This is a genomic window from Roseovarius aestuariivivens (assembly GCF_004761875.1).
Classification (GTDB): Bacteria; Pseudomonadota; Alphaproteobacteria; order Rhodobacterales; family Rhodobacteraceae; genus Roseovarius; species Roseovarius aestuariivivens.
Genome location: NZ_SJEY01000011.1, coordinates 57,672 through 112,102 on the forward strand (window position 1 = coordinate 57,672; position 54,431 = coordinate 112,102).

General features: G+C 64.0%; 60 protein-coding genes (2 of these 60 cut by a window edge). 34 read left to right on the forward strand and 26 right to left on the reverse strand.

From position 1 onward, the window contains the following. The 3 genes in view from EZV60_RS16320 to EZV60_RS16330 are tightly spaced (at most 13 nt apart) and all read right to left on the reverse strand, a layout consistent with a single transcriptional unit that may run on beyond the window. Positions 1-1,481 carry the 5' portion of a sarcosine oxidase subunit alpha family protein gene (locus tag EZV60_RS16320; protein WP_135506681.1) on the reverse strand. It extends 1,468 nt beyond the left edge of the window, so the window shows 1,481 of its 2,949 coding nt (coding positions 1-1,481); the start codon lies at positions 1,479-1,481; its stop codon lies off the left edge, out of view. After that, the gene (locus EZV60_RS16325) at positions 1,478-1,777 is read right to left on the reverse strand and encodes a sarcosine oxidase subunit delta (protein WP_135506682.1); all 300 of its coding nucleotides are present in this window, start codon (positions 1,775-1,777) and stop codon (positions 1,478-1,480) included. Before EZV60_RS16325 ends, EZV60_RS16320 begins: the two co-directional genes overlap by 4 nt. A gap of 13 nt (positions 1,778-1,790) precedes the next feature. Further along, positions 1,791-3,041 carry a sarcosine oxidase subunit beta family protein gene (locus EZV60_RS16330; RefSeq protein ID WP_135506683.1) on the reverse strand — a complete coding sequence of 417 codons (1,251 nt, stop codon included), beginning with the start codon at positions 3,039-3,041 and terminating at the stop codon, positions 1,791-1,793. Between the two features lie 132 nt (positions 3,042-3,173). Between EZV60_RS16330 and EZV60_RS16335 the strand changes: the two genes are divergently transcribed. Together EZV60_RS16335 and EZV60_RS16340 are read left to right on the forward strand one after the other, a co-directional pair. Then, complete coding sequence (locus EZV60_RS16335) at positions 3,174-4,085, forward strand: GlxA family transcriptional regulator (protein WP_245306332.1); 912 nt, start codon at positions 3,174-3,176, stop codon at positions 4,083-4,085. Positions 4,086-4,175: 90 nt separating this feature from the next. Further along, positions 4,176-4,895, forward strand: a complete 720-nt coding sequence (locus EZV60_RS16340) for a type 1 glutamine amidotransferase (protein ID WP_135506684.1) — start codon at positions 4,176-4,178, stop codon at positions 4,893-4,895. Here EZV60_RS16340 and EZV60_RS16345 read toward each other — a convergent pair whose 3' ends face one another. Both EZV60_RS16345 and zapE read right to left on the reverse strand, forming a co-directional pair. Next, a complete protein-coding gene (locus EZV60_RS16345) occupies positions 4,896-6,533 on the reverse strand; it encodes a choline dehydrogenase (protein WP_135506685.1) in 1,638 nt (545 codons plus the stop codon). It lies immediately after the preceding gene. After that, positions 6,530-7,591 (reverse strand): cell division protein ZapE, encoded by a 1,062-nt coding sequence (zapE, locus tag EZV60_RS16350; RefSeq protein ID WP_135506686.1) that lies wholly within the window; start codon positions 7,589-7,591, stop codon positions 6,530-6,532. The genes EZV60_RS16345 and zapE overlap by 4 nt, the downstream gene beginning before the upstream one ends. Positions 7,592-7,733: 142 nt before the next feature. Between zapE and EZV60_RS16355 the strand changes: the two genes are divergently transcribed. Then, positions 7,734-8,978 carry an MFS transporter gene (locus EZV60_RS16355; RefSeq protein WP_135506687.1) on the forward strand — a complete coding sequence of 415 codons (1,245 nt, stop codon included), beginning with the start codon at positions 7,734-7,736 and terminating at the stop codon, positions 8,976-8,978. Here EZV60_RS16355 and EZV60_RS16360 read toward each other — a convergent pair. The 6 genes from EZV60_RS16360 to fghA form a co-directional block, all read right to left on the reverse strand. Next, the gene (locus EZV60_RS16360) at positions 8,975-9,898 is read right to left on the reverse strand and encodes an alpha/beta fold hydrolase (RefSeq protein WP_135506688.1); all 924 of its coding nucleotides are present in this window, start codon (positions 9,896-9,898) and stop codon (positions 8,975-8,977) included. The genes EZV60_RS16355 and EZV60_RS16360 overlap by 4 nt on opposite strands. Continuing rightward, positions 9,895-10,809, reverse strand: a complete 915-nt coding sequence (locus EZV60_RS16365; RefSeq protein WP_135506689.1) for an ornithine cyclodeaminase family protein — start codon at positions 10,807-10,809, stop codon at positions 9,895-9,897. Before EZV60_RS16365 ends, EZV60_RS16360 begins: the two co-directional genes overlap by 4 nt. A gap of 65 nt (positions 10,810-10,874) precedes the next feature. Next, the gene (locus tag EZV60_RS16370; protein ID WP_135506690.1) at positions 10,875-11,828 is read right to left on the reverse strand and encodes a DMT family transporter; all 954 of its coding nucleotides are present in this window, start codon (positions 11,826-11,828) and stop codon (positions 10,875-10,877) included. Then, on the reverse strand, positions 11,825-12,274 hold the full coding sequence (locus tag EZV60_RS16375; RefSeq protein ID WP_135506691.1) for a YaiI/YqxD family protein: 450 nt from the start codon (positions 12,272-12,274) through the stop codon (positions 11,825-11,827). Before EZV60_RS16375 ends, EZV60_RS16370 begins: the two co-directional genes overlap by 4 nt. Positions 12,275-12,277: 3 nt before the next feature. Then, positions 12,278-13,723, reverse strand: a complete 1,446-nt coding sequence (gene sthA / locus EZV60_RS16380) for a Si-specific NAD(P)(+) transhydrogenase (protein ID WP_135506692.1) — start codon at positions 13,721-13,723, stop codon at positions 12,278-12,280. A 196-nt stretch (positions 13,724-13,919) separates the two neighbouring features. Next, complete coding sequence (gene fghA, locus EZV60_RS16385) at positions 13,920-14,750, reverse strand: S-formylglutathione hydrolase (RefSeq protein ID WP_135506693.1); 831 nt, start codon at positions 14,748-14,750, stop codon at positions 13,920-13,922. Positions 14,751-14,939: 189 nt separating this feature from the next. Here fghA and EZV60_RS16390 point away from each other — a divergent pair, with 189 nt between their 5' ends. Together EZV60_RS16390 and EZV60_RS16395 are read left to right on the forward strand one after the other, a co-directional pair. Continuing rightward, the gene (locus tag EZV60_RS16390) at positions 14,940-15,254 is read left to right on the forward strand and encodes a hypothetical protein (RefSeq protein WP_135506694.1); all 315 of its coding nucleotides are present in this window, start codon (positions 14,940-14,942) and stop codon (positions 15,252-15,254) included. A gap of 156 nt (positions 15,255-15,410) precedes the next feature. Then, positions 15,411-16,541: a hypothetical protein gene (locus tag EZV60_RS16395; protein WP_135506695.1), complete on the forward strand. Its 1,131-nt coding sequence runs from the start codon at positions 15,411-15,413 to the stop codon at positions 16,539-16,541. A gap of 6 nt (positions 16,542-16,547) precedes the next feature. On the opposite strand, the gene EZV60_RS16400 is transcribed toward EZV60_RS16395, so the two are convergent. Continuing rightward, positions 16,548-17,480, reverse strand: a complete 933-nt coding sequence (locus EZV60_RS16400; protein ID WP_135506696.1) for an AEC family transporter — start codon at positions 17,478-17,480, stop codon at positions 16,548-16,550. A gap of 199 nt (positions 17,481-17,679) precedes the next feature. Then, the gene (gene mbfA, locus EZV60_RS16405; protein WP_135506697.1) at positions 17,680-18,657 is read right to left on the reverse strand and encodes an iron exporter MbfA; all 978 of its coding nucleotides are present in this window, start codon (positions 18,655-18,657) and stop codon (positions 17,680-17,682) included. Positions 18,658-18,847: 190 nt separating this feature from the next. On the opposite strand from mbfA, the gene EZV60_RS19155 reads away from it, so the two are divergent. Both EZV60_RS19155 and EZV60_RS16410 read left to right on the forward strand, forming a co-directional pair. After that, positions 18,848-19,006, forward strand: a complete 159-nt coding sequence (locus EZV60_RS19155) for a hypothetical protein (RefSeq protein WP_167853553.1) — start codon at positions 18,848-18,850, stop codon at positions 19,004-19,006. A 107-nt stretch (positions 19,007-19,113) separates the two neighbouring features. Beyond that, entirely contained in the window at positions 19,114-19,731 is a 618-nt protein-coding gene (locus tag EZV60_RS16410; RefSeq protein ID WP_135506698.1) for a TetR/AcrR family transcriptional regulator, read from the forward strand. A gap of 9 nt (positions 19,732-19,740) precedes the next feature. Here the strand turns inward: EZV60_RS16410 and EZV60_RS16415 are convergent, their stop codons facing one another. Beyond that, positions 19,741-20,541, reverse strand: coding sequence for a DUF4198 domain-containing protein (locus EZV60_RS16415; RefSeq protein WP_135506699.1), 801 nt, complete (start codon positions 20,539-20,541; stop codon positions 19,741-19,743). Positions 20,542-20,581: 40 nt separating this feature from the next. On the opposite strand from EZV60_RS16415, the gene EZV60_RS16420 reads away from it, so the two are divergent. Then, a complete protein-coding gene (locus tag EZV60_RS16420; RefSeq protein WP_167853554.1) occupies positions 20,582-21,736 on the forward strand; it encodes a HupE/UreJ family protein in 1,155 nt (384 codons plus the stop codon). 29 nt (positions 21,737-21,765) lie between these two features. Here EZV60_RS16420 and EZV60_RS16425 read toward each other — a convergent pair whose 3' ends face one another. From EZV60_RS16425 to EZV60_RS16445, 5 genes are all read right to left on the reverse strand, one after another. After that, positions 21,766-22,950: an amino acid aminotransferase gene (locus EZV60_RS16425; RefSeq protein ID WP_135506701.1), complete on the reverse strand. Its 1,185-nt coding sequence runs from the start codon at positions 22,948-22,950 to the stop codon at positions 21,766-21,768. Further along, a complete protein-coding gene (gene sseA, locus EZV60_RS16430; RefSeq protein WP_135506702.1) occupies positions 22,950-23,807 on the reverse strand; it encodes a 3-mercaptopyruvate sulfurtransferase in 858 nt (285 codons plus the stop codon). The genes EZV60_RS16425 and sseA overlap by 1 nt, the downstream gene beginning before the upstream one ends. Before the next feature lie 76 nt (positions 23,808-23,883). After that, on the reverse strand, positions 23,884-24,174 hold the full coding sequence (locus EZV60_RS16435) for a hypothetical protein (protein WP_135506703.1): 291 nt from the start codon (positions 24,172-24,174) through the stop codon (positions 23,884-23,886). Positions 24,175-24,252: 78 nt separating this feature from the next. Beyond that, positions 24,253-24,729 carry an SsrA-binding protein SmpB gene (gene smpB, locus EZV60_RS16440; protein WP_135506704.1) on the reverse strand — a complete coding sequence of 159 codons (477 nt, stop codon included), beginning with the start codon at positions 24,727-24,729 and terminating at the stop codon, positions 24,253-24,255. A 61-nt stretch (positions 24,730-24,790) separates the two neighbouring features. Further along, complete coding sequence (locus tag EZV60_RS16445; RefSeq protein WP_135506705.1) at positions 24,791-25,885, reverse strand: CaiB/BaiF CoA transferase family protein; 1,095 nt, start codon at positions 25,883-25,885, stop codon at positions 24,791-24,793. Positions 25,886-26,008: 123 nt separating this feature from the next. Between EZV60_RS16445 and EZV60_RS16450 the strand changes: the two genes are divergently transcribed. Beyond that, entirely contained in the window at positions 26,009-26,833 is an 825-nt protein-coding gene (locus tag EZV60_RS16450; protein WP_135506706.1) for a hypothetical protein, read from the forward strand. A 97-nt stretch (positions 26,834-26,930) separates the two neighbouring features. Next, on the forward strand, positions 26,931-27,437 hold the full coding sequence (locus EZV60_RS16455) for an SRPBCC family protein (protein WP_135506707.1): 507 nt from the start codon (positions 26,931-26,933) through the stop codon (positions 27,435-27,437). A gap of 8 nt (positions 27,438-27,445) precedes the next feature. On the opposite strand, the gene EZV60_RS16460 is transcribed toward EZV60_RS16455, so the two are convergent. Next, positions 27,446-28,129: an SGNH/GDSL hydrolase family protein gene (locus EZV60_RS16460; protein ID WP_342588808.1), complete on the reverse strand. Its 684-nt coding sequence runs from the start codon at positions 28,127-28,129 to the stop codon at positions 27,446-27,448. A 222-nt stretch (positions 28,130-28,351) separates the two neighbouring features. On the opposite strand from EZV60_RS16460, the gene EZV60_RS16465 reads away from it, so the two are divergent. From EZV60_RS16465 to uvrC, 8 genes are all read left to right on the forward strand, one after another. After that, positions 28,352-29,281, forward strand: coding sequence for an ABC transporter ATP-binding protein (locus EZV60_RS16465; protein ID WP_135506709.1), 930 nt, complete (start codon positions 28,352-28,354; stop codon positions 29,279-29,281). Then, positions 29,278-30,039, forward strand: a complete 762-nt coding sequence (locus EZV60_RS16470) for an ABC transporter permease (RefSeq protein ID WP_135506710.1) — start codon at positions 29,278-29,280, stop codon at positions 30,037-30,039. The genes EZV60_RS16465 and EZV60_RS16470 overlap by 4 nt, the downstream gene beginning before the upstream one ends. 10 nt (positions 30,040-30,049) lie before the next feature. Beyond that, positions 30,050-30,847, forward strand: coding sequence for a DsbA family protein (locus EZV60_RS16475; protein WP_135506711.1), 798 nt, complete (start codon positions 30,050-30,052; stop codon positions 30,845-30,847). A gap of 151 nt (positions 30,848-30,998) precedes the next feature. Further along, positions 30,999-31,796, forward strand: a complete 798-nt coding sequence (locus tag EZV60_RS16480; protein ID WP_135506712.1) for a S49 family peptidase — start codon at positions 30,999-31,001, stop codon at positions 31,794-31,796. 1 nt (position 31,797) lies between these two features. Then, on the forward strand, positions 31,798-31,968 hold the full coding sequence (locus EZV60_RS19160; protein ID WP_167853552.1) for a hypothetical protein: 171 nt from the start codon (positions 31,798-31,800) through the stop codon (positions 31,966-31,968). After that, positions 31,965-32,942 (forward strand): calcium/sodium antiporter, encoded by a 978-nt coding sequence (locus EZV60_RS16485; RefSeq protein WP_210115117.1) that lies wholly within the window; start codon positions 31,965-31,967, stop codon positions 32,940-32,942. Before EZV60_RS19160 ends, EZV60_RS16485 begins: the two co-directional genes overlap by 4 nt. A gap of 15 nt (positions 32,943-32,957) precedes the next feature. Then, entirely contained in the window at positions 32,958-33,755 is a 798-nt protein-coding gene (locus tag EZV60_RS16490; protein WP_135506713.1) for an SDR family oxidoreductase, read from the forward strand. 287 nt (positions 33,756-34,042) lie between these two features. Next, positions 34,043-35,911, forward strand: a complete 1,869-nt coding sequence (uvrC, locus tag EZV60_RS16495) for an excinuclease ABC subunit UvrC (RefSeq protein ID WP_135506714.1) — start codon at positions 34,043-34,045, stop codon at positions 35,909-35,911. Positions 35,912-35,932: 21 nt separating this feature from the next. Here the strand turns inward: uvrC and EZV60_RS16500 are convergent, their stop codons facing one another. After that, positions 35,933-37,090 (reverse strand): hypothetical protein, encoded by a 1,158-nt coding sequence (locus EZV60_RS16500; protein ID WP_135506715.1) that lies wholly within the window; start codon positions 37,088-37,090, stop codon positions 35,933-35,935. A 140-nt stretch (positions 37,091-37,230) separates the two neighbouring features. On the opposite strand from EZV60_RS16500, the gene EZV60_RS16505 reads away from it, so the two are divergent. The 5 genes from EZV60_RS16505 (at position 37,231) to EZV60_RS16525 (ending at position 39,523) form a co-directional block, all read left to right on the forward strand. After that, positions 37,231-37,764, forward strand: a complete 534-nt coding sequence (locus tag EZV60_RS16505) for a carboxymuconolactone decarboxylase family protein (protein WP_135506716.1) — start codon at positions 37,231-37,233, stop codon at positions 37,762-37,764. Positions 37,765-37,806: 42 nt separating this feature from the next. Then, positions 37,807-38,466, forward strand: coding sequence for a CDP-diacylglycerol--glycerol-3-phosphate 3-phosphatidyltransferase (gene pgsA, locus EZV60_RS16510; RefSeq protein WP_135506718.1), 660 nt, complete (start codon positions 37,807-37,809; stop codon positions 38,464-38,466). A 5-nt stretch (positions 38,467-38,471) separates the two neighbouring features. Beyond that, entirely contained in the window at positions 38,472-38,717 is a 246-nt protein-coding gene (moaD, locus tag EZV60_RS16515; RefSeq protein ID WP_135506720.1) for a molybdopterin converting factor subunit 1, read from the forward strand. A 5-nt stretch (positions 38,718-38,722) separates the two neighbouring features. After that, entirely contained in the window at positions 38,723-39,163 is a 441-nt protein-coding gene (locus tag EZV60_RS16520; protein WP_135506722.1) for a molybdenum cofactor biosynthesis protein MoaE, read from the forward strand. 69 nt (positions 39,164-39,232) lie between these two features. Then, entirely contained in the window at positions 39,233-39,523 is a 291-nt protein-coding gene (locus EZV60_RS16525; RefSeq protein ID WP_135506724.1) for an SCP2 sterol-binding domain-containing protein, read from the forward strand. Positions 39,524-39,586: 63 nt separating this feature from the next. On the opposite strand, the gene EZV60_RS16530 is transcribed toward EZV60_RS16525, so the two are convergent. Next, positions 39,587-39,874, reverse strand: coding sequence for a sll1863 family stress response protein (locus EZV60_RS16530; protein WP_135506726.1), 288 nt, complete (start codon positions 39,872-39,874; stop codon positions 39,587-39,589). 209 nt (positions 39,875-40,083) lie between these two features. Between EZV60_RS16530 and EZV60_RS16535 the strand changes: the two genes are divergently transcribed. The 4 genes from EZV60_RS16535 (at position 40,084) to EZV60_RS16550 (ending at position 43,878) form a co-directional block, all read left to right on the forward strand. Further along, positions 40,084-41,460: a cytochrome ubiquinol oxidase subunit I gene (locus tag EZV60_RS16535; protein WP_135506728.1), complete on the forward strand. Its 1,377-nt coding sequence runs from the start codon at positions 40,084-40,086 to the stop codon at positions 41,458-41,460. A gap of 7 nt (positions 41,461-41,467) precedes the next feature. Further along, the gene (locus EZV60_RS16540; RefSeq protein WP_135506805.1) at positions 41,468-42,478 is read left to right on the forward strand and encodes a cytochrome d ubiquinol oxidase subunit II; all 1,011 of its coding nucleotides are present in this window, start codon (positions 41,468-41,470) and stop codon (positions 42,476-42,478) included. Between the two features lie 171 nt (positions 42,479-42,649). Further along, complete coding sequence (gene dapB / locus EZV60_RS16545; protein ID WP_135506730.1) at positions 42,650-43,468, forward strand: 4-hydroxy-tetrahydrodipicolinate reductase; 819 nt, start codon at positions 42,650-42,652, stop codon at positions 43,466-43,468. 53 nt (positions 43,469-43,521) lie between these two features. Beyond that, positions 43,522-43,878: a dihydrodipicolinate reductase gene (locus EZV60_RS16550; RefSeq protein WP_135506731.1), complete on the forward strand. Its 357-nt coding sequence runs from the start codon at positions 43,522-43,524 to the stop codon at positions 43,876-43,878. Positions 43,879-43,920: 42 nt separating this feature from the next. Here the strand turns inward: EZV60_RS16550 and EZV60_RS16555 are convergent, their stop codons facing one another. Further along, positions 43,921-44,100 carry a DUF1674 domain-containing protein gene (locus EZV60_RS16555; RefSeq protein ID WP_135506733.1) on the reverse strand — a complete coding sequence of 60 codons (180 nt, stop codon included), beginning with the start codon at positions 44,098-44,100 and terminating at the stop codon, positions 43,921-43,923. Between the two features lie 79 nt (positions 44,101-44,179). Here EZV60_RS16555 and EZV60_RS16560 point away from each other — a divergent pair, with 79 nt between their 5' ends. The 7 genes from EZV60_RS16560 (at position 44,180) to EZV60_RS16590 (ending at position 52,750) form a co-directional block, all read left to right on the forward strand. Further along, positions 44,180-45,448, forward strand: coding sequence for an RsmB/NOP family class I SAM-dependent RNA methyltransferase (locus EZV60_RS16560; protein WP_135506735.1), 1,269 nt, complete (start codon positions 44,180-44,182; stop codon positions 45,446-45,448). 87 nt (positions 45,449-45,535) lie between these two features. Next, positions 45,536-47,278, forward strand: coding sequence for a heparinase II/III family protein (locus tag EZV60_RS16565; RefSeq protein WP_167853555.1), 1,743 nt, complete (start codon positions 45,536-45,538; stop codon positions 47,276-47,278). A 35-nt stretch (positions 47,279-47,313) separates the two neighbouring features. Then, positions 47,314-48,903, forward strand: a complete 1,590-nt coding sequence (purH, locus tag EZV60_RS16570) for a bifunctional phosphoribosylaminoimidazolecarboxamide formyltransferase/IMP cyclohydrolase (protein ID WP_135506737.1) — start codon at positions 47,314-47,316, stop codon at positions 48,901-48,903. Positions 48,904-48,946: 43 nt separating this feature from the next. Further along, positions 48,947-49,417 (forward strand): signal peptidase II, encoded by a 471-nt coding sequence (lspA, locus tag EZV60_RS16575; RefSeq protein WP_135506739.1) that lies wholly within the window; start codon positions 48,947-48,949, stop codon positions 49,415-49,417. Between the two features lie 59 nt (positions 49,418-49,476). After that, positions 49,477-50,019 carry a DUF3035 domain-containing protein gene (locus tag EZV60_RS16580; RefSeq protein ID WP_135506741.1) on the forward strand — a complete coding sequence of 181 codons (543 nt, stop codon included), beginning with the start codon at positions 49,477-49,479 and terminating at the stop codon, positions 50,017-50,019. A gap of 89 nt (positions 50,020-50,108) precedes the next feature. Then, entirely contained in the window at positions 50,109-51,440 is a 1,332-nt protein-coding gene (locus EZV60_RS16585; RefSeq protein WP_135506743.1) for a M16 family metallopeptidase, read from the forward strand. Beyond that, positions 51,437-52,750: a M16 family metallopeptidase gene (locus EZV60_RS16590; protein ID WP_135506745.1), complete on the forward strand. Its 1,314-nt coding sequence runs from the start codon at positions 51,437-51,439 to the stop codon at positions 52,748-52,750. The genes EZV60_RS16585 and EZV60_RS16590 overlap by 4 nt, the downstream gene beginning before the upstream one ends. A gap of 225 nt (positions 52,751-52,975) precedes the next feature. On the opposite strand, the gene pqqE is transcribed toward EZV60_RS16590, so the two are convergent. The 3 genes in view from pqqE to pqqC are tightly spaced (each overlapping or abutting the next) and all read right to left on the reverse strand, a layout consistent with a single transcriptional unit that may run on beyond the window. After that, the gene (pqqE, locus tag EZV60_RS16595) at positions 52,976-54,088 is read right to left on the reverse strand and encodes a pyrroloquinoline quinone biosynthesis protein PqqE (protein ID WP_135506747.1); all 1,113 of its coding nucleotides are present in this window, start codon (positions 54,086-54,088) and stop codon (positions 52,976-52,978) included. After that, on the reverse strand, positions 54,085-54,363 hold the full coding sequence (gene pqqD / locus EZV60_RS16600) for a pyrroloquinoline quinone biosynthesis peptide chaperone PqqD (RefSeq protein WP_135506749.1): 279 nt from the start codon (positions 54,361-54,363) through the stop codon (positions 54,085-54,087). The genes pqqE and pqqD overlap by 4 nt, the downstream gene beginning before the upstream one ends. Beyond that, positions 54,363-54,431: the 3' end of a pyrroloquinoline-quinone synthase PqqC gene (pqqC, locus tag EZV60_RS16605; protein WP_135506751.1), read on the reverse strand. 681 nt of this gene lie beyond the right edge of the window; only the last 69 of its 750 coding nucleotides appear in the window; the start codon falls outside the window, past its right edge; it ends in the stop codon at positions 54,363-54,365. Before pqqC ends, pqqD begins: the two co-directional genes overlap by 1 nt.

Genomic DNA, 54,431 nt, shown 5'->3' on the forward strand with positions numbered 1-54,431 from the left:
TGTTTCACATGCCAGAACGCGGCGCAGTCGCGCGGCTCATCCTCGGCCTGCGGCATCTCTCCGCCCTTGGGTTTGATCCCGAGATCTTCAAGCTGCGCACTGGCCTTCACGGCCCCTTCGGACAGGGCGGCGGCCAGAGTCATCGCGCCGTTCGCTGCCCCCGCCACGACCATTCCGGGGGGCAAATCGCTGCCGGGAACAAAAGCGCAGAGGTCTTCACGCCATTCGGGCCGACCGCGCTGGTGGCACGTCAGGTGCACATTGGGGTTCCAGCCGCCCGACACCGCCAGACCGTCGCAGGGAATGACTTGCCCATTGGTCAATTGGATCGACTTCATGCCAGCGCGTCCAACTGTATCCATCACTGCCTGACCGCCGAAATGGCGCGCGCCGGGGATGTTTAGCAGGGCGGGCTTGTCGCGGCTGTCCACGACTGTAGTGATCTCGACCCCCTTGGCATAGAGATCGGCGGCCGTACGCCAGCCGTCGTCGTTATTGGTAAAGACCGCAATCTGCTTGCCCGGGGCCACCGCGTAGCGATTGGCGTAGGCACGCATCGCACCGGCCAGAAGGATGCCGGGTCGGTCATTATTTCCAAAGGCGATGGGACGCTCGGTGGCGCCGGCAGCGAGCACGGCGCGCTTGGAATAGATGCGCCACAGGATCTGGCGCGGCTTGCCGTTCGAGTCCCGCAAGTGATCCGTGCAGCGTTCGAGCACGCCGTAGATGCCGTGGTCATAAGCACCATACACTGTCGTACGGCTCATCAGCCGGACATTGTCCATCTCGGCCAGTTCCTTGACCGCCTCCTCGGCCCAGGCGTGACCCGCCATGCCGCCAAGCTCCAGCGTCTCGGCATTCAGCCGCCCGCCCGGACGGAAATCCTCATCCGCGAGGATCACCCGCGCGCCGGATCGCCCAGCGGTGAGCGCAGCGGCAAGTCCCGCCGGGCCCGCGCCGATTACCAGCAGATCGCAATGCAGAAACCCCTTGTCATAGCTGTCGGGATCTTCCTTCATCGACAGCCGGCCCAGACCGGCAGCAGAACGGATGATCGGCTCGTAAAGTTTCTCCCAAAACGCTTTGGGCCACATGAAGGTCTTGTAATAGAAACCCGCCGACAGGAACGGGGCAAAGAAATCGTTGATCGCCAGCAGATCGAATTCCAGCGAACCGCGGTGGTTCTGACTGGTCGCGTAAAGCCCCTCGAACAGCTCGATCATCGTCGCACGCGTGTTGGGTTCCTGCTCGGCGCGACGACGCAGTTGCACCAGCGCATTGGGTTCTTCCGACCCAGCAGTAAAGACGCCACGCGGGCGGTGATACTTAAAAGACCGGCCTACCAGAAGCTGACCGTTGGCCATCAGCGCCGAGGCCAGCGTATCGCCGGGATAGCCGCGCATCCACTTGTCGTTGAACTGGAACTTCACTTCCTCGGAGCGGTCGACCAGACCACCGGGCAGACGATTGACCTGAGTCATTTGCCACGCCCCCGAGCCTTAGTTTTCCCACGAGCCACATCGCGGGCCAGTTCAACCTTGGTGATGGTATGGGTGACAGTATCGCGCGTCACCACCAGCCACGATCGGTCGCCCTGCTCGTGATACCAAAGTTCCTGATGTTCTCCCGCCGGGTTGTCGCGCAGGTAGCCGTAGGCGTGGAATTTCTCCATCGCGTCTGGTGCCTGCCAGTCTGGGCGGTCGATAAGGCTCGCATCCCCGAGATAGACAAACTCGGCTGCGTCACGCGGACCTAAAAGAGGGTGGTCGATAATCATTCTGGCTCTGTCCTCAATGCAGGTTGGGCTGGTTGCCCGAGCCTTTTTCGTCAATCATGTTGCCGGTCATGAACCGGTCGAGGCGCATTTGCGTGGCCGTCGGATGCGGTTCGTCCTTGGCCAGCAGATGCGCATAGCAGAAGCCGGACGCCGGCGTCGCCTTGAAGCCGCCATAGCACCAGCCGCCGTTGAAATAGAGCCCGTCGATATGGGTCTTGTCGATGAAGGGCGAGCCGTCCATCGACATGTCCATGACGCCACCCCAGCTGCGCAGAAGGCGCGCGCGGCCGATCATCGGCATGATCGCCATGCCGCCCTCGCAGACGTCCTCGACCACCGGCAGGTTGCCGCGTTGGGCGTAGGAGTTGTAGCCGTCGATATCGCCGCCGAAGACAAGCCCGCCTTTGTCGGACTGGCTGACATAGAAATGCCCCGCGCCGAAGGTGATGACGCCGGGCAGGACGGGCTTCAGCCCTTCAGAGACGAAGGCCTGTAAAACATGGCTCTCGATCGGCAGGCGCATGCCCGCCATCGCCGCGACCCGGCCCGACGAGCCGGCGACGCACATCGCCACCTTCTTGGCGCGGATCGCGCCGCGCGAGGTCTCAACCCCGGTGCAGGTGCCGTTCTCGATCTGGAAGCCTGTGACTTCGCAGTTCTGGATGATATCCACGCCCCGGCTGTCGGCGCCGCGCGCATAGCCCCATGCGACCGCGTCATGCCGCGCCGTGCCGCCGCGACGCTGGTAAAGCCCGCCCTTGATCGGAAAGCGCGCGTTGTCATAGTCGAGAAACGGCAGTTCCTGCCGCAGCTGCTTGGCGTCGGCCAGTTCGGCATCGGCACCGGCCAGAAGCATAGCGTTGGCACGGCGCACATAGGCGTCACGCTGCCCGTCGGTATGATAGAGGTTCAGGATCGAGCGCTGCGAGACCATCGAGTTATAGTTCGTCTCTTGCTCCAGGTTCTCCCAAAGCTTCATGGAAAACTCGTAGAAGGGCTCGTTGCCCGGAAGCATATAGTTCGAGCGGATGATGGTCGTGTTCCGTCCAATATTGCCTGAACCAAGCCAACCCTTCTCAAGCACGGCCACATTGGTGATGCCGAATTCCTTGGCAAGGTAGAACGCCGTCGAAAGACCATGACCACCGCCGCCGATGATAACGATGTCATAGTCGGGTCTGGGTTCTGGCTCGCGCCAGGCCTTGGTCCAGCCTTTGTTGCCGGTCAGGCCTTCTTTCAGAACGCGGAAACCGCTGTAGCGCATGTGGCACCTATTCGATGAGACGACCCCAGTGTGTCTGTTCCGAAGCCGCTCGACTTTTCTGATTTGGACGGTATCTTGCCGAAAATGGACGTGATTGGTGCAAAATCTGTGCGTACCCGAAGAATCGGCATTTTGCCGCTGCCCGGCTTCGCGCTGATGTCCTACGCCGCGCTCACCGAGCCGATGCGCGCGGCAAATTTATTGGCGCGTCGGGATCTGTACCAGATGATCAATCTAAGCGCGACCACGGGCCCTGTGCAAAGCTCCGGGGCGGGGCAGGTCGCCACGCAGGGACGGGTGGGCGGGGTGAGCAATCTCGACTACCTGTTCGTGATCGCGGGCGGCGACCCCACGGGATACGCCGACCGGGCAGTCATTAATTGGCTGGCCACGATGGCGCGCAAGGGAGTGATCCTGGGCGGTGTTTCTGGCGGGCCGATTGTGCTGGCGCGAGCGGGGCTGATGGCCGGGCGGCGCATGACCGTGCACTGGGAACATGCGGCGGCCCTGTCCGAAATCTCGCCGCACCTGATGCTCGAAAGATCCCTGTATGTGATCGACCGTGACCGCGTGACCTGCGCAGGCGGCACCGCGCCCATGGACCTGATGCACGCGCTCATCACCCAGCATCATGGCGCGGTCTTCGCCCGCCTCGTCAGCGACTGGTTCATGCATACCGAGATCCGTCCCTCGGCCGGGCCGCAGCGTGCGGGGCTTGTGGAGCGGGTCGGCACCACCGTTCCGGCAATTCTGGATGTGGTCGAAGCGATGGAAGCGAACGTGGCCGAACCCCTCGATCTTTCCCGCCTCGCCTCGGTTGCCGGGCTTTCCGCGCGACAACTCAACCGGCTGTTCCGGGACAAGCTGGGCCGATCCACCATGACCTATTACCGCGAATTGCGTCTTGAAAAGGCACAAAGTCTCTTGCGCAACTCGCCCCTGTCATTGACCGAAATCGCGCTGGCCACCGGCTTCGCCAGCTCTTCGCATTTCTCGCGCGCCTATGCCGCGCAGTTCGGACAGCCCCCGTCAGCCTATCGCTGATTTGCGTCAGGCGCGCGTCCTTTTGCGCAGCCGGCTTGCCATTGTCCGTCCCTTGGGTAGGCTCCGCCGGAACCGTTATGGAGATTGCCCATGCATATTCTCGTGCTCCAACATGAACGCGTCGAACATCCCGGCATCTTTCGCCAGTTTCTTAAAGAGGACGGACATACATGGGACGCCGTCGAACTGGACGAAGGCGAGGCGCTGCCCGGGATCGACGGCTATGACGCGCTTTGGGTGATGGGCGGGCCGATGGACGTCTGGCAAGAAGACGAGCATCCCTGGCTGAAAGACGAAAAGGCGTTCATCAAGGACGCGGTCGAGGGGCGCGGCGTGCCGTATCTGGGCCTTTGTCTGGGCCATCAATTGCTGGCCGACGCCTTGGGGGGCAAAGTTGAAAAAGCCAAGACGCCCGAAATCGGCGTGCTCGATGTGCACCTGACCGAGGCCGGTGCGTCCGGCGTGCTGTTTGACGGGCTGCCGGAAACCTTCAAATGTCTGCAGTGGCACGGGGCCGAAGTCACGGAGTTGCCGCTTGGCGCGCAGGTGCTGGCCACCTCACCCGCCTGCCCGGTGCAGGCGATGAAATGGGGGACGCGCGCCTATTCGATGCAGTTTCACATGGAGATCGAGGCCGACACCGTGCAGGTCTGGAACACCATCCCGGAATATGGCGGTGCGCTGGAGCGGGTGATCGGCAAGGGCGCGGTGGAAGATCTCGACCGCGCCTGCGCCACGCATATGGCCACGTTCAACGAGATGGCAGAACGGGTCTATATGAACTGGTTGCAGGCGACCGCACGGGCCTGATCACATCGCATTAAAAGCAAAACCCGCGAATTCAGGGGCAAGCTGCGGCGTGCCCGCGATATAGTCCGCGGCGCGTGCGGCGATCATTTGCGTGGGCGCGTTCAGGTTGCCGCTCGGCACCCGCGGCATGACCGAGGCATCGACGACGCGCAAACCTTCGATCCCATGAACCCGGAACCGGTCATCGACCACGGCATCGGGCCCCTGCCCCATCCGGCAGGTGCCACAGGGGTGGAAATCCGTCTCCATACGCTGACGTATCCAGCTCCCGATTTTGGCGTCGGTCTTTACCGTCGGACCCGGGTCAATCTCGGCTCCGCGAAGACCGTCAAAGGCCGGTTGCGAGAATAGATCACGCAGGCGGTGCACGCCTTCGATCAACTGCTGCAAATCGCCCGGCTGTGACAGATAGTTGAAGGTCAGGATCGGCTTGGAGCTCGGGTCGGCAGAGGCCAGCCGCAAACGCCCCCTGCTTTCGGGCCGCAGCAGATCGATATGACAGGCCATGGCCTGAAGTAGGCTGATCTTGTTACCGCTGTAATCGAACCCCACCGGCCCGAAGTGATATTGCAGATTTGGATAGGTAACCTCTGCATTCCCCCGGATGAGGCCGCCCGCCTCCCAAATATTCGACGCGGCCACACCATCACGGGCAAACACCCAGTAGGCCCCGGCGCGCAGCTTGTTCCAGGGACGGTCGATGCGGTGGATCGGATAAGACTTGAGGCTTTCATATTGCAGAATGATGCTGGGATGATCCTGAAGGTTGCCGCCCACACCGGGCAGGTCCGCAATCACGTCAATACCATGTTCGCCCAGCTCGTTCGCCGGACCGAGTCCCGACAGCATCAAAAGCTGCGGCGAATTGATAGCTCCGCCCGATAGGATAACTTCCTCGGCCATCGCTTTATGCTCTTTGCCGCGATGGCCAAAAACCACGCCTGCCGCCCGATTGCCTTCTACGATTACCCGTCGCACCAGCGCGCCTGTCAGCAGCGTGACATTACCCCGCGACAGCGCGGGGCGAAGATGCGCCACTGCGGCAGAGCATCGCCGCCCGTGCCGCTTGGTCGCGTCGAACCGCGCCACGCCCTCCGGGTTGTAACCGTTCAGATCCTCTGACTGTCCCTGCCCCACCTGTCCGCCGGCCTGCAGAAAGGCATCGTATAACGGATTGTCATAGGTCCCGCGTGTCGTCCCCAAAGGCCCACGATCACCGCGCCAGTCATCGCCGCCGCGAGAATGCGTTTCGCCGGCACGGAAATAAGGCAGGCAATCGGCATAGCGCCAATCTGACAGGCCGCAGTCGTTGGCCCAGGCGTCATAGTCCAAGGGATGGCCGCGCATATAGACCATCGCGTTGATCGAGGACGAGCCGCCAACGACCTTGCCGCGCGGCATGAAGACCTCTCTGTCGTCGCATCCCGGTTCCGGCGCGGTGTCGTAGTTCCAGTTCAGCTTCGGGTCGCACCAAGCTTTGTAGACGCCCGCTGGCATATGGATCATCAGGTTGCGGTCCATGGGCCCGGCTTCCAGCACGAGGATGGATTTCGACGTGTCCGCGCCCAGCTTGTTCGCCAAGGTACAGCCAGCAGACCCCGCGCCTACGATGACGTAATCATAGGCGCGCGCGGTCATCCCGCCTCGCCCCAGCCGCTCGATTGCATCTCTCGCAACCGGCTGGCGGTGCGCTCGAATTCGAAACTGCCCTCGCCTTCGACATAAAGGTATTCCGGCGCCGCCGCGGCAGAACAGATAAGGCGCACTTTCGCCTCGTATAGCGCATCGATCAGCGTGACGAACCGCTTGGCCTCGTTGAAGTTCGACCGGCCAAGCTGGGGAACGTTTTCCAGCACCAGCACGCGCGCGGCTTGCGCCAGCGCGAGATAATCCGCCGGGCCAAGGGGCCGCCCGCAAAGGTCATAGAACCGGGCCCGCGCGACCCCGTTGTGAAAGGCCGGGATCTCAACCTCGCGCTTGCCGACCTTGAGCGTCAACGGCTCGGCCTTGCCCTCGGTCAGGTCCTGCCAGATTTCCTCGATCGCCGCGCGGGCCTCGGCATTGGCGGGCGTGAAATAGCTTGGGCTGCCCTCCAGCCGCCCCTGCCTGTAATCGGTGGCGCTGGCCATCTCACGCACGACCATCCGCTCTTTCAAAAGGTCGATAAAGGGCAGGAAAAGCTGCCGGTTGAGTCCGTCCTTGTATAGATCATCGGGCACCCGGTTCGACGTGGTGACCACCGCGACGCCCGCCTCGAACATGGCCTGAAACAGCCGGCCCACGATCATCGCGTCGGTGATATCGGTGATCTGCATCTCGTCGAGTGCGAGACAGCGCAACCCATCGGCGATGTCCTTGGCCACAGGCACGATCGCATCGTCGGCCCCGCTGGCGCGCGCCTTGTGCAGCGCGGCATGCACCTCCTGCATGAAGGCATGGAAATGCACGCGGCGGTTCGGGGCATCCAGCGTATCGACGAAAAGATCCATCAGCATGGACTTCCCGCGCCCGACCCCGCCCCAGAGGTACAGGCCCTTCACCGGTTCGGGCGCCTTGCGGAACCACCCCTTCTTGACCGGCTTTTCAAGATCGGCGCGCACGCGTTCGAACTCGGGCAGGACCTCTTCCTGCGCCGCGTCGCGCGTCAGCTTGTCCTCCGAGACCAGCCGCTCGTATCGCTCGATCAGCGTTTCCATTCCTTTCTGGATACCGAAGCCGCAGCGCAGAGGAAAGCGGCAAGGCCCGGATCACCTGCCGCGATTGTGCGGCGCACAATTCCTGAATTGACCCGCGCGGCACCGACTGTACCTTGTCGCGACCGTAACCAGGATACACTGAATGAAGCCCGCCACGCCGCTTTTCACGCCCGTTCTTATCGCCGGCGCGCTTATCTTGATGGTTTCCTTCGCGATCCGGTCGTCCTTTGGTGTTTTTCAGATCCCGATCGCCTCGGAATTCGGCTGGCTGCGCGCGGAATTCAGCCTCGCCATCGCCATTCAAAACCTTGCCTGGGGCATCGGGCAGCCGATCTTCGGCGCCATTGCCGAGCGCATTGGCGACCGCAAAGCGATCGTGCTCGGCGCGCTGATCTATGCGGCGGGCCTTGTGCTGTCCTCGTTTGCCGTCACGCCGGAAGCGCACCAGATCTACGAGATTCTGGTCGGCTTTGGCATCGCGGGTACGGGCTTTGGTGTCATCCTGGCCGTCGTGGGCCGCGCGAGCAGCGACGAGAACCGCTCGATGAGCCTTGCCATCGCCACCGCCGCCGGATCCTCGGGACAGATCTTCGGCCCGCCCGCCGCGGAACTGCTGCTCGGCGTGATGAGCTGGCAGATGGTGTTTTTGTGCTTCGCGGGCGTGATCCTGTCGGTGTTGCTTTTGCTTCCGCTCCTGCGCTCGCCGGCACCGGCCTCCACCGCGCAGTTGGAACAAAGCCTCGGCGAGGCGCTCGGCGCGGCGTTTCGCGACCCGAGTTACACGCTCATTTTCGTCGGCTTCTTTTCCTGCGGCTATCAGCTTGGTTTCATCACCGCGCATTTCCCGGCTTTCGTGACCGAGATGTGCGGGCCCATCGCACCGGGCGGGGTTCTTCACGGGATAGGCATCACCACGACATCCGCCTTGGGGGCGGCGGCCATTGCGCTGATCGGTCTGGCCAACATCGTGGGCACTTTGACGGCAGGCTGGCTGGGCAAGCGGTTCACCAAGAAATACCTTCTCGCAGGCATCTATACCGGCCGCACGATCATTGCCGCGGTTTTCATCCTGCTGCCGATCACGCCAGCCTCGGTCCTGCTGTTTTCGGCGGGGATGGGCGCTTTGTGGCTGGCGACCGTTCCCCTGACCTCGGGCCTCATCGCGCATATCTACGGTTTGCGCTACATGGGCACGCTCTACGGAATTGTTTTCTTCTCGCACCAGTTGGGCAGTTTCCTTGGTGTCTGGCTGGGCGGGCGGCTTTACGATCTGCACGGCGATTACACGTTGGTCTGGTGGGTCGGCGTGGGCGTTGGCGCCTTCTCGGCATTGGTGCATCTGCCCGTGCGCGAGCGGGCTTTGCCGCCGCGCGCGCGCGCCGCCTAGTTGCGGCGCAGACCGGCCAGGACTTCAGCGATCTCGTTCACGTGGGTATAGGCCAGCGCATGTCCCGCGTCCTCGAATTCCTCTTGGCGCGCATCGCGGTTCCATTCGGCCAGCTTACCAAGACCGGCGATCGGAATCACATCGTCCTCTTTGCCCCAGATCGCGAGAACGGGCACACCCGTCTTCGCAATCGCGGCATGTGCCGGCGCAAGGTCCTCCGACATGATCCCGCGCAACGAAGACAGCACCGCCGGGGCAAAGCCGCGCCAGCGAGTCTCAAGTATCTGACGGTCCACCATGTCCGGAATGGCCGAGGGCAAGGCGCGATCGGCCTCTGTCGCGCGGCGCAGTACCCGCGGATAAAAGCCCAATGCCAGCCATTTGCCGATCCAGTCTTGGTTGACCGCAAGATCGGCCACCGGGCCAAGATCGTGACCCAGTCCCGCGGGCGCAATCAGGACCAGTTCGCGAATCTTGGCGGGATGCCGGGCCGCATAGGCCGTGGCGATGGCCCCGCCCATCGAATATCCGAACAAGGTAAAGGGTTCATCGATCCGCAACTCGTCCAGAAGCGCGTCAAGCTGGTCGCAGAAGAAATCCGCGTCCTGCAGGCCCTTGGGACGGTCGGAATATCCGCGCCCGTAAAGATCGTAGACCAGCACGCGGAATCCCATCTCGCCCAGATGCTGCGCGATCGGCTCCCACACAAAGGACGGCGTGGTGAGACCATGCACACAGACGACAAGCGGCCCGTCCTCCGCCCCAAGCCATCGGTAGTGCGTCACACCCTTTGGGAGAACGGCAAACGCGCCGGGGGCAAGCGCCCGGTCCTTATCCCGCATACGCGGGCGTATGGATTCGATCAGGAAGGGCCAGACCAAGATGGCCAACGCGGCGGCAGCAAAACCCCAGACGATCATCGCGCCGCCCAGGCCTCGAGGATATAGCGGCTGGTCATCAGGTCCAAATGCGCACCACCGCCATTCTTGAACAGCGTGATCTCGTCGTTGTCCCGGCGCCGGAACGCCTCCGGCTCATAGTAGTCTGCGACAATGTCGCCACGCTGGATCACGTCGGCTTCAAGCGGAATCTTGATCTCGCCGATATGACCGATGGTGGTGTCGTAGCTGTCCACGAAAATGCGCGCTCGGCTCAGCGCAACATCGTCTGCCTCGCGCATGTCGGGCCGGTAGGCGCCGATCAGGTCGATATGCTGGCCAGGCTGCAACCAGTCTCCTTTCAGCACGGGCTCGGTCGACATCGTGGCGGATGTCACGATGTCGGCCCCGCGCACCGCCTCCTCCAGATCGTCGGCGATCTGAAGCCCCGGACATTCCTTTGCCATCGCCTCGGCATTGGCGCGGGTGCGGTTCCAGACGGTGAATTCCGCCTCGGGGAAGGCCGCGCCATAGGCTTCGAACAAGGACCGGCCCACGGTCCCGGCGCCCACAATCAGAATCCTGCGGCTGTCGGGCCGGGCCAGGCGCGTTGCGGCATAAAGACTGTCGCCCGCGGTTTTCCACTTGGTCACAAGGTGGAAATCCACAACCGCTTCAAGCATGCCGTTCCGGTCGGAAAAGACGCAGACCGCGCCATTGACCATCGGATCACCCGCATCGGGATTTCCGGGAAAAATCGTCGCCGACTTCACCGCAAGGCCCATTCCGTCGATCCAGGCCGACCGTGACAACAACGTGTCGGGATCGCGATAAAGGAAAGTGTCGCCAATCTCTGCCTTGGGCAAAGCGTGCCCCGCTTCGAACGCGGCGCAAAGCGCCATCCAGTCCAACTGCGCCTCGCCCTCCTCGAAGGGAATGATCGATATACTCACCTGCACTCTCCTTGTCCGGTGCCCAAGATATGCGGTGTGCGGACCCTATCGTCAAACGCAAGGCGCTAGAGATGGCTCGGTTCATCGCTCGCCAATGTCTGATCCTTCCGCGATTCCCGCCAGATGAGGTAGAGACCCGAGCCGAGGATCAGCGCGATTCCGATCCACGCGGTCCGGTCGGGCCATGTGCCGAAAACCGTGACGCCCCACATGATCGCCATGGGCATCGCCACATATTCGAACGGCGCGGCAAACGCCGCCTCCGAAATCCGATAGGCCTGGCTGATAAAGAAGCCGCCCAGAACACCACTGACCCCCAGCAGCACAAGCAGCCACCAATCGCCCGGGTCGACCGGCCCCCAGGCGCGGAACAAGAAGGTCAAAGACGGATGATCCTGCGCGGCGAATCTGCCGTCACCGATTGAAAGACCGATCAGGCTACAGGCCAGAAGAAACGTGATCTGGATGTAGACCGCCATCGTCGCCGCCGATTCCGTGCCGCCGACCTTGCGCGCGACCATGTGGATCACGGCATAAAGCACCGCCGCCGCCATGGGCAAAAGTGCCGCCACCTGAAAGGCCGAGGTGCCCGGTTTGACGATCACCAGAACACCGGCAAAGCCCACGGCGATGGCCCCCCAGCGTCGCGCGCCTACAGTCTCGCCCAGGAAAATCACCGAGAAGACGGTGATCACCAGTGGCGAAATGAAGAAGACAGCGACCGCATCGGCGATAGGCATCGCCGCAAGCCCGAGAAAGAGGCACGTATTGGCCCCCACCACACAGACCCCGCGCAAGAGATGCGCGCCGGGCCGCCACGTGCGCAGCACGCGCAGGCCGTAGATTGGCAGAAAGATCGCAGAGAAGGTCAGCAGGCCGATCGCCGAGCGGATGAAGACGATCTGATGAAGCGCATAGCCGCCCGACAGAAACTTGATGCCCACGTCATTGAGCGAAAAGCACATGACCGCCAGAAGCGCGCAGCCCGCCCCGGCGAGATTGGCGCTCGAGACGCTCATCCCCTTGCGGCTTGCCGCAGCGCGCGCTCCAGCGCGTCGAGAAAGCGCGAGCGGTCGGCCTTGGTGAAGCCCTTGCCGCCGCCCTGCCGAAACGGATCGGCGGCGCGCAGATCGGTCATCAGGTCGCGCGTGGCCAGCGCATTGCCCACGTTGGCCGCCGTCAGCGCCTCGCCATTATGCTTGAGCACCTGCGCCCCCGCCTCAACGCATTTCGCGGCCAGCGGAATGTCCCCGGTGATCACCACGTCGCCCGGCCCTGCGCGATCCGCGATCCACATATCGGCCACGTCCGGGCCATCGGGCACTATCACCGTCTCGACCATCGGGTTGGCAGACGGGCGCAGCCCGCCGTTCGAGACGATGAACATCTGCACCCGGTGCCGCGTGCCCACCTTCTCGACCTCGGCCTTGACCGGGCAGGCGTCGGCATCGACATAAATCGCCATTTCCTATTCCGCCGCCTTGGGCGCGCGATTGACCTTATATTCCTCGGGGATGGGCATGCGGTTGAAGGCGTCCAGGCCCGCGATCTTGTAGGCCTCGGCCAGCGTCGGATAATTGAACGTGTTCTGCACGAAGTAATCCACCGTCCCTTTCAGGTTCAGCACGGCCTGAGCGATGTGAATGAGCTCGGTCGCCCCTTCGCCCACGATCTGCACGCCCAGAACGCGCCGCGTCTTGAGCGACACGAGCATTTTCAGCATTCCGTGTTCCAGCCCCATGATATTCCCACGAGAGGTCTCGCGGAAGCGCGCGATGCCGACCTCGTAAGGAATGCCGCGCTCCTGCATTTCCTCTTCGGACATGCCGCAGGTGGAAATCTCGGGCACGGAATAGATCCCATAAGGGAACCACGGGCTTTCCGGCAGGGTCGGCGTGTCGAGCGCATGGCAGGCGGCGATCCGGCCCTGTTGTAGCGAAGTCGAGGCGAGCGAGGGATGCCCGATCACGTCCCCAGCGGCATAGATATGCGGCACGGCTGTCTGATAGCTCTTCCGATCCACGCTCAGCCGCCCGCGATGATCCGTCTCCAGCCCAGCCTTGTCAAGATTGAGCCGGTCCGTTGCACCCATCCGCCCGGCTGCGAAAAGCAGCATTTCAGAGCGGACATGCCGCCCGTTGGCCAGCGTTGTCTCGATATGCACGCCCGCGTCCTCGATGGTCTCGATGGCCGAGCCGAGGCGCAGATCGACGCCGTTCTCGCGGATCTGGTGGGTGAAATCCTGAATGAGTGTGCGGTCGATGAAATCGAGGAAACTGTCACGCGGCTCGATCAGGGTGACGCGCACATCCAGCGCGGAGAACATCGTGGCGTATTCCACGCCGATGACACCCGCGCCCACCACGACAAGGCTGCGCGGGATCTGGCCCAGTTCGAGAAACTCGTCGCTGTCCACCACGGTCTTGCCGTTGAAGGGAACGTAATCGGGGCGATAGGTTTTCGTACCGGTCGAGATCAGGAACCTGTCCGCCGTCAGTCTGGTCTTCTCCCCCGCTTCGGTCGCGACCTCAAGGCTGTTCGGGCCGGTGAAACTGGCAAAGCCGTTCAATGTCTCGACATGGTTGCGGTTGAACTGATGCTCCAGAACGTCGACCTCGTAATCCAAGGTCTTATGCAATCGCATCTTCAGGTCCTGCGCGCCGATATCGTCCTTCACCCGGTAGGACCGGCCGTAAAAGCTTCGCTCGCGGTAGCCCGACAGGTTCAGCACCGTCTCTCGCAGGGTCTTCGATGGGATCGTACCGGTGTGAACCGAGACACCGCCCAGCCGGTCCTTGCGGTCCACGACCAGCACACGGCGCTTGAGCTTGCCAGCCTGAATCGCGGCAGAACGCCCGGCCGGCCCGGAGCCGATGATGATGAGATCGTAGTGCTGCTTGGCCGTGTCCGCCATGGCGCATCTCCTCGGGCTGGTCGTGGAATATCTTCCTGTGACGGCAGGCTTTCCTGTGCTCGCGACCCTAGAAGCCGGGCCTACCCTCTGCAAGCGCGCCGGGAGGGCGGCGCGCCTGGATCTGCGGCATTCCAAGAACAAAGCCGAAAAACCTGGCGAAGTATGACGCGCCCGCCGCGTTTTGGGGGCATCCAGATCAGGCGTAAAGCGCCTCGGCGTGGAACGCCACGTGGTCCTCCATGAAGGTGCTCACGAAGAAATAGCTGTGGTCATAGCCCGGCTGCATCCGCAGCGTCGCCTCCTGCCGGCGGGCAGCGCAGGCGGCGGCGAAACTTTCGGGCATCAGCAGATCGATGAACTGATCCTTGGTGCCGGTATCGGTCAGGATCGGCCCGTCAAAACCGGTTTCCTTCATCAGCACCGTCGCGTCATGCTTGGCCCAGGTGCTTTCATCCTCGCCCAGATAGGCGGTGAACTGCTTGCGGCCCCAGTCGCTTTGCGTCGGGTTCACGATCGGCGAGAAGGCCGAGACCGAGCGGAAACGGCCCGGCAGGCCCATGGCCAGCGTCAACGCGCCATGCCCGCCCATGGAATGACCGGTGATCGCCTGCCGTTCTTCGTCCAGCGGGAACTCTTTCATCAAAAGCTGCGGCAATTCCTCGGCCACGTAACGCCACATCTGGAAATGCGGCTTCCACGGATCCTGCGTGGCGTTCACGTAAAACCCGGCCCCTTGACCCAGATCGTAGGCGTCGTCGTCGGCGACGCCCTCGCCGCGCGGGCTGGTGTCGGGAAAGCAAAGGGCGATGCCCTGTTCGGCCGCCCAAAGCTGGGCGCCCGCCTTCACCATCGCGTTTTCATGGGTGCAGGTCAGGCCCGAGAGATACCACAGCACCGGCACCGGGCCGCTTTTCGCCTCTTCCGGCAGGAAAAGACCAAAGGTCATGTCACAATCGCAGGCGTCCGACGCGTGGGTATAGACCCCTTGCGTGCCGCCGAAACAGGCGTTTTCCGATACGGTTTCCATTGTGATCTCCCCTTTTCGTTCATTCGCTTTGCCCTGTCTGTAACAGGCCAGCGATTGGCGGCAAACGCAAAATGAGGGTCGCCGGCCTCGTCGCCCGAGCCAGGCTTTCAAGAAATGACCGCGCGCGTGTCACACCGGCGCCGTAAAAGACCACAACCCATAGGCGTGCTCAATGCCGGAGATCGCCTTATGTTTCGCCTTTTGACCGCCCTGTCCGTTGCTGTTGCGTGCCTGGTCGACCCCGCCCGGGCCGAGATCACCCACGACTCCATTCTGGAAGCGATCCGCGCAGGCGATATAGAGAAAGTCGAGCGTGATCTGGCTTCTGCCCATGGCGACTTTCTTTCGGGTGACGCTCCGGCAGATGACATGAGGAGGATTTACGGCGTCTTCGGTACGACCGATCCCAAGGTCCTGAACTTTTCCCGGGACTGGCTCGATCGTTATCCGCGCTCGCCCTATGCGCATGCCGCTCAGGCCTGGAACGATTATCAGGCAGCCTGACTTATCCGGGGCGGCGGCACCGTCCGACAGACCTATCCCGAGGCGCTCGAACTCTTCGACCAACTCCTTGACAGCGCCTGAAACCATGCGAGCCGCGCATTCAATGCCCAAACTCGCCTGATCCCTGCCTCGGACGCCCTTGTCCGGTTGGGCATGATGAATCGCTACACGATGGCCTCCTACGAGGTTCTGGACACGGTCATGCAGGAGGATCCGAACTGGGGCACGCTGGAGCGTGCGGTCGATGCGACCAATCCCGGCTGGGGCGGCACATGGGAAACCGCCGAAAGCATGTGCAATTATTACGGACCGTCCGTGGCTGATCTGCCGCGCGGACAGGACCCTGTGGGTGCCTGCAAGATCTATGCCGCCGCCGAACAGCACGCCCGTTTCGGCGACCCTTTGTTCTACTGGTATCAGAATGCGCTGAAGCACGGGCGCTATCCGGGCCTCGACCGTTTTCGCCTGTCGCTTGCCACCTCGACCCATACCACGCGCGAGGACGCCGAATTCGCCCATGAATATCTCAAGGACCTGCTGGACGGCGACGGCTGGAACCTGCACAGGGCCGAGGCGTTCGACCGGAATATCGCGCCCAAGTTCGGGTATCCTCTGATCGCCGAGGCGCATTACCACGCCAGCCAGAAGGGCGCGCGCGAACGTCTGTCGGAAAATCCCTATGATGACAAGGCGTTGAACGGTCTACGGCTGCGCCTGCACAGCTACAAGGAAATCGAACCTTTCACGTTTGAAGAGGTTGTCGTGGCAGCGCCCGATCCCGCCGAAGAGATCGAGTATGTGCGCCGTTTGCTGGAAATCCGGCCCTATGACGACGGGCTCTGGTCGGATTGCGCGAACCTGGCCTATCCGCTGACGCGCCCCAAGGCGCTGGCCTTACGAGACGGCCCGCTGATCAATGCCATCGCCTATTCCAACCATGGCCCCTATCACCTGAACACGTTCAACAGCTCCAAGCTCATCATGCTCAACATCTACGAAAAGCGGGAGTTGAAGGATCGGGGTGAGGCGTGGCGCAAAGCTCGGAACAAGGTCGATCTGGCAGAGGACATCCTGTGTCCGATGGCGCGTGTTCAAAGGCTTATAGAGGCAGTCTGCTCGGTCGATGACAGCGGGTTCTGCGAAACAAGCAGCTTCGAGCGAAGAGAAGCCCAAAAGAAACTGGCGAATTACGGGGCCAAGGAGGTCTGCAAGGCGGTCTATGACGCCCCGCTGGAAGATCTGGTTTTTCTACCGGTCCAGGTGGATCTGCTGGATGCGGACGGGTGAAGCGCGTCAGTAAAGCGGCGTCACCCAGCCGATCACGAGGGACACCGTGACCACCGCGATAGCAGTCGAGATCAGGATCGAGGCCGAGACGCGTTGCGGCGCCACCTTGTAGTGCTCTGCAAGGATATAGACATTGCCCGCCACAGGCAGCGAGGCCGCCGCGATCATCACCGCCGCCGGATAGGGATCGACCGGAAACAGCACCAGCGCCGAAAACGCGACCATGGCCGGATGCACGATCAGCTTGTTGAAGCTGAGCCAGCCCGCGATCACCGGACGCTCGGCGCGCTTGTTGGCCAAGGACGCGCCGATGGCGAAAAGCGCACCGGGGGTCGCCGCCGCCCCAAGCGTTGTCAGAAAGGCGTTCATCGGATCCGGAATGGGCAGGTTCAACGCCGACCATGCCAGCCCCAATGAGATTGATACGATCATCGGATTCTCAAGAAGGCCAAGGCCGACGGTCCGCAGGATTCCAACGCTCATCCGGCCGTCGCGGCTCCCTGTGACGATAATCACGATCAGCGAACTGAACACGATAAGGTCCACGGCCAGCACCAGCATCACCGGTCCGATCGCCGCCGGCCCCATCAGCAGCGTCAGCATCGGCACACCCATGAACCCGGTGTTGCCGATGACGCCGCATTGCGCCTCGAACGCTGCCTCCGCCGCCGGCAGGCGCCGGATCAGCGCCACCAGCGTCACCAGCCCATAGACAAAGGCCGTGCCCCACAGATACGCCATGACGAAGTGCCAGTCGAAGATCTCGGACATGCTCAGATTGGCCGAAAACCGAAAAAGCATGGCCGACAGGGCGAAATAGAAGACGAACTTGGTCAAATACGCCGTCGCCTCATCGGTGAAAAAGCCTTTGCGCCCGGCGCCATAGCCTAGCCCGATGATAAGGAAAAAAGGCAGCGTCTGAAGGAAAATCGCGAACATGGCAGGGTGTTAGCAGCTTCCACAGGCGCGTCAATCGAGACGGTTCAACACGTTACGCGTCGCACCCGACCCGCAGTCAGCCCACCGGGCGGTGTTTGAGATGACCGGTCCGCTTTTGATCCATCAAGACAGACGGTCAGGCGATCATGACCGCAAGCGGTAAGCGGGCCCGTCACGCCTGAAAAGACGCGTTCCCGATCTACCCGCTGCCGATCAGAACGCCCGCTGCAAAGACCAGAGCACCGCCAAGAACCACCTGGAACGCGGCACGGAAAAACGGGGTTTCCATGTACTTGTTCTGGATCCACGCAATCGCCCAGAGTTCCACGAACACCACGGCGATGGCGATCACGGTCGCGGTCCAAAAGTCCGGGATGAGATAAGGCAACGCGTGGCCAAGCCCGCCCACGGTCGTCATCACGCCCGAGGCGATTCCGCGCTTCGTCGGGCTGCCCCGGCCCGACAGCTCACCATCGTCACTGGCCGCCTCGGTAAAGCCCATGGAAATGCCCGCACCGACAGACGCGGCGAGACCGACGAGAAACGTGGTCCATGTATCCTGCGTGGCAAAGGCGGTGGCGAAGATCGGCGCGAGGGTCGAGACAGAGCCGTCCATGAGCCCGGCCAGACCCGGCTGTACCCAGGTCAGAACGAATTGCCGCTTGGCGGTGCGCTCCTCCGCATCCTTGGCATCCTCGCTCAGATGCGCCTCGCTCAGCTCTCCGGCACGATCCTGATGCCCGGCCTCGGCGGCGGCCAGATCGCCCAGAAGCTTGCGGGTGCCGGCATCGGTCGTGTTCTGTGCGGCCTTGAGATAAAAGGCTTCGGCGTCCCGCTCCATCGCCTCGGCCTCGGCGCGGATACGCTCGATCCCAAGATTCTCGATCAGCCAGACAGGCCGGCGGGCGTAGAATCCTGCTACATGCTCGCGCCGGATCAGCGGGATCACTTCGCCAAAACGTTTCTGGTGCAGTTCAATCAGACGCTGTCGGTGTCCGTCTTCTTCGGCGGCCATGCCGTCGAAGATCTTCGCCGTATCGGGATAATCCGGACGCAGCATCTCGGCGTAACTGCGATAGATGCGCCCGTCATCCTCTTCGGACGAAATCGCAAGCGCGAGAATCTCCTGCTCGCTCAGGTCCGAGAACCGCCGACGGGATGAGACACCGGGTATCATGGGGAACCTCCACCACTTTTTAGAACAATTCTAAATTACCGTAGAAAGGCCGGTTTTCAAGCCCCAAAACTTCTGAGGCCGCACGGGCACAACGGAATGTGAACCGATCAGTTCACTTTTACCTTGAAAGCTGAACTGTTCTGTTTAGATTTATGAACCGTACAGTTCACTTTTTGGAAAGGTCTCTACCATGTCCCGTCTTTTCGCACCGTTCGCGCTTGCCGGTATCCTGATCGGTGCCCCGGCCCTTGCCCTGGCTGTGACCGTCACCGACATCACGCCCGATCTGACCTTCCCGAAACCAAAGCCCGACCCGGTCACACAGGATGACACCGGAATCGACAACTGACCCACTGATGCAGCTACAAACCGCGTCCCGTCCTCCGTCACTTGCGGTCAGGCTTGCAGACCGGTGGACGGGCCGTCTAAGGTTCTCCGGGGCAGGGAGAGAACAGCATGACGGCAGCGGATGCCGAGATCAAGAAAGGCCGGAAGTTCGATCAGGTGCTCACAGGCGCGCGCGAGGTTTTCATGCGTGACGGGTTCGAGGGCGCCAGCGTCGATGACATCGCCCGGGCCGCGGGCGTCTCCAAGGCCACGCTCTACAGCTATTTTCCGGACAAGCGGCTCCTATTCACCGAGGTGGCGCGTCTGGAATGCAACCGACAGGGCGAAGCCGCCCTGCAAGAGATCAGCACCGATGCCCCGATCGAAAAAGTCCTGCGCGAGGCGGCCAGCCGGATCGTGCGGTTCTTTCTGTCGGATTTCGGCCAGCAGGTTTTTCGCATCTGCGTGGCGGAATCCTACCGGTTTCCGGAACTGGGCCAGCGATTTTACAATTCCGGCCCTGCCCTGATGCGCGAGCGTCTGACAAGCGTCCTGCGTCCCTATGTGGAGCGCGGCGAATTACGCATCGACGACATGGACCTTGCCTGCAACCAGTTCGGCGAGCTGTGCAAAAGCGATCTTTTCGTGCGGTGTCTGTGCGGCGTGCCCTGCTCGACGGACGACGCGGCCATCGACCGGGTGGTCACAGGCGCGGTCGAGATGTTTCTCGCCCGCTACCGTGCCTGACCCAGGGACCTACTCGACCGCGAAGGTCAGTGAAGCCCAATAGCTTTCCCAAAAGACGTCGCCCGCGCCGTCGCGTTCGAACATATGCACCGCGTTCAGCATATAACGCCCCGCCTCGGTCAGCGGCACCTCCGCACGGCCTTGCGCATCGGTCACCACATGCGGCGGCGGGCCTGACGTGCCTTTGGTGAAGATGTTGATCCGTTGTCCGGCCAGCGGCGCGCCCTGCCATAAAAGCTGCACAGGCATCGTGTCGCCCACGCTGACCTCGGCAGGATGCGCCTGCGCGATCAGTTCGATGGGCAGGCCTAGCGCCCGGTCGCCCTCGCCCGGCTGAACCGCGCCCACCTGAACCAGCGCCTTGGCATTACGGGAATACTCTTCCTTGAACCCGGTCTCGGGCATGCCCGCCGCGCGGTGCGCCTCCAGCGCCCATTCGTTGCCTTCATATGTGACGTAGTTGAGGAATTTCTCCATTTTCCGGAACGTCAGCGTGTCGACACTCGAATGGTAGGCAAGGATGTGCAGACCCTCGCCTTGCGGCGGCACATTCGCCGCCGGGCGGTCGCCCAGCGTGCCTTCCACGTCGTATGTGCCCGCCGGGCCGGTCACCGTGAAGCGTTTGAATCGGCTTTCGAGAAACGGAAACTCCGATCCCTTGAAATCCTGGCCCACGCGCAACGCCGCGCGAATGTTATCGTCCGGGGCCACGCGATGCGCCTCGGGTTCGATCCAGAATTCATGTGCGCTGGCGCCGTGCGCGGCGACAAGACACAAAACCGCCGTGACGGCGCAAAGGAAATGTTTCATGAAACCATGGAAAACAGCACCTGCCCGGGGGAATCAACCCATGACAGACACCCTCTCGCGCCGTGCGGCCATTTGCGGCCTCTGGCTGTTGCTCATGGCCGTCGCCGCGTTTGTCCGGCCGGCAGCGGCGCACGAGCTTAGCCCGGCCATCGCCGAGCTGACCGTCACCGGATCAGGTCAGGCAGAGCTGCGGGTCGATCTCAACCTCGAGGCGGTTTTGGCGGGCATCGGGCCCGAGCATGACGATACCGAGGACGCGCCGCAGGCCGCCACCTACGACGCGCTGCGCGCCACGCCGCCCGAGGACCTGACTGTGCGGTTCCAGAGCTTTCAGTCCGACGGCCTGTCGGATCTGAGCCTATTGGCCGATGGCGCCCCGGTCGAGATCGGCCCTGCGCGCGCGGACATCCCCGAGGTGGGCGATACCGACGTCGCCCGCCTGTCGACCCTGCGCTGGTCCTTTGCGCTGCCGCCCGGCACAGAAGTGATTACCTGGCGCTTTCCCGAACGCTTCGGCGCCTCCATCTTTCGCGCCACCCGGGAAGGGGCCGAAGAGCAGTTCTTCGCCGGTTTCGTCTCTCCCGGCGATACCGTCACCGCCGCGCTCGATCCGGCAGACGGCGCGACGCAATCGGCCTCGTTCCTGACCTACGTGACGATCGGTTTTGACCACATCCTGCCCAAGGGGCTCGACCACGTGCTTTTCGTGATCGGGCTTTTCCTTCTGAACACCCAAATGCGCCCGCTGCTGATCCAGATTACCATGTTCACGCTGGCGCACACCATCACGCTGGCGCTCGGCATGACCGGCGTGGTCAGCGCGCCCGCGCATATCGTGGAGCCACTGATCGCACTCTCCATCGCCTATGTCGCGGTCGAAAATATCTTCACCTCCGACCTGCACCGGTGGCGCACGGTCATCGTCTTCCTGTTCGGGTTGCTGCACGGTCTCGGCTTCGCGTCCGTGTTCCGGGAATACGCGGCCTCCGGCGCCGAGTTCGTCAAAAGCCTCGTCGGCTTCAACATTGGCGTAGAACTGGGTCAGCTCACCGTGATCGCGCTGTGCTACCTGGCGGTGGGTTACTGGTTCGGGGACAAGCCCTGGTATCGCCGCGCCGTGGTTATCCCGGCCTCGCTCGCCATCGCTCTGATCTCAAGCTACTGGGTGCTGGAACGGACCGGGCTTCTGGCCTGATCCGGTCCCGATCCCGGTCAGGTGGGCGATCAGGCGCCCACTTCCACGATCGCCTCGGCGAGGATCGGCACGGTCTTCTGGTTCAGACCGGCAATATTGATCCGACTGTCGCCGACCATGTAGATCCCGTGATCGCGGCGCAACGCCTCGACATGCTCGGGCGAAAGGCCAAGACGCGAGAACATGCCGCGATGCTGGCCGACAAAGCCGAACCGGTCAGAGCCCGACAGCCGCTGCAATTCCGCCGCCAACTGCTTGCGCAGCTCAAGCATGCCGGTGCGCACGTCCTCAAGCTCCGCCTCCCAGTCGGCACGCAAATCGGGCGTGGTCAGCACCAGACTGACCAGCCGCGCACCGTGATCGGGCGGGAAGGAATAGTTCTGCCGGTTGAGATAGGCCAGATTGCCCTGCGTGACCTTGTGCTTTGACGCGTCGTGGCTCACCGCCATCAAGAGGCCCGTACGCTCGCGGTAGATGCCGAAATTCTTCGAACAGCTCGCCGCAATAAGCACCTCGGGGCAGCCCTTGACCACGGCACGGGTCCCGGCGGCATCGGCCTCCAGCCCGTCGCCGAACCCCTGATAGGCGATGTCGATCATGGGCACCGCGCCGGTGTCATTCATGAGCTTGATCACCGCGTCCCATTCCGGGCTGGTCAGGTTCGCCCCGGTCGGGTTGTGGCAGCAGCCGTGCAGCAGTACCACATCGCCCGGCTTCACCCCCTTGAGATCGGCCATCATGCCGTCGAAATCCACGCCACCCGACTCCTCGTCGAAATAGCGGTAAGCGACGGTCTCCATGCCGAGATGCTTGAGAATGCTCAGATGGTTGGGCCATGTCGGATCAGACACGAACACGCGCGCCTCCGGGTTGGCCATCTTCACCAGCTCGAAGGCCTGGCGCACAGCGCCGGTTCCGCCGGGTGTGGCCACCGCGGCGACCTGTTCGCGCGAAACGACATCGCCCAGAACCAGACCGATCAGCGCGTCGGAAAACGCCGGATCCCCGGCCAGCCCGGTATAGGCCTTGGTGTCTTCGCTTTCCCACCACCGCTTCTCGGCCGTCTTGATCGCGCGCATGATCGGGGTCACGCCCTCGGGGTTCTTGTAGACACCCACACCGAGGTCGATCTTGGTCTCGCGCGGATCATCCTTGTAGGCCTGCATCAGGGCCAGGATCTTGTCGGCGGGAAGTTCCTTGAGGTGGTCGAACATTAGTCGTCTCCGGTCGCGACGGGCACGGTCGGAAAGGCGCCCCATTCCGTCCAGGATCCGTCGTAAAGCGCGTGGTCGGTCTTGCCGATCCGTTCTAGCGCAAGGTTGATGATGGCGGCGGTCACGCCGGACCCGCAGGTCGTGATCGCGGGCTTGGCCAGATCGACCCCCGCAGCCGTCAGCGCGTCGCGCAGGCCGGCTTCGTCTTTCATAGTGCCGTCCTCGTTCAGAAGACTGCGATAATGCACGTTCTTCGAACCTGGAATGTGCCCCGCGCGCAGGCCCGGACGCGGTTCGGCTTCCTCGCCCCGGAACCGGGCCGGCGCCCGTGCGTCCAGAATCTCGTGATCGCCCAGCTTCGAAGCCGCCGAAACCTGCGTGACGTCGCGCACCATATAGGCCTGGCGGCGCACGGTCATGTGCCGGTCGCGCACCACCGGCGGCAGGTCCTCTACCGGGTGGCCTTCATCAATCCATTTGGGCAGGCCGCCGTCAAGCACCGCGACATGCTCCTGCCCCATCAGGCGGAACAGCCACCACACCCGCGCCGCCGAAAAGAGGCCGTGCGCGTCATAGATCACCACTTGATGCCCGTCGCCCACACCCATCGCCCGCAGGCGCGACATGAACTTTTCCACCGGCGGCGCCATGTGCGGCAGCTCGGACCGGTGATCGGAAATATCGTCGATGTCGAAAAACCGCGCGCCGGGAATGTGACAGGCGTCATACTCGGCCTTGCCGTCCCGTTCTTCGGTCGGCAGGTACCAGGTGGCATCCAGGATACGCAGGTCGGGGTCACTCAGGTGCGCCGCCAGCCAATCGGTGGAAACCAACGTTTTGGGATCGTCCTGTGCCATCGTGTCGGCCCTCGGTTTGGTCGCTGACTGAGTACAACCTGCCCGTGGGAAGGGCAAGAGACAGCGCGCCCGCGTCTCACTCCTGTCCGCGCCGCCCGGCCAGTCCCGACAGCACCACGAGCGCGCCGCCGCCCGCGCCGCAGATCGCGACCTGCACACCAAGCGCCACGGGGTCGATGCCGCTGCCGTCTATCGCGGCGGCCTGCGCCAACCCGCCCACCCCGCTGCGCCCCAGCGCCAGACCGCACAGCCCGCCGCCGATGACGCCCAGCGCCGAGGCCAGCAGAAACCCAAGCCGGTCATGGCGCAAACCCCGGGCAAGATTGCCGCCCAGCGCCCCGGCCATCAAGCTGACGAGAAGCTCCATTCACTCCGTTCCCGCGATCCAGATCCGTGCGCGACCCTAGCACAGGACGCCGCCGTTGCCGCGGGAAACCGCCGCGCATCACAGCTCTTGCTTCAAAAGCCGTTGTTTCTGCCTGTTCCAGTCGCGTTTCGCTTCGGTCGCGCGCTTGTCGACGGTCTTCTTGCCCTTCGCGATGCCGATCTTCAGCTTCGCGATGCCCTTGTGATTGAAGTATAGCACCAGCGGCACCAGCGTCATGCCCTTGCGCTGCGTGTCGTTCCAGAGCCGCGCCAATTCCTTGCGGTTCACCAGAAGCTTGCGCCGCCGCCGTTCGTCATGCCCGAACGTCTTGGCCTGCTCGTAGGGCGCGATATAGGAATTCACCAGCCACAGCTCGCCATTCTCGACCGCCGCATAGCTTTCGGCGATATTGGCGTTCTTCTGGCGCAGGGATTTCACCTCGGACCCTTCCAGCATCATGCCGCACTCGATGTCATCCTCGATGGCATAATCATGCCGCGCCTTCCGGTTCTCGGCGATGACCTTGTAGTTCGGATTGTCTTTCGGCTTGGCCATATGCTGTCCTGTTGTCCTGAACCTCGTTAGATAAACCCGATACCGCCGCGTTCCAAGGGCATCAGCCCGGGATGAGCCCCTCTGCCCGCAACGCCGCGCGTATCGCCTGACTGTCCGCGCCACGTTTTGGGATCGGGCCCGCGATACGCGCAACGCCGTCAAAGCGGGGCGCCGGCGCGGGCTGTAACATGTCCTCGCGCCTGTCCCAGACGCCACGCGCGGCCATGTGCGGATCCTCGGCCGCGCCCCAGGGGCTAAGCACCTCTGCCACGCAAGCATCCGTTCCGGCAAAGCGCGCGGCCCATGCCGCCGCCGTCTTTTCGCGAAAAATCTCCGAAAGACGCGCGGCCTGCGCGGGCCATGCCTTGCGGTCCATCTGCTCCGCAAAAAGCGGATCATCGGTAAGGCCAATCCCCTCCAAGAAGATCGCGTAGAACTGTGGCTCCAGGCATTGCACGCTCAGCCACCCCGCGGCGCAGGCATAGACCCGCCCCCAGGGCGGCGCATCGAGAAGGCTTGAACCCCGCGCTTCCTCAAGGTTACCGGATCCCTGAAGGCTCATCAAAAGCGCCATCATATGCGCCGATCCGTCCACGATCGCCGCGTCCACCACCGTGCCCTCGCCGGTGCGCGCCGCGCGCAGCAACCCCGCCAGCATTCCGGCCACCAGATACATCGCCCCGCCGCCCACATCGCCAAGCAGCGTGGGCGGCGGCACCGGCGCCTCTCCGGGCAGGCCCGCGTACCAAAGCGCGCCCGACGTGGCCAGGTAGTTGAGGTCGTGCCCGGCCGTCCGCGCCCGCGGTCCGTCCTGGCCCCAACCTGTCATGCGGCCATAGACCAGCTTTGGGTTGGCGCGCTGCATCTCCTCGGGGCCGAGCCCCAGCTTTTCCATCACGCCGGGCCGGAATCCCTCGATCAGCGCATCCGCCCGCCCGAGCAGGGCCCGTGCCACGGCAAGGTCCGCCGCCGATTTCAGATCCAGCTCGATCGAGCGTTTGCCCCGGTCCAGAAGGTTTCTGCCGCCACTGATCGCAGGCCCGCCGCCGGGCCGGTGGATCACCGTCACCTCGGCGCCGAGATCCGCCAGCAGCATCGCCGCGAAAGGCGCGGGTCCCAGCCCCTCGATCTCGACCACCCTGATACCGTCCAGCATGTCCGCCTCCCCGCGCACGCCCATCGCCGATCCTCGTCCCGGCGCAAAGCGGGACTGGCAAAACCGACGCAACTCGCGTTCTATATGCGCAAAACAGGCGCGCGCGCCACGGGGCAACATGGCATGACACCCAAAATCCTGATTCACCCGGGGTTTCACAAGACCGGCACCAGCAGCCTGCAGCGCGCCGCCTCCGCGCTCGCGGACTCTCTCACGCCACGCCTGCAGGTCATGCAGACCGACGATATCCGTCCCGCGATCCACGTCGCCCGGCGGCATTCGATCGATCCCGAGGATCACAGGCTTGCGGCCTTTGCCAGCAACTTCGCCGCCTGCCTCTCGCAGATCGACCCGACCGATCCCCGCCCGCTTCTGATCTCGGCCGAGGCGCTGTCGGGCCAGATCCCGGGCCGCAAGGGGATCGAGGCCTACGACACCGCGCCCGACCTTCTGGAGCACGCGGTTTCGGTCTTGCACACCCATTTCGGCCCTAAGCCCGGCATCGCGATCTGGTTCACCACCCGCGACCCCGAAGCGTGGAAGCGCAGCGCCTATTACCAGAACCTGCGCTCGACCCGGCTGACCGAGGACTACGACACCTACGGCCCGCGGCTTGACCGCGCGGCACGGCTCGACGATGTGGTCGCGGCGGTGCGCGACCGCCTGAAAGACCGCGCCACGGTCACCTCCACCCGGATCGAGACCTGCCGCGATCTGCCCCTCGGCCCGCTTGAGGTGGCGCTCGACCTGCTCGGGATCGACAAGACCGGCCTTGCGCCCCAGCCCTCGCAAAACACCCAGCCGCAGGACGCCGCCGACCGGCTTCTCGCGCTCAATCGCTCTTCGATGAAGGACGAAGAGCTGAGCCGCGCCAAGCGCGATCTGCTGCGCCGGTACCGCCGCAAGGCCGAAAAACGGTCGAAATCCGACGCGGACAGCACCGATTGACATCGCACCGTCAGATCCGCGACTTGCGACGCCTGTCGTACTTGGCGGTGCGACGGGCATCGGCTACGCTCTTTTCAGCTAAGGGAGGAGAACCCCAATGGAAATGAGCGGAGAACGCACGATCAAGGCAGATCGCGCCACCGTGTGGGCTGCACTGATCAACCCCGACGTGCTCAAGGAATGCGTGCCCGGCGCGCAAGAGGTCACCGGCAGCCCGGAAGAGGGGTTCGAGGCAACCGTCACGCAAAAGGTCGGCCCGGTGAAGGCCACTTTCAAAGGCGCGGTCTCGCTTTCGGAAATGGACGAACCCAACAAGCTGCGCCTCGATGGCGAGGGCAAGGGCGGCGCTGCGGGCTTTGCCAAGGGCGGCGCGACCGTCACCCTGACCGAGGTCGAGGAAGGCACGAAGCTCAGCTACGATGTCGAGGCCAAGGTGGGCGGCAAGCTCGCGCAGCTCGGCAGCCGGATCGTCGACGGCTTCGCCAAGAAGATGGCGGACAATTTTTTCGCCAATCTCGAATCGGTGATCGAGGGTCCAAAGGACGATGACGCGCCCGAAGAAGCCGAGAAAAAAGGCTGGCTAAAGCGCATGATCAAAAGCTGACCCCGGGATCAGCGCTTGATTTCGGTCACGATCCGCGCGCCGATGGCGTCACTGCCCTTGGCGGACGGGTGGATCAGATCGAGCGCATGAAAGCTCCGGTCGCCATTGGGCACCAGACCTTCGAGCGACAAGAAATGCACGCCCCGGTCAAGCTCGGCCAGCCGCGCGAGACGCGCATCCATTTCCCGACCCTCGTCGACGCAGTGTTCTATGGGCGAGGTCACGCCGGGCGTGCGCATGTAGCCGACGAAAAGCACCTGCGCGCCGTCCTGCCGCAGCTTCGAGATGAAGCCGGGGATCACGCCCTTGCGCCCGTCCTCAGAGATCAGCCGGTCGATCTTGTGACCGCACAGACCACAGCCGCAGCCAAACAGGATGTCGTTGCCGCCGCCGTTCAGGATCACCCAGTCCCAGTTGCCCGCACGGTATTGCTTGGTGATGTTCATCCCCGCCGCCCCCGAAATCGGCAGCTTGTAAAGAAACCGCGCGCCGGCCACGGACCGATCCACCACCGGCTCGCGCAGCCGCTTTTCCACGGCATGCGACACCGACGCGCCGGTCATGCCATGCACCGACATCATCGAATCGCCCATCAAAAGGATGCGCGGATTGTCATGCCGGGTGACCGACTCGGTACACCCGGCAAGTGCCAGAATCGCAATGGAAATCAGCCAGACAAGGCCATGTCTCATCATTGTTGCCCCCTGCCGCCGGCCAACAGGCCGACGCTCGCGCCCACATCGCAAGAGACAGGATTCCGGGGAATGCGCCGCCGATCAATCCACAAACCGGAAACATAGTGTTACCGGACCGACCCTTCGCAGGAATGCACAGAGCGCTCTGCCGCGCTGACGGATTGCCCGAGGCCCACAACGGCTTACGTTCGCAAACGGAACAATAAAGGGACAAGGGTCATGGCACCAATTGTCGATATCCAGGGGCTCAGCAAGGTCTACGATGACGGGTTTCAGGCCCTCAAGGGCGTCGATCTGGCGATTGAAGAGGGCGAGATCCTCGCGCTTCTGGGCCCGAACGGCGCGGGCAAGACGACCCTCATTTCCACGCTCTGCGGCATCACGGTGCCGTCGGGCGGCACCGCCCGCGTGGGCGGTCACGACATTCAGACAGGCTTTCGCGAGGCCCGCGCGATGATCGGCCTCGTGCCGCAAGAGGTCGCGCTGGAGCCCTTCGAGAAGGTCATCAAGACCGTGCGTTTCTCGCGCGGTCTTTTCGGCAAATCCCGCGACGACGCCTTTATCGAGAAGATCCTCAAGCAGCTCTCGCTCTGGGACAAGCGCGACAATCAGATCAAGGAGCTTTCCGGCGGCATGAAGCGCCGGGTCCTTATCGCCAAGGCGCTCTGCCACGAGCCGCGCGTACTTTTCCTCGATGAGCCTACCGCCGGGGTCGATGTGGAGCTGCGGCGCGACATGTGGGAGATCGTCGAAGGCCTGCGCCAGAGCGGCGTAACGATCATCCTGACCACGCATTATATCGAAGAGGCCGAGGCGATTGCCGACCGCATCGCCGTCATCAACAAGGGCGAGATCCTGCTGGTCGAGAAGAAGGCCGATCTGATGACCCGCATGGGCCGCAAGACCCTCCGCATCGAACTGGCCGAACCGATTGACGCCGTCCCCGACGCGCTTTCGGACGATGATCTCGAACTGACCGCCGATGGCGGCACGCTGGTCTATACCTATGAAACCTCCGCCCAGCGCACCGGCATCACCCGCCTGCTGCAACGCCTGTCCGAGGCCGGTCTCGTAATGCGCGACCTCCAGACCACGCAATCGAGCCTTGAGGAAATCTTCGTCGATCTGGTGAAGGAGGAAGCGGTATGAACCTCACCGCTATCAAGGCCATCTATGTCTTCGAGATGACCCGCTTTTTCCGCACCCTGCTGCAAAGCTTCATCTCACCGGTCATTTCCACCTCGCTCTACTTCGTGGTTTTCGGCGCCGCCATCGGCAGCCGCATCGATCAGGTCGAGGGCGTCAGCTACGGCGCCTTCATCGTGCCGGGTCTGGTGATGCTGTCGGTCATGACACAGGCCATCTCGGCCGCGTCTTTCGGCATCTATTTCCCAAAATTCATCGGCACGATCTTCGAGCTTCTCTCGGCCCCGGTGAATTTTCTCGAAATCGTCGTGGGCTATGTCGGCGCGGCGGCCACCAAGGCGCTGTTCATCGGGGCCGTGATCCTGGCCACCGCCACCTTCTTCGTCGACCTGCAGATCCAGCACCCCGCGGCCATGGTGGCCTTCCTGCTGCTGACCTGCATGTCCTTCTCGCTTTTCGGGTTCATCATCGGCATCTGGGCCAAGAACTTCGAGCAGCTCCAGCTCGTGCCGCTGCTGATCGTCACGCCGTTGGTGTTCCTCGGCGGGTCCTTCTACTCGATCTCCATGCTGCCCCCGGTGTGGCAGACGATCTCGTTCTTCAATCCGGTCGTATATCTCGTCTCCGGATTCCGCTGGTCCTTTTTCGGGCAGGCGGACGTGCCCATCGCGGTCAGCCTTCTGGCCATCGCCGGCTTCACCGCGCTCTGTCTGGCCATCATCTGGTGGATCTTCCGCACCGGCTGGCGGCTGCGCAGCTAGGGCGCGCGACATGACGGAAACAGGCAACGATCACAGCCGTCAGACACGCCGAAGCCGCCGGGCTTTCCTGTCGGCCATCGCGGCCGTCGGTCTGATCTGGTGGGGGTGGCCCCGCGTTGCGCCCCTCTTCGTCGGATCTTTCGATTTCGAAGAGATGACCTCGCCGCCCGGGTTCCGCCGCCTAGTCGCCGGCGATCAAAGCGAATTGCCCAATCCGTTTATCGGCCTTGGTACGCCGGACCGCGTGGATTTGACTGCCGACGTGGAAAGGGCGCGCGTCGGGATGTGCGCGGCCCTCTTCGGCGGCGTTCCGGGCGCTGATGTCGTGCCAATCGCGGCGTTCTCGGATTACAACTGTCCTTATTGCCGTGTCCTGACCGAAATACTGATCGACATCGCCGCACGATCCGAAGGGCGCGTGCGCATCACATGGCATGAATGGCCCTTGCTTGGCCCCACCTCCGTGGTTGCCGCCCGCGCCGCCCTCGCGGCCGATTTGCAAGGGGCCTACGAGACGTTCCACAAGCGCCTGATGCGGACGCGCTTCCTGCCGACCGAAGCCTTTCTGGCCCGCACCGCCGAGGATATCGGGGCCGATCCGGACCGTCTGATCACAGACATGGCCGGCCCGGATGTGGCCGCGAGGCTCCGCAACACCGCGGCCCTGGCCCGGATTTTCGGGTTTCGCGGCACGCCGGCCCTCGTGGTCGGGCGCACCGTCGTGATCGGCGCTGTGTCCGAACCGACCCTCCGAGCGCTGATCGATCAGGAACGCCGCGACGGCCCGCCGCCGGTGTGCAAGGCGTAACATTTTTCGCGGCGCGCAGTCGCGCGCGCGCGCGCCGACCGGGACATTGCGTGGCCAAAATGCCCCCGCCACGGGCTTTTCCGCCGCTTGCGCCTTTAGTCTGGGCCGCGCGACCTTGTTTGTGGCGGACGGTCAATCTACATCCCCCTCCATGATGCTGCGTATCCCCTTTCTGAACCGGCACCCGGTCGTGTCCGTCCTGCGCCTGTCCGGGGCCATCGGCACCTCGGGCCGCATGACCCTGAATGACGAAGCGCTTGCGCCGACGATCGAAAAGGCGTTTTCCAAGGGAAAGCCCAAGGCGGTCGCGCTGCTCATCAATTCGCCCGGCGGCTCGCCTGTGCAATCGGCGCTCATCGCCTCGCGCATCCGGCGGCTGGCCGACGAAAAAGAGATCCCTGTGCATGCCTTCGTCGAGGACGTGGCCGCCTCGGGCGGCTACTGGCTCGCCTCTGCCGCCGATGACATCTGGGCGGATGAGAACTCGATCCTCGGGTCCATCGGCGTGATCTCGGCGGGCTTCGGCGCGCATGTCTTCCTGGCGCGTCAGGGAGTGGAACGCCGTGTGCACACCGCCGGCAAATCGAAATCCACGCTCGACCCGTTCCTGCCGGAAAAGAAGGAAGACGTCGAACGGCTGACCGAACTTCTGGAAGGCATGCACGCCTCCTTCATCAACCAGGTGAAAACGCGGCGCGGCGATCGGCTTTCCGATGAGACAGACCTTTTCACCGGCGAGTTCTGGCTCGGCTCCCGCGCGGTTGAACTTGGCCTCGCCGACGGCGTGGCCCATGCGGTGCCCAAGCTGAAAGAGCTTTACGGCGACAAGGTCCGGCTCGTGCCCTACACCAAGAAAAAGGGCCTTTTGCCCAAGCTCGGGATGAACATCGCCGAGGACGCCCTCGCCACCATCGAGGAACGCGCCGCCTACGCGCGGTTCGGCCTCTGACGTGATCGTCAAGATTGTCATACTTTTCCTCGTCGCCATGGGCGTCCTGGCCATGTTCGGCAAGCTCCGCTTTCCGGGGCAGCAGAAACTCGCCTCGGCAAAATGTCCGAAATGCGGGCGGTTCCGCATCGGCAAGGGGCCGTGCGTGTGCCAGAAAGGCCGTCGTAAATGATGCCTTGGCTTCTTTCGGGCCTGGGTCTGGTGATCCTGCTTCTGGCTGGTGACGCCCTGGTCAAAGGCGCGGTCAACCTCAGCCTGAGGGTCGGCGTGCCCGCGCTGATCGTCAGTCTGACCATCGTCGCCTTCGGCACCTCGGCGCCCGAATTGCTGATCTCCGTGAACGCCGTGCTCGAAGGCAAACCGGGGCTTGCGCTCGGCAATGTGGTGGGGTCCAACACCGCCAATATCCTCTTGGTACTGGGCGTGCCCGCGATCCTCTCGGTGCTGCACACCTCGGCCTGCGAAACCCGCAAGACGTATAATTTCATGCTCGCGGGCAGCGTGCTCTTCATTGCGCTGGCCATGCGCGGCACCTTCGATCTGGTCGCGGGTCTGGCACTGCTGGCGTCGCTGTCTTACGTGCTCTTCGATGCCTTCCGCGATGCCCACAACCACCGGAAAGAGGCCAACGGCGCCGCCGCTCTGGCCGCACAAAACGCCGATCCGGACGAGGACGAAGTCGAAGGCGCCGATCCCGACATGCCCTGGTGGCAGATCATCGTCTTTCTCGTTCTGGGCCTCATCGGCCTGCCGCTGGGCGCAGACCTTCTGGTCGACAACGCGTCGATCATCGCCGCGCGGTACGGCGTCTCCGACAGCGTGATCGGCCTCACGCTCGTGGCGCTGGGCACCTCGCTGCCCGAACTCGCCACCACGGTGATGGCGGCCTTGCGCAAACAGGCCGATGTGGCGCTGGGCAACGTGATCGGGTCGAACATGTTCAACCTGCTGGCCATCATCGGTATCACCACCCTGGTGGGCGAAATTCCGGTAGACCGCGAATTTCTCGTTTTCGACCTCTGGGTGATGCTCGCGGCCTCGTTGCTGATCATCCCCTTCGTCTATTTCAAACGTGACATCACGCGGATCTGGGGCATCGCCTTGACCGCGCTCTATCTGATCTACGTTGTCGTCGTACTCAGCTAGACGAAAGGGCCGGCTTTGACGGACAGCACTTCACGACGCGCGCTGGTCACCGGCGCCGGCAAACGCCTGGGCCGGGCCATGGCGCTTGAACTGGCGCGCCAGGGCTGTGACGTGGCGGTGCATTACGGCAGCTCGAAAGACGCCGCCGAAGAGGTCGCAGGCCTGATCCGCGACATGGGCCGCCGCGCCTGCACCTTGCAGGCCGACCTGCTGCAAGAGGCGTCGGTGCAGGCCCTGCTGCCAGCCGCCGCCGAAGGCCTCGGCGGGCCAGTGCACGTGCTCGTCAACAACGCCTCGATTTTCGAGCATGACAGCTTCGGCGACGCCACCCGCGAAAGTTGGGACCGCCATATGGAATCGAACCTTCGCGCGCCCTTCGTCTTGACACAGGCGCTGGCCGCCCAAATTCCCGATCCGGTTCCGGACGAAAACCACGAACCCGTGGCGCAAGGTCTTGTCGTCAACATGATCGATCAGCGCGTGCGCAAGCTGACCCCGGATTTCGCCAGCTACACGATTGCCAAGATGGGCCTCTGGGCGATGACGCGCACCGCCGCGCAGGCCCTCGCGCCACGGGTGCGCGTCAACGCAATCGGCCCCGGGCCGACCATGCAAAGCATTGCCCAGACCGGCGACAAGTTCACCAGTCAGCGCCAGCGCACCATGCTGCAGCGCGGTGCGAATCAATCCGATATCACCGGCGCGCTGGTCTATTTCCTGCAATCTCCGGCCATCACCGGACAGCTTCTTTGCGTCGACGGGGGCCAGCATCTGGCGTGGCAAACACCGGACGTTGTGGGCGTCGACCTCTGATCAGGCGGCAAGTTGTGCACCGCTCCGAGAAGAGACATAAAACCGTTACAAAAACTTTAATCATTTCAAATATTTGCCTTCCGAAAACTTTTTTATTCAATGTTTTCAATGGTCTGAAATAGTGCACAAAAACTGGGCAAACCAGAGAAGGCAATTCAAAACAAAGAAAAATCCCGGTCACCCAGAACTTTTCCGCAAACTTATCCACATCTTCCGTGGATTTGTTTCCTCTTGTTCCCACCGGCATAAGATTGCAGCCGCAGCAAAAGAATCAGATCCCCGACACCATGACCGATTCGCAGCCAGAAAAAACGCCGCCCACCGGGCACCGCGTGATCCAGTCCTATCTCAAAACGCTCGACGGCTCGCCGGGCGTCTACAGGATGCTGGGTGCCCAAAGCCAGGTGCTTTACGTGGGCAAGGCGCGCAATCTCAAGGCGCGGGTGTCAAGCTATGCGCGGCCCACCGGACATACGCCGCGCATCGCGCGGATGATTTCCGAAACCGCCTCGATGATGTTTCTCACGACGGCAACGGAAACCGAGGCGCTGCTGCTCGAACAGAACCTCATCAAGCAATTGAAGCCGCGCTACAACGTGCTTCTGCGCGACGACAAATCGTTCCCGAACATCCTCGTCACCGCGCATGATTTCCCGATGATCAAGAAGCATCGCGGCGCGCGCAAGGAAAAGGGCCGCTATTACGGCCCCTTCGCCTCGGCGGGCGCGGTCAACCGCACACTCGGACAGCTTCAGCGCGTCTTCCAGCTGCGAAACTGCACCGACACGCAGTTCGAAACCCGCACGCGGCCCTGCCTGCAATACCAGATCAAGCGCTGCACCGCGCCCTGCGTCGGTTATATCTCCAAAGCGGACTACGCCGCGCAGGTCGCGGACGCCCAGCGCTATCTCTCCGGCAAATCCACCGAGATCCAGGAGAAGCTCGCCGCCGACATGGCCAAAGCCTCCGAAGAGATGGAGTTCGAACGCGCCGCCGCACTCCGCGACCGGATCAAGGCGCTCACACAGGTGCAGACCTCGCAGGGCATCAACCCGCGCACCGTGCCCGAGGCCGATCTCATCGCGCTGCATCTGGAAAAGGGGCAGGCCTGCGTGCAGGTCTTTTTCATCCGCGCCAACCAGAACTGGGGCAACAAGGATTACTACCCCCGCGTTGGCGCCGACGTGGACGCGCCCGAGGTGCTGGAGGCGTTTCTGGGCCAATTCTACGACACCAAGGAACCGGCGAAGCAGATCATCCTCAGCCACGAGTTGGAGAACCCCGATCTGATGGCCGAGGCCCTGACCGGCAAGCTTGGCCGCAAGGTCGAGATCGTCGTGCCCCAGCGCGGCGAAAAGGCGGAACTGATCGAGGCCGCGCTGCGCAACGCCCGCGAAAGCCTCGCCCGCAAGATGAGCGAAAGCGCGACACAGGCCAAGCTGCTGAAAGGTCTGGCCGAGGCCTTCGACCTGCCCGAACCGCCTGCGCGGATCGAGGTCTACGACAACTCGCACATCCAGGGCACGCACGCCGTCGGCGCGATGATCGTGGCCGGCCCGGACGGGTTCATGAAAAACCAGTACCGCAAGTTCAACATCCGCGGTGAAGACCTCACCCCCGGCGACGATTTCGGCATGATGAAAGAGGTGCTCAAGCGCCGCTTCACAAGGCTTAAGAAGGAGGACCCCGACCGGCAGAACGGGCTCTGGCCGGACCTTCTGCTGATCGACGGCGGCGCGGGGCAGGTCTCGGCGGTGCGCGAGATCATGCGCGCCATGGGGGTGGAGGATATCGCCATGGTGGGCGTCGCCAAGGGCATCGACCGCGACGCGGGCAGGGAAGAGTTTCACCGCACAGGGCAGCGCCCCATGGCGCTGCGTCACAACGACCCGGTGCTCTACTTCATCCAGCGCCTGCGCGACGAGGCGCACAGGTTTGCCATCGGCACACACCGGGCGAAGCGCGCCAAGGCGGTCAGCGCCTCACCGCTCGACGAAATCGCCGGGGTCGGCGCGGCGCGCAAGCGCGCGCTGCTGGCGCATTTCGGCTCCGCCAAGGCGGTAAGCCGCGCCAACCTCGCCGATCTCAAGGCGGTCGAGGGCGTGTCAGAGGCGCTGGCGCAGAAGGTCTACGACCATTTCCACGAAAAGGGATAAGCGGCAAACCGGGCGCGCGGCCTAGTTCGCAGGCTTCGGCTGAGTGATCACACCCCACATAAAATCGAACTTGTTCGACCCGAGCAGCGGTTGCTCCAGAGGACGGCCCGTCGGGTTGTAAGGCAGCATGTTGCCTGCCGCAGGCGCCACGTAGCCCGAGCTGTCGAAGGACGCGTAGACGTGGCAGGCGATGCAGGACGACGCCGCCACCGTGCCGTTGCCCGTGATCCCCTCGATCACCGAATTGCCCAGCACATAGGGCGTGCCATCCTCAGCGGTGTAGTCGGTCATCGTGCCCTTCATGCAGTAGTGCTGCCAGACCTCGTCCAGACCCGCCTCCTCGAAGAGCGCCAGAACCGCGTCGGTTTTCTCGCACGTACCGTACCCGCCGTTCATGTCGGCCCGGTTCGGCTCCACCATCGGCACCACCGCGCCGAAGCTGTCGGCGCAGCCGATGAAATCGCAGCGCCCGGGATTCATCTCATGCTCGAAAGATCCCCAGACCCAATTCGGGTTCTGCTTGGTGCTGACATGCAGCGACAAAAGCGCGTATTCCGTGCCACCCGAGACATCGGTGTAGTAAAGCGCGCGCACCTGCTCTTCGCTTTCAAGATCGGGCAGCCACGCCATCAGGTCCTTGACCGGCGTCCAGTCGCCCTTGACCGAAATCGCCGTCGTGGGCATCTGGATGTTCACCTTGTCGAAGGCCGCGGCGCGGCCCGGCCCGGTGTTATACCCGTTGCCGGTGATGAAATCCCATTGCGGCCGGTTGCGCTTGGTTTCCTCGGCGATACAGCCGGTGGCGGGGAAATTGCCGGTGGCCGCCCCGGGTGGCGGGCTGCAGGCCACGTCGATCGGCTGTAGCCCGCCATGCCCGTCGGTGGATTGCAGGCTCACCTGAAGCTTCTTGTCGGCGCCGGGATCGGGCCAGACCGGATTTTCGTTGAATGTGTCGTGATCCGAGGCCCAGGTCTCGAAGATCACCGGAGACCGTTCACCCGGCGTGAAAGGCGCGGTGAACTTCACAAACTCGCGCCAGATATACTCGTCCGACATCATATCCATGCCGTCGACGGGGCCTTGGACAGCGCGGACACCCGGCGGCGTCTGCGAGAACGCAGGACCCGTCAGGACAAAAGACGCGGCAAGCGTGGCGGCAACGAATCTGGCTATGTGCATGTCAGTATCTCCAAAGGTGAATGACACAACCCTAAGGCAAGCGGTGCTTTCGCCATAGGAGAATCTCATGTCCTCAACGTCCGGCTCTGGGCCTGGCCCCTGCTTTGCCTGTAGACTTCTCGAGAACCGGAGACGCCCCCATGACCCATGACTTTTCCCCCCTCAAGGATGCGCAGTGGCCCCAAGAGATCGCCGATCTGAAAGACGGCTTTGCCGGGCGGCTCAATGTCTACCGCACGATGGCGCATCATCCCGCACTTCTGCGCGGCTGGGCGCCCTTGCGCGAGCATGTGGTGCGGAAGACCACGCTCGGGGCCGAGCGGTCCGAGGTAGTGATCCTGCGCACCGGTCTCAGGCTCGGGGCCGAGTACGAGATCGCGCATCACATCGCGCGCGCCACCGCCATCGGCATGGAGAGGCCCCGCATCGACACCATCCTGGGCCCGCTCGACGGGATGGCCGAGAACGACGCAACGCTGGCCCGCGCCGTGGACGAACTGTGCGAGAGCGCCGCGCTCACGCCGGCCACCCGCAGGGCTCTGGAAACCCTCACCGGCCCGCAGGGCGTACTCGATCTGATGGCGACCGTGGGCTTTTACACAACGCTGGCGTTTCTCGTGAAAAGCTTCGATGTGCCCATCGACGACGACCTCACGTTGCCTCCCGCGCGCTGACGCCCCTTTCCCCGGTCACGCGTTCAGGCTAGGTAGCAGGGCATGACTTGGAACATCCCCAACGTGCTGACGGTCCTCCGTCTTCTGGCCGCCCCGGCGGTTGCGGTGATGTTTCTCTACTTCCACCGGCCCTGGGCCGACTGGTTCGCGCTGATGCTCTTTGTCAGCGCCGCGATCACCGACTGGTTCGACGGTTATCTGGCGCGACTCTGGAAACAGACGACCAAGCTCGGCACGATGCTCGACCCCATCGCCGACAAGGCGATGGTGGTGATCGCCCTCGCCGTGATCCTTGGCTATTCGTCCATGTCGCCCTGGCTGGTGCTGCCCGCCACCGTCATCCTTTTCCGAGAGGTGTTCGTCTCGGGCCTGCGCGAATTCCTCGGTGACACCGCCGGCACGCTCAAGGTCACGAAACTGGCCAAGTGGAAGACCACCTGCCAGATGGTCGCCATCGCTGTGCTGTTCGCCCAAGGCGTGTTCGAGCACTATTTCGGCATGTCCGCCTATGGCATGGACGCGGCCCTGGTCGATGATATTCTGGCCGGGCGCGAAGAAGACCTGCAAGGCCTGCGCTGGAAGATGCAGGGCATGGTGCTGACCGGGCATGCGGGACTCTGGCTTTTGTGGCTGGCGGCAGCTTTGACATTGGTGACCGGCGTGGAATATTTCCGTAAGGCCATGCCGTATCTGAAGGACTGACTGAGATGGACGTGCTCTATTTCGCCTGGGTGCGCGAACGCATCGGACACCCCAAGGACACCGTCGAAACCAAGGCCGGCACCGTGCGCGACCTGGTCGAGGAACTGCGCGCACGCGAAGAACGCTATGCCGCGGCCTTTGCCGATCTCGACGCGCTGCGCGTGGCCGTGGACCAGGAACTGACCGATTTCGACGCATCGCTGGCCAACGCGCGCGAGGTTGCGTTCTTCCCGCCCATGACCGGCGGCTGACGCGGATGGAGATCAAGGTTCAGGACGCCCCCTTCGATCTGGGCGCAGAGGCCAACGCCTTCGCCGCGCGCCAGACGGGCATGGGGGCGATCGTCACCTTTACCGGTATCGTGCGCGATATCGCGGCGGGCCTCGACGCCATGGAAATCGAGCATTACCCGGGCATGACCGAGAAAGCGATCGAGGGCATCGTGTCCGAGGCGATGTCGCGCTGGTCGCTGGGCGATGCTCTGGTCATCCACCGTTACGGGCGGCTTGGCCCGGACGAGGTGATCATGATGGTCGCCACCTCGGCGCCGCACCGGGTCGATGCGTTCCAGGCGGCAGAATACCTGATGGACTACCTCAAATCCCGCGCGCCATTCTGGAAGAAGGAAATGACGCAAGACGGCGTCGACTGGGTCGCGGCGAAAGACGAGGACGAGGAAGCGCTCAGCCGCTGGTGACGCAGCGTCGCGATTGCCGCCGCGCGTCCCTCAGCACAGGATGCCATGATCCAAGCCGGAGCCCGCGACATGTCCCCCGTCATCCAGTCCTACATCGACACGCTTACACCAAAGGCGCGCGGCGCCATTCGCGGCACGGCCAAGCTGGTGATTTCGGGCGAGGGCACGGTGATGCTCGATGAGACCGGCGCACGCGCGGGCGATGCGGTGGCGGACGTGACGCTCATTGCCAGCGACGAGGTCTTCCGCAAGATCCTGTCAGGCGACCAGAACCCCGTCATGGCCTTCATGTCCGGCAAGCTCAAGGTCGAGGGCAACGCCCAGCGCGCCCTCAAGGTCAGCGCAATCCTCACCGGCTGACACAGAAAAACGGGGCCGTTTCCGACCCCGTTTTCCGAATGATTCATCGCAGTTCCGAAGTGCTTAGCTGAAGCGCTTCCAAGCGTTCTCCATCGCGTTGGACATGTCGTCCCACGCCTTGTCGGCTGCTGTTTTGACGTCGTTCCACGCCTCGCCCTGCGCTTCCTGCAGTTCTTTCAGCTTGCTTTCCATCTCATCGCGCTTGGCACGTAACTCTTTGATCTGCTCTTCGTATTTGATCTTGGTGTCGGCCTGCGCTTGCTCGGCTTGGGCCTTCATCTTTTCGATATTGGCCTGCCACTCGCTCATCTGGGCTTTCAGCTTTTCGGTATAGGCGTTCTGGTCAGTCATTCTAAATCCTTTCCGGCGGTCTTGACCGCTCTTATAAATGTAACGAGCAGCGTGGGGTTTGGTTCCACCGAAAAATCGCATTCCGCGCCAAACCCGCGAATTCCTGACAAAAATAGTGCGCCACTCGGTCGCAAAGCCGCGACAGCAGGGCCAAACGCCCTATATCTCCATTATAATCGACAAAGCCTGCAGCGCAGGAGAACAATCCGATGGACACGCTCCTTTTTTCCCGCATCCAGTTTGGTGCGAACATCTCGTTCCACATCCTCTTCCCGACGATCACCATCGCGCTCGGGTGGATGCTCTTCTACTTCAAGATGCGCTACGCCCGTAGTGGCGCCGAAAAATGGATGAAGGCCTACCATTTCTGGGTCAAGATCTTCGCCCTCAGCTTCGCGATGGGCGTGGTATCGGGCATCACCATGTCGTTTCAGTTCGGCACGAACTGGCCGGGCTTCATGGAAACCGTCGGCAATATCGCCGGGCCGCTTCTGGCCTACGAGGTGCTGACCGCGTTCTTTTTGGAGGCCGTGTTTCTCGGCATCATGCTGTTCGGCTTCTCCAAGGTGCCGGGCTGGCTGCACACGCTGGCCACCTTCCTCGTGGCGTTCGGCACCACGATGTCGGCCTTCTGGATCATCGTGCTCTCAAGCTGGATGCACACGCCGGCCGGCTATGAGATGCGCGAGGGCGTGGCCCACGCGACAGACTGGCTTGCGATCATCTTCAACCCCTCCATGCCTTACCGTCTGACGCATATGCTGCTGGCCAGCGGGCTGACCGTGGCGTTCCTGATGGCCGGGCTTTCGGCCTATCGCTGGCTGCGCGGAAATCGCAGCGGCGAGGTGCGCTTGTCGCTCGTGACGGGCCTGTCTCTCGGCGCGCTGCTCATTCCGGTGCAGATCCTGATCGGCGACATGCACGGGCTGAACACACTGGAACATCAGCCCGCGAAAGTGGCGGCGATGGAGGGCAACTGGGAAACCCAGGGCAACGTGCCACTTCTGCTCTTTGCGCTGCCCGACGAAGAGGCGCGCGAGAACCGGTTCGAGATCGGTATCCCGAACGGCGCATCGCTGATCCTCAAGCACAAGGCCGATGGCGTCGTGCCCGGGCTGAACGAGTTTGTCACCGAAGACGGCGAGGTCCTGCACCCGCCGGTCGCGCCGGTCTTCTTTTCGTTCCGCGTAATGGTGGGCACAGGCATGGCGATGCTGGCGCTCAGCTGGGCGGCGGTCGGGTTGATGGCCTGGCGTCGGCGCGGCGCTGACGCGCTGCCCAAACCGATGCTCTGGGCGATGGTGCCGATGGCCTTCTCGGGCTGGGTCGCCACGCTCGCGGGCTGGTACACGACCGAAATCGGCCGTCAGCCCTGGCTCGTGACCGGGCTGATGACGACCGAACAGGCGGTGGCGGACGTGCCCGCGCCGATGGTGGCCAGCACGCTGGCGCTCTATCTCGTGGTCTACGCGGTGCTGCTCGTGGCCTATGTGGGCGTGCTCTTCTATCTCGCCGGGAAATCCGGCGAGACCGCGGCGGCAACCGATCCGCGCCGCGCGTCCACCAAAGCCCTGCCGGCGGAGTAGATCCATGATCGACCTCTTCGGACCCCCCGAGATCTGGCTGCCTCTGGCTTTTGCGACGCTGATGGGTGTCTCCATCCTCGTCTATGTCTGCCTCGACGGGTACGACCTTGGCGTCGGCGCGCTCTTTCCCTTCGCCGAGGACGACGAAAAGGACCGTATGATTGCCTCGATCGGCCCCTTCTGGGACGCGAACGAAACCTGGCTGGTGCTGGCCATCGGTATTCTGCTGGTGGCCTTTCCCACCGCCCACGGCATGATCCTCACGGCGCTCTACCTGCCGGTGGCGATCATGCTGGTCGGGTTGATCCTGCGCGGTGTCGCCTTCGATTTCCGCGCCAAGGCGCAGGCGAAATACAAACCCTTCTGGAACCGCGCCTTCTGCGCCGGCTCGTTGATGGCATCGCTTTCCCAAGGCTTCATGCTGGGGCTGTACATCATGGGGCTGAAGGTGACGGCTTTCACACTAGGCTTTGCCGCGCTGACAGCGGTCGCCCTGACGGTGGCCTATTCCTTCATCGGGGCGACCTGGCTCATCTTCAAGACCGATGGCGCGCTGCAGGCCAAGGCGATCGCGCAGGCGCGCCGGGGGCTTTGGGGCGTGGTGCTGGGCCTTGGCGCGGTCTCGGTCGCGTCCCCGCTCGTCAGCCCGCGCATTCTTGAAAAATGGATCTCGGTGCCCGAGGTCTTCCTGCTTGCCCCGCTGCCGCTTCTGTCAGGGGCGCTGATCCTGACGCTCTGGCTTCTATTGCGGCGCATGCCGCTGGAAAAGGACGGTCTGTCCTGGCTGCCTTTCGCGCTGACCGTGACGCTCTTCACGCTGGGCTATCTCGGCATGGCCTATTCCTTCTACCCTTACGTGGTGCCCGACCAACTGACGATCTATGACGCCGCGAGCGCGCCCGAGAGCCTTCTCATCATCCTCGTCGGCACCGTCTTCGTGCTGCCGATGATCGCCGGGTACACGGTTTTGTCCTACGTGATCTTCCGCGGCAAGGCGACGGAACTACGCTATGACTGAGGCCGCAATCCAATTGAGCGGCTGCGCCGCGCAGATTTGTGCGGCATGAGGGGTTCCACCCCTCAAACTCCCCGAGGTATTTATCGCCAGATGAAAGCCGCACGCGGTTCGTCGTTGTGATGGGGCTACGGCTCGGGCTATTGAGGCGGCACAGCAGCGGGAGGCTATGGCATGACAGATCTGCCGGGCATCGTGATCACGGGCGCATCAGGGCGCATGGGGCAGATGTTAATCGAAACGGTGCGCGCGTCCGACCGGGTGCGCCTGATCGGCGCGCTGGAACGGCCCGGCCATGACTGGGTCGGGCACGACGTGGGCGAGGCCATGGGCGGCGCAGAGATCGGCGTCCGCGTTACCGACGACGCGCTCGAGGCCATCGCGCCCGCGCATGCGGTCATCGACTTCACCGCGCCAGCCGCGACGGTGAACTTCGCCGGTATCGCCGCGCAGGCGCGGTGCGTGCATGTCATCGGCACCACCGGCATGACCGGCGAGGACCTTGCCAGGATCGAGGCCGCCGCGCGCCACGCCACCATCATCCGCGCCGGCAACATGAGCCTCGGCGTGAACCTTCTGGTTCAGCTCACCAAGCAGGTCGCCCGCGCGCTTGACGAGGATTTCGACATCGAGGTGATCGAGGCGCATCACAACCAGAAGGTCGACGCGCCCTCGGGCACCGCGCTCATGCTGGGCGAGGCCGCTGCCGAAGGGCGCGGCGTGTCGCTCGACGCGGTCAGCGACCGGGGCCGCGACGGCATCACCGGCAAAAGAGAGAAGGGCCATATCGGATTTCATGCCATCCGGGGCGGCGATATCGTGGGCGAACATGACGTTCTCTTTGCCGCCACGGGCGAACGGATCACCCTGCGCCATGTCGCGTCGGACCGGGCGGTTTTCGCGCGCGGCGCGATCAAGGCGGCACTTTGGGGACAGGGCCGCAAACCGGGCGAATATTCCATGCTCGACGTGCTGGGCTTGACGGAAAACTGAACCATACCCGGGGCTCGTGCGTATTCCTTGTGATAGTGCAAGGAGACGAACTCATGCGCCGACTGACCCATATCCTCTGCGCCGCGCTTCTCGCGGCGTCGCCCGCCGCCGCCGAAGGCTTCAGCCAGATCCAGAGCCGCGACGCGTTTCTGTCCGTGATCTCGGACAAGAAGCTGACGCGGCTCGGCATCAACCTCGTCGTCACGCCGTCCGGACAGATCGCCGGCCGCGCCTTCGGCCGCGACGTCAGCGGCGCGTGGCGCTGGCAATCGGGCTATTTCTGCCGTGATCTCTACTGGGGAGAGCGCAATCTTGGCGCGAACTGCCAGGCCGTGAAGGTCGACGGTCAAACGATCCGCTTCATCTCCGATCGCGGCGCGGGCGATTACGCCGACCTGACGCTGCGCTAAGGCAAGACGCGCGCGGCCCCTCGCGGGGCTGCGCCACCGCGATCAGAAATCGATCGCCAGTCCTTTTTTCTCCCAATCGCCATAGCGCACGGGCTCCAGCCCTTCTCGCCGCCCGCCAAGCTCTTTCGGCAGGTCCAGCGCCTCGGCGGCCTTGCGCCGCTCTTCGGCTTCGGCAAGTGCCCGCTGCGCGGCGGGGGGCAGGTCTTTGCGGTCGTCACTCATGATCTCTCGATCCTCTGGCGTTGGCCTTATGCTCCTGATATATGCCGCTTTCGTCCGAAGACCAAGAAAGCATCCCCGCATGGCCGCTCCTTCCGCCCCGTCCGCCCGCCGCACGGCGGTTCACCTGCTCGACAAGGTTCTGGGCGAGGGCCGGCTTCTCGCCGATCTGTCGGGGCCGCTTGACCGTCTGCCGCCCGAAGACCGCGCCCGCGCCCTGCGCCTTGCGGCCGACACGCTGCGCGGTCTCGACCGGGCCGACCGGCTTCTGGCGCGGCAGCTTCGCAAAGCGCCGCAGCTGCATGTCCGCAACATCCTGCGTCTCGGCACGGTCGAGCTGGCGATGGGCGGGGACGCGCATGGCGTAGTCAGCGCCTGCGTGGACCTCGTGTCGGACCATCCGCGTTACAAACGGCTGAAGGGCATGGTCAACGCGGTGCTGCGTCAAATGGCCGATGGCGGGGTAAAACCCTGGGCGGATCTGCGGGTGCCGCGCCTGCCGCTCTGGCTGCGCGAGCCGCTGGTCGCGGCCTGGGGCAACGGCGCGGTCGCGGCAATGGAGAAAGCGCATTTTGCGGGCGCGCGGCTTGACCTGTCGGCCAAATCCGATGCGTCGGCAGTGGCGCAGGCGACCGGCGGCACGCTTTTGCCCACCGGGTCGGTGCGGCTGACCAATGCTGGACAGGTCTCGACCCTGCCGGGGTTCGAGGCGGGCGACTGGTGGGTGCAGGACGCCGCCGCCGCCCTGCCGGTCCGCGGGCTCGCACCGCGGACAGGAGAGCGCGTGCTCGATCTCTGCGCCGCGCCGGGCGGCAAGACAATGCAGCTCGCCGCGGCGGGCGCCAAGGTTACGGCGGTCGATCTGTCGGAAAAGCGGATGGCGCGGGTGGCCGAAAACCTCGCGCGCACCGGGCTCACGGCGGAGTGCCGCGTGGCGGATGTCTTCGACCTGCAGGAGGGCGGCTATGACGCCGTCCTGCTCGATGCGCCCTGTTCGGCGACCGGCACGATCCGGCGCCACCCGGACCTGCCCCATGCGCGTGACGGCGCGGGCATCAGCGAGCTTATCGCGCTTCAGACCCGGATGCTCGACCATGCGCTCGGCCTTCTGGCACCCGGTGGGCGGCTGGTGTTCTGCACCTGCTCGCTTCTGCCCGACGAGGGCGAAGTGCAGGTCGAGGAGGCGCTGGCCCGGCACGCCGGTCTGCGCGCCGATCCCGAGGCCTTCGCGCTGCCGGGGATCGACCCCTCGTGGCGCACACCCGAAGGCGGGCTGCGCCTTCGGCCCGATTACTGGCCGGAGCTTGGCGGAATGGACGGGTTCTACATGGCCTGCCTGCGCCGCGCCTGATCGCGGGAGAAGGGCGGTGACTTGCCCGGCACCGCGCGCTATACTGGCGCTCACAACGCCGCAAAGAGCGTGCCGAGGCCGGGATAGATGCCCAGAACAGATGGATTTTCCATGCGCGCGACGCGCCTGATGAACCGCCTTGCCGCGCGCCGGGCGGCGCTGGCGCGCTCGGCCACCGCCTTCGTGTCGCATCCCGAACCGCGCACCATCGGCAGTTTTGCGCGCGGTCGGCAGCTTTGCGCCGGAAACTTCCTGTTCGCCGGGCATCTCATCCGCCGACCCGGCGCTTCGCCCTGGGATCTGCCGGCCCCGGACGAGGCGTTCTCCTCGGCGCTGCACGGCTTTGCCTGGCTCGACGATCTCGCGGCGGCGGGCGATCTGCCGGCGCGCCAGATGGCGCAGGCCTGGCTCTGGGACTGGATCGACCGCTACGGCGCCGGGCGCGGCCCGGGCTGGACGCCGGATCTCACGGGCCGGCGACTCATTCGCTGGATCAACCACGCGATCTTCCTGCTGGCGGGGCGCGACCGGGCGCAGGGCGACGCCTTCTACCGCTCGCTCACGCGGCAGACGGTCTTCCTGTCGCGCCGCTGGCGGGCCGCCGGCCCGGGCCTGCCACGGTTCGAGGCCCTGACCGGCCTCATCTATGCCGGCCTCTCGCTGGAGGGCATGGCCGGCCATGTCGCCCCCGCCGCCGCGGCGCTGGCGCGCGAATGCACCACCCAGATCGACGCAGAAGGCGGCTTGCCCACGCGCAACCCCGAGGATCTTCTGGATGTCTTCACCCTGCTGACCTGGGCCGCGGTGGCGCTCTCGGAAGCCGGGCAAAGCCCGCAACAGGCCCATTGGGCGGCGATCGAGCGGATCGGGCCGACACTGCGGACATTGCGCCACGCCGATGGCGGGCTGGCGCGCTTCCACGGCGGCGGGCGCGGGCTTGAAGGGCGGCTCGACGCCGCGCTGGCGGCAAGCGGCGTGAAGGGCCGCAGATCCGACGGGCTGGCCATGGGGTTCGCCCGGATCGGCGCGGGGCGCACATCGCTTATCATCGACGCCGCGCCGCCGCCTTCGGGCGCAGCATCAGACAGCGCGCATGCCTCCACGCTCGCGTTCGAACTGACCTCGGGCCGCCGCCCGGTGATCGTCAATTGCGGCGCGGGCGACAGTTTCGGCGCCGACTGGCGGCGCGCGGGCCGCGCCACCCCGTCCCATTCGACCCTGACGCTGGCGGGCCAGTCCAGCAGCCGCATGGGCCGCGCGCCCCGCGACCGCGAGCGGCTGGTCACCACCCCGAAAGAGGTGCCCATCCGCCTCAGTACCGCCCCGGACGGGCATCGCTTCGAAGGCGGGCATGACGGCTACGTCTCTGGCTTCGGACTGACCCATGTGCGCAAGCTCGAGCTGACCGCCGACGGGCGCGGCCTTGCCGGAGAGGACATGCTCGCGGCCCTCGACGAGGCCGCCCAGGCGCGGTTCGACGCGGCCATGGACGGGGCGCAACTGGGCGGGATCGCCTTCGATATCCGCTTTCACCTGCACCCGGATGTCGATGCCTCGGTCGACCTGGGCGGCAGCGCGGTGTCGCTGGCCCTCAAATCCGGCGAAATCTGGATCTTCCGCGCCGACCGGCATGCCGCGCTGACTGTCGAGCCAAGCGTCTATCTCGAAAAATCGCGGCTGAAGCCGCGTGCGACCAAACAAATCGTTCTCTCCGGTCGCGCGATGGAGTATGCGACCCGCACGAGATGGTCACTGGCCAAGCCTTCGGACTCGCCCATCGGCGTGCGCGACCTGGCCGAGGACGGGAGGACCCCGGTGACCGTGACCTGAACGACCTGATCACCAGACCCGAGGACAGCTGCCCCATGACCGATCTCGCTCCCGTGCGCCGCGCGCTTCTTTCCGTTTCCGACAAGACCGGCCTGGCCGATCTGGGCCGCGCCCTCGCCGGGCGGGGGATCGAGCTTTTGTCCACCGGCGGCACCGCCAAGGCGCTGCGCGAGGCCGGGCTGACAGTGCGCGACGTGTCCGAGGTGACGCAGTTCCCCGAGATGATGGACGGACGGGTGAAAACGCTGCACCCCATGGTGCATGGCGGGCTTCTGGCCCTGCGCGACAAGGACGATCACATCGCGGCAATGGAAAAGCACGGCATCGGCCCGATCGACCTGCTTGTGGTGAACCTCTACCCGTTCGAGGAAACCGTCGCCAAAGGCGCCGACTATGACACCTGCATCGAGAATATCGATATCGGCGGCCCCGCCATGATCCGTGCGGCGGCCAAGAACCGCGCCTTCGTCAACGTGGTCGTGGACGTGGAGGATTACGAGTCGCTTCTGGCCGAGCTCGAGACGCATCACGGCCAGACCACCTATGCCTTCCGCCAGAAACTGGCGCAGGTGGCCTATGCCCGCACCGGCGCCTATGACGCGGCGGTCTCGACCTGGATGGCCGGCGCTTTGGGCGAGACTGCGCCCCGCCGCCGTGCCGTGGCCGGGCATCTGGCGCAGACGCTCCGCTACGGCGAAAACCCGCATCAGGCGGCGGCCTTCTACACCGATGGCTCCGCCCGCCCCGGCGTCGCCACCGCGCGGCAGGTGCAGGGCAAGGAGCTGAGCTACAACAACATCAACGACACCGACGCGGCGTTCGAACTGGTCAGCGAGTTTGACCCCGCCGACGGCCCGGCCTGCGCGATCATCAAGCACGCCAATCCCTGCGGCGTGGCGCGGGGGGCGACGCTCAAAGAAGCTTACAAGGCCGCCTTCGACTGCGACCGCACCTCGGCCTTCGGCGGGATCATCGCCCTGAACCAGCCGCTCGACGGCGTGACGGCGGAAGAGATCTCGCAGATCTTCACCGAGGTGGTCATCGCGCCCGGGGCAGATGAAGTGGCCATGAGCATTTTTGCCAATAAGAAAAACCTGCGTCTTCTCGTGACCGACGGCCTGGCGGATCCGGCAGAGGCGGCGCTGATGCTCAAGCAAGTCTCGGGCGGCTATCTGGTGCAGGACAAGGACAGCGGGCGGGTGTCGCAGGATGACCTCAAGGTCGTGACCAAGCGCGCGCCCTCAGATCAGGAAATGGCCGACATGCTCTTCGCCTGGAAGGTCGCCAAGCACGTGAAGTCGAACGCCATCGTTTATGTGAAGGACGGCGCGACCGTGGGAGTGGGCGCGGGCCAGATGAGCCGGGTGGATAGTTGCCGCATCGCCGCGCGCAAGGCGCAGGACATGGCCGCGGAGCTGGGGCTCGACACGCCTCTGACGCAGGGCAGCGTCGTGGCCTCGGACGCGTTCTTTCCCTTTGCCGACGGCCTTCTGACCGCGGCCGAGGCCGGGGCGACGGCTGTGATCCAGCCGGGCGGCTCGATGCGGGACGAGGACGTGATCCGCGCCGCCGACGAGGCCGGCCTCGCCATGGTCTTGACCGGTATGCGCCATTTCCGGCACTAAAGCGTCACAGGCCGCATCAGCCGGCCACGAGCAGGAGAAAGCCATGCGCACCGTCTTCTGGGTCGCCGCGATCGTCTTCGCGGTCGATCAGCTCAGCAAGTATTGGATCGTGCATGTGCTGAACCTGCGCGAGGTCTTCGCGATCGACGTCTTTCCGCCCTACCTGAATTTCCGCATGGCGTGGAACACAGGCATCAATTTCGGTGCGCTGGCCTCGGGCAACCCGGCGATGCGCTGGGTCTGGATCGGCGTGGCGCTGGTGATCGTCGGCGCGGTGCTCTGGTGGGTGTGGACCGACCCCCAAGGGCGCTGGCAGAAGATCGCCGCCGGTCTTCTGGTGGGCGGTGCGCTGGGCAACGTGATCGACCGGGTCATCTACGGCGCGGTGGCGGATTTCCTCAACATGTCGTGCTGCGGTTTCACCAACCCGACCTCCTTCAACGTGGCGGATATTTCGATTTTCGTCGGCGCCTTCGGTCTGGTAATCTTCAGCTCGGATAAAAAGCCCGCGTGACCTTCGCCGCTCGATACGGTAGGGGAGGTCACGTTCTGACTGCGAAAGCGAGCACGGCCATGAAGCTGACCGGCACATCTCTTCTTCTCATCGCGGCGCTGGCGCTCTCGGCCTGTGGCTGGGGCGACCGCGAGGTGCGGCTGACCCGCTTCAAGGACAACGGCGCGGGGCCGGACGAATTCTCGATCCTGCCCGGCAAACCGCTGCAACAGCCCGAAAGCTATACACGCCTGCCCGCGCCCAACCCGGGCGGCGCCAACCTGACCGACCAGAACCCGCTGGGCGACGGCGTTGCGGCGCTGGGCGGCAACCCGAACGCGCGCGTGCCCACGGGCGTATCGCCCGCCGACGGCGCGCTTCTCAATCACACGCGCCGCTACGGCGTGACCGACGGGATCCGCCAGGTCCTCGCGCGCGAGGACGCCGAGACGCGCCGCCGCTACGGGCGGGTCAACATCCTCAATATCGGCCCGAACGACGATTACACCGATGCCTACCGGCGCCAATGGCTCGACTCCTACGGCGAGGCGCGGCGTCTGCGCGGGCTTGGCATCGCCACGCCCTCCGCCCCGCCGGGCGAACCGGCGCGCGCGCGACGCTGAGGCGCGGCTCCAAGCCACCGGCACAGGTTGAAAACCGGCGCGCAGGCCGTATCTATGACCGAACCCTTTCACGGCTTGGAGATCGCCTCATGCGCCGAATGTTCGCCTGCCTGATCCTGACGCTGGCCGCTGCGCTTCCCGCGCGCGCGTCCGACCAGGTGACCACCTTCACGCTCGACAACGGCATGGATGTCGTAGTGATCGAGGATCACCGCGCGCCGGTGGTGTCGCACATGGTCTGGTACCGCGCCGGCTCGGCGGATGAAAAACCCGGTGTCTCCGGGGTCGCGCATTTCCTCGAACACCTGCTCTTCAAGGGCACCGAGAAGATGGAGCCGGGCGAATTCTCGGCCACGGTCGCGCGCAACGGCGGTTCGGACAACGCCTTCACCAGCTACGACTACACCGCCTATTTTCAGCGTGTCGCTGCGGACCGGCTGGAGCTGATGATGCAGATGGAATCCGACCGCATGGTCAACCTGCAGATCAGCGAGGCCGACATCGCGACCGAACGCGACGTGATCATCGAGGAACGCAATCAGCGGGTCGAAAACAATCCCTCCGCACTCTTCCGCGAACAGGCCAGCGCGGCGCAGTACCTCAACCACCGCTACGGCGTGCCGATCATCGGATGGCAGCACGAAATGGTCGATCTCGGCCTCGATGACGCGCTGGACTATTACGAGACCTATTATGCACCGAACAACGCGATCCTGATCGTGGCGGGCGATGTCTATCCGGACGAGGTGCGGGCGCTGGCGGAGAAGTACTATGGCGTGATCCCGGCCAATCCCGACCTGCCCGAGCGGATGCGCGCGCAGGAGCCGCGCCAGATGGCCGAGCGGCGCATCGCCTACGAGGACGCGCGCGTGGCGCAGCCCTATGTGACGCGGTCCTATCTCGCGCCCGAACGCGACAGCGGCGCCCAGGAAAAGGCCGCCGCGCTGACGCTGCTGGCCGAGATTCTCGGCGGCGGCACCACCTCGCTTCTGAACGAGAAACTGCAGTTCGACACGCGCACGGCGGTCTATACCGGCGCGTGGTACGGCGGCATGGCGCTTGACGACACGACCTTCAGCATCTCCGTCGTGCCCGCCGCGGGCGTGACCCTGCCCGAGGCCGAGGCGGCGCTTGACGAGGTGCTGGCCAACTTCCTCGAAGAGGGCGTCGACGCCGAACAGCTCGAGCGTATCAAGATGCAGATCCGCGCTTCGGAAATCTATGTGCGCGACGATGTGGGCCAGCTGGCCAACCGCTATGGCCGCGCGTTGACCCAGGGGCTGACGGTCGAGGATGTCCAGGCCTGGCCCGGTCTCCTCGAGGCCGTGACAGAGGAGGATATCCTGGCCGCCGCCCGCGAGGTCTTCGCCAAAAAGAACGCCGTTACCGGCTATATCACCGCTCCGGAGGTCACCCAATGATCCGTGCCGTTCTCGCCCTTGTGCTAATGCTGGCCGCGCTGCCCGCGCGGGCTGATGTGAACATCAAGGAAATCACCTCGCCCGGCGGCATCGACGCCTGGCTCGTAGAAGACCACTCTATCCCCTTCGTGGCACTTGAACTGCGGTTTCGCGGCGGTGCGGCGCTTGATGCGCCGGGCAAGCGCGGCGCGATCAACCTGATGACCGCTCTTCTCGAAGAAGGCGCGGGCGAGCTTGATTCGCGGGCGTTCGCGCGCGAGACGGAAGCGCTCGCCGCCTCGTTTTCCTACGACGCGAGCCAGGATTCCATTTCGATCTCGGCTCGGTTTCTGACCGAGAACCGGGCCGAGGCGCTCGAGCTTCTGCGTCAGAGCCTTGTCGAGCCGCGCTTCGACGAGGAGGCCATCGACCGCGTGCGCGCGCAGGTGCTGTCGGTCATCCAGTCGAACGCCAAGGACCCGTCCGAGATCGCGGGCCAGCAATTCAGCAGTCTCGTTTTCGGCGATCATCCCTATGGCAGCCCGCTGGAAGGCACCGTCGACAGCGTCTCGGCGCTCGACCGCGAGGACCTTTTGGCGGCGCATGACGCGGCGCTGGCGCGCGACCGGCTTTACGTCAGCGCGGTGGGCGATGTCACCGAAGAGGACCTTGGGGCGATCCTGGACGATCTGCTTGCGGGGCTGCCCGAAACCGGCGCGCCGCTACCGTCCGACGCCGATCCGAACCTGCCGGGCGGGATCGAGGTGGTGGATTATGCGACACCGCAATCCATCGTCACCTTTGCCCAGCCGGGCATCGACCGCGACGACCCGGATTTCTTCGCGGCCTATATTCTCAACCACATCCTGGGCGGCGGCGGATTCGAAAGCCGCCTGATGGAAGAGGTGCGCGAAAAGCGCGGGCTGACATATGGCGTCTACTCCTACCTGCTTGACCGGGATGGCGCACAGATCTGGATGGGTCGTGTCGCCTCGGCCAATGACCGTGTCGCCGAAGCGGTCGCGGTGATCGAGGAGGAATGGGCCAAGCTGCGCGAGACCGGCGTGACTGCCGAGGAACTGGCCGACGCCAAGACCTATCTCACGGGCGCCTACCCGCTGCGCTTCGACGGCAACGGGCCGATCGCGAATATCGCCGTGAGCATGCAGATGGAAGGGCTCGAGCCCGACTATATCGCCAATCGGAACGCGATGGTCGAAGCGGTGACGCTGGACGACATCAACCGCGTGGCACGCGAGTTGATGGATCCCGAACGGCTGACTTTCGTGGTGGTCGGCCAGCCTGTGGGGCTGAGCGGCACGCTCAACTGAGATCGGGATGAGGTCGGATCGGATCGCCTTCGGCGATCCGACCGGGGCGAGGGGCGCTGCCCCTCGCGCTCCCCGAGGTATTTATCGCCAGATGAAGAGGACGAGCGCTGTGTCAGGGACCCGGCGCAACAGTCGTTGTGCGCCGTTTCGGTGTACGGGTTGTGTACAGGTTGTGTACGCGGATCATACGGCCGATTTCGGCGTCATGCCGCTGTTAAGGTTTGATCAGCCGACGGGGTCGTCGACGGTTTTGCCCGGTGCCTCGCGGTAAACGAGAGGCGCGTCGTCGCGGGTGGCGTGCTGATCGGCTTTGACCTGAAGCGCGCCGTGATGAGGCGACTTGATACAAACCGGATCGGTCGCCGCGGGGTCGCCCACGACTGCCATGGCCTGGCACCGGCACCCACCGAAATCGATCTCTTTACGCTCGCAGCTCTTGCAGGGTTCCTGCATCCAGTCGGTACCGCGATACGCGGTAAAGGCTTCACCTTTATACCAGATTTCATGAAGCGGCGTGTCACGGACATTGTCGAACTTGAGGTGCGGGATGCTTTGGGCGGCGTGACAGGGCAGGACTTCGCCATCGGGGGCGACGTTGAGCCCGGTCGTGCCCCACCCGCCCATGCAGCGCTTGGGGTAGTCGTCGTGATAATCGGCCGGCACGTAGTCGATCACGAGCTTGCCCTTAAGTGCAGCACGCGCCTCGGCCACGATGCGCGTCGCCTCTCGCGCCTGGTCCCGGGTGGGCATGAGCGCGTCGAGGTTTCTCAACGCCCAGCCGTGGAATTGAACCGTCGCCACCTCGATCCGCCGCGCACCCATCTCCTGCGCCATCTCGATCGCGCGGGGCAACTGGTGCAGGTTGCGGCGGTGCAGAACCGCATTGAGTGTCAGGGGAAAGCCGATCTTTCCAATGATCTCCGCCACCTGCATCTTCCGTTTGAACCCTCCCTTGTAGCCCCCGATCTCGTCGGCCATTTCAGGCGTGGTGCCTTGCAGGGACAGCTGCACATGGTCGAGACCGGCCTCGTCGAGTTCGGTCAGGCGGCGTTCGTTCAGGCCGATCCCCGAAGTGATCAGATTGGTGTAGAGCCCGGCGTCGCGGGCGGCGCGCACGAGCGAAACGAGGTCGCGGCGTGAAGCCGGTTCGCCGCCCGACAGGTGTAGCTGCAACACGCCCAGCTCCACCGCTTCGCGAAACACGCGCATCCAGTCCTCTGTGCCGAGTTCCTGATCCTGCATCGCCATCTGCACAGGGTTCGAGCAATAGGGGCAGGATAGCGGACAACGGTGCGTCAGCTCGGCCAGCATGGCGATCGGGGGGCGGACAGAGGTCATGCGCTCACCACGTCGAGGAATCGCCGGTCGCGGAGCGCACCGAGAAATCCAGCACTGTCCTTGGCAATCTCCTCGGCCGGCGCGTTGTATTTTTCGGCCAGAGCCGCGGTGATCTCACCGAAACTGCGCGCACCGTCGACTTCGCTCAGAATGGCGTGGCCGATATCGTCCAGCGTCACCGCGCGTTCTGGCGCCAAAAGCACCCAAGTCGACCGCACCTTGTCAAAGTGCAGGCGCACGCCGCGCGGCAGTGAGGGTACTTCCTGTGCAAGCATCACGAGGCCCTCTGCATCAAGAGACCCTCGCCCGGCACCCACGCACCGGGCGGAATACGGCCAGGTTC

Excerpts from the sequence above, each read along its gene's own strand:
- EZV60_RS16325 (WP_135506682.1), bottom strand. The coding sequence starts at position 1,777 with ATGATTATCGACCACCCTCTTTTAGGTCCGCGTGACGCAGCCGAGTTT.
- EZV60_RS16330 (WP_135506683.1), bottom strand. The coding sequence starts at position 3,041 with ATGCGCTACAGCGGTTTCCGCGTTCTGAAAGAAGGCCTGACCGGCAAC.
- EZV60_RS16340 (WP_135506684.1), top strand. The coding sequence starts at position 4,176 with ATGCATATTCTCGTGCTCCAACATGAACGCGTCGAACATCCCGGCATC.
- EZV60_RS16345 (WP_135506685.1), bottom strand. The coding sequence starts at position 6,533 with ATGACCGCGCGCGCCTATGATTACGTCATCGTAGGCGCGGGGTCTGCT.
- zapE (WP_135506686.1), bottom strand. The coding sequence starts at position 7,591 with ATGGAAACGCTGATCGAGCGATACGAGCGGCTGGTCTCGGAGGACAAG.
- EZV60_RS16355 (WP_135506687.1), top strand. The coding sequence starts at position 7,734 with ATGAAGCCCGCCACGCCGCTTTTCACGCCCGTTCTTATCGCCGGCGCG.
- EZV60_RS16360 (WP_135506688.1), bottom strand. The coding sequence starts at position 9,898 with ATGATCGTCTGGGGTTTTGCTGCCGCCGCGTTGGCCATCTTGGTCTGG.
- EZV60_RS16370 (WP_135506690.1), bottom strand. The coding sequence starts at position 11,828 with ATGAGCGTCTCGAGCGCCAATCTCGCCGGGGCGGGCTGCGCGCTTCTG.
- EZV60_RS16375 (WP_135506691.1), bottom strand. The coding sequence starts at position 12,274 with ATGGCGATTTATGTCGATGCCGACGCCTGCCCGGTCAAGGCCGAGGTC.
- sthA (WP_135506692.1), bottom strand. The coding sequence starts at position 13,723 with ATGGCGGACACGGCCAAGCAGCACTACGATCTCATCATCATCGGCTCC.
- fghA (WP_135506693.1), bottom strand. The coding sequence starts at position 14,750 with ATGGAAACCGTATCGGAAAACGCCTGTTTCGGCGGCACGCAAGGGGTC.
- EZV60_RS16390 (WP_135506694.1), top strand. The coding sequence starts at position 14,940 with ATGTTTCGCCTTTTGACCGCCCTGTCCGTTGCTGTTGCGTGCCTGGTC.
- EZV60_RS16395 (WP_135506695.1), top strand. The coding sequence starts at position 15,411 with ATGAATCGCTACACGATGGCCTCCTACGAGGTTCTGGACACGGTCATG.
- EZV60_RS16400 (WP_135506696.1), bottom strand. The coding sequence starts at position 17,480 with ATGTTCGCGATTTTCCTTCAGACGCTGCCTTTTTTCCTTATCATCGGG.
- mbfA (WP_135506697.1), bottom strand. The coding sequence starts at position 18,657 with ATGATACCCGGTGTCTCATCCCGTCGGCGGTTCTCGGACCTGAGCGAG.
- EZV60_RS19155 (WP_167853553.1), top strand. The coding sequence starts at position 18,848 with ATGTCCCGTCTTTTCGCACCGTTCGCGCTTGCCGGTATCCTGATCGGT.
- EZV60_RS16410 (WP_135506698.1), top strand. The coding sequence starts at position 19,114 with ATGACGGCAGCGGATGCCGAGATCAAGAAAGGCCGGAAGTTCGATCAG.
- EZV60_RS16415 (WP_135506699.1), bottom strand. The coding sequence starts at position 20,541 with ATGAAACATTTCCTTTGCGCCGTCACGGCGGTTTTGTGTCTTGTCGCC.
- EZV60_RS16420 (WP_167853554.1), top strand. The coding sequence starts at position 20,582 with ATGACAGACACCCTCTCGCGCCGTGCGGCCATTTGCGGCCTCTGGCTG.
- EZV60_RS16425 (WP_135506701.1), bottom strand. The coding sequence starts at position 22,950 with ATGTTCGACCACCTCAAGGAACTTCCCGCCGACAAGATCCTGGCCCTG.
- sseA (WP_135506702.1), bottom strand. The coding sequence starts at position 23,807 with ATGGCACAGGACGATCCCAAAACGTTGGTTTCCACCGATTGGCTGGCG.
- EZV60_RS16435 (WP_135506703.1), bottom strand. The coding sequence starts at position 24,174 with ATGGAGCTTCTCGTCAGCTTGATGGCCGGGGCGCTGGGCGGCAATCTT.
- smpB (WP_135506704.1), bottom strand. The coding sequence starts at position 24,729 with ATGGCCAAGCCGAAAGACAATCCGAACTACAAGGTCATCGCCGAGAAC.
- EZV60_RS16445 (WP_135506705.1), bottom strand. The coding sequence starts at position 25,885 with ATGCTGGACGGTATCAGGGTGGTCGAGATCGAGGGGCTGGGACCCGCG.
- EZV60_RS16450 (WP_135506706.1), top strand. The coding sequence starts at position 26,009 with ATGACACCCAAAATCCTGATTCACCCGGGGTTTCACAAGACCGGCACC.
- EZV60_RS16455 (WP_135506707.1), top strand. The coding sequence starts at position 26,931 with ATGGAAATGAGCGGAGAACGCACGATCAAGGCAGATCGCGCCACCGTG.
- EZV60_RS16460 (WP_342588808.1), bottom strand. The coding sequence starts at position 28,129 with ATGAGACATGGCCTTGTCTGGCTGATTTCCATTGCGATTCTGGCACTT.
- EZV60_RS16465 (WP_135506709.1), top strand. The coding sequence starts at position 28,352 with ATGGCACCAATTGTCGATATCCAGGGGCTCAGCAAGGTCTACGATGAC.
- EZV60_RS16470 (WP_135506710.1), top strand. The coding sequence starts at position 29,278 with ATGAACCTCACCGCTATCAAGGCCATCTATGTCTTCGAGATGACCCGC.
- EZV60_RS16475 (WP_135506711.1), top strand. The coding sequence starts at position 30,050 with ATGACGGAAACAGGCAACGATCACAGCCGTCAGACACGCCGAAGCCGC.
- EZV60_RS16480 (WP_135506712.1), top strand. The coding sequence starts at position 30,999 with ATGATGCTGCGTATCCCCTTTCTGAACCGGCACCCGGTCGTGTCCGTC.
- EZV60_RS16485 (WP_210115117.1), top strand. The coding sequence starts at position 31,965 with ATGATGCCTTGGCTTCTTTCGGGCCTGGGTCTGGTGATCCTGCTTCTG.
- uvrC (WP_135506714.1), top strand. The coding sequence starts at position 34,043 with ATGACCGATTCGCAGCCAGAAAAAACGCCGCCCACCGGGCACCGCGTG.
- EZV60_RS16500 (WP_135506715.1), bottom strand. The coding sequence starts at position 37,090 with ATGCACATAGCCAGATTCGTTGCCGCCACGCTTGCCGCGTCTTTTGTC.
- EZV60_RS16505 (WP_135506716.1), top strand. The coding sequence starts at position 37,231 with ATGACCCATGACTTTTCCCCCCTCAAGGATGCGCAGTGGCCCCAAGAG.
- pgsA (WP_135506718.1), top strand. The coding sequence starts at position 37,807 with ATGACTTGGAACATCCCCAACGTGCTGACGGTCCTCCGTCTTCTGGCC.
- moaD (WP_135506720.1), top strand. The coding sequence starts at position 38,472 with ATGGACGTGCTCTATTTCGCCTGGGTGCGCGAACGCATCGGACACCCC.
- EZV60_RS16520 (WP_135506722.1), top strand. The coding sequence starts at position 38,723 with ATGGAGATCAAGGTTCAGGACGCCCCCTTCGATCTGGGCGCAGAGGCC.
- EZV60_RS16525 (WP_135506724.1), top strand. The coding sequence starts at position 39,233 with ATGTCCCCCGTCATCCAGTCCTACATCGACACGCTTACACCAAAGGCG.
- EZV60_RS16530 (WP_135506726.1), bottom strand. The coding sequence starts at position 39,874 with ATGACTGACCAGAACGCCTATACCGAAAAGCTGAAAGCCCAGATGAGC.
- EZV60_RS16535 (WP_135506728.1), top strand. The coding sequence starts at position 40,084 with ATGGACACGCTCCTTTTTTCCCGCATCCAGTTTGGTGCGAACATCTCG.
- dapB (WP_135506730.1), top strand. The coding sequence starts at position 42,650 with ATGACAGATCTGCCGGGCATCGTGATCACGGGCGCATCAGGGCGCATG.
- EZV60_RS16550 (WP_135506731.1), top strand. The coding sequence starts at position 43,522 with ATGCGCCGACTGACCCATATCCTCTGCGCCGCGCTTCTCGCGGCGTCG.
- EZV60_RS16555 (WP_135506733.1), bottom strand. The coding sequence starts at position 44,100 with ATGAGTGACGACCGCAAAGACCTGCCCCCCGCCGCGCAGCGGGCACTT.
- EZV60_RS16560 (WP_135506735.1), top strand. The coding sequence starts at position 44,180 with ATGGCCGCTCCTTCCGCCCCGTCCGCCCGCCGCACGGCGGTTCACCTG.
- EZV60_RS16565 (WP_167853555.1), top strand. The coding sequence starts at position 45,536 with ATGCCCAGAACAGATGGATTTTCCATGCGCGCGACGCGCCTGATGAAC.
- purH (WP_135506737.1), top strand. The coding sequence starts at position 47,314 with ATGACCGATCTCGCTCCCGTGCGCCGCGCGCTTCTTTCCGTTTCCGAC.
- lspA (WP_135506739.1), top strand. The coding sequence starts at position 48,947 with ATGCGCACCGTCTTCTGGGTCGCCGCGATCGTCTTCGCGGTCGATCAG.
- EZV60_RS16580 (WP_135506741.1), top strand. The coding sequence starts at position 49,477 with ATGAAGCTGACCGGCACATCTCTTCTTCTCATCGCGGCGCTGGCGCTC.
- EZV60_RS16585 (WP_135506743.1), top strand. The coding sequence starts at position 50,109 with ATGCGCCGAATGTTCGCCTGCCTGATCCTGACGCTGGCCGCTGCGCTT.
- EZV60_RS16590 (WP_135506745.1), top strand. The coding sequence starts at position 51,437 with ATGATCCGTGCCGTTCTCGCCCTTGTGCTAATGCTGGCCGCGCTGCCC.
- pqqE (WP_135506747.1), bottom strand. The coding sequence starts at position 54,088 with ATGACCTCTGTCCGCCCCCCGATCGCCATGCTGGCCGAGCTGACGCAC.
- pqqD (WP_135506749.1), bottom strand. The coding sequence starts at position 54,363 with ATGCTTGCACAGGAAGTACCCTCACTGCCGCGCGGCGTGCGCCTGCAC.